This window comes from Hoylesella oralis ATCC 33269 (assembly GCF_000185145.2).
In the GTDB taxonomy this organism is placed as follows: domain Bacteria; phylum Bacteroidota; class Bacteroidia; order Bacteroidales; family Bacteroidaceae; genus Prevotella; species Prevotella phocaeensis.
On sequence record NZ_GL833118.1, the window covers coordinates 1 to 57,671 of the forward strand.

Annotated in this window: 50 protein-coding genes, 1 tRNA gene and 2 rRNA genes (1 of these 53 running past the window's edge); 27 read left to right on the forward strand and 26 right to left on the reverse strand. The window is 43.5% G+C overall.

Features of this window, described 5'->3' with window-relative positions:
• Together HMPREF0663_RS01655 and rrf are read left to right on the forward strand one after the other, a co-directional pair.
• Window positions 1–179 (forward strand): 23S ribosomal RNA (locus HMPREF0663_RS01655); the annotation flags it as partial.
• A gap of 142 nt (window positions 180–321) precedes the next feature.
• Window positions 322–434 (forward strand): 5S ribosomal RNA (gene rrf / locus HMPREF0663_RS01660).
• Window positions 435–1,076: 642 nt separating this feature from the next.
• Here the strand turns inward: rrf and lpxB are convergent.
• Both lpxB and surE read right to left on the reverse strand, forming a co-directional pair.
• Entirely contained in the window at window positions 1,077–2,270 is a 1,194-nt protein-coding gene (lpxB, locus tag HMPREF0663_RS01665) for a lipid-A-disaccharide synthase (protein WP_004368328.1), read from the reverse strand.
• Window positions 2,271–2,302: 32 nt separating this feature from the next.
• Window positions 2,303–3,085, reverse strand: coding sequence for a 5'/3'-nucleotidase SurE (surE, locus tag HMPREF0663_RS01670; protein ID WP_004368330.1), 783 nt, complete (start codon window positions 3,083–3,085; stop codon window positions 2,303–2,305).
• 194 nt (window positions 3,086–3,279) lie between these two features.
• Here surE and HMPREF0663_RS01675 point away from each other — a divergent pair, with 194 nt between their 5' ends.
• From HMPREF0663_RS01675 to HMPREF0663_RS01695, 5 genes are read left to right on the forward strand one after another with little or no spacing between them, the layout of a single operon-like run.
• The gene (locus HMPREF0663_RS01675) at window positions 3,280–4,044 is read left to right on the forward strand and encodes a ParA family protein (protein WP_004368332.1); all 765 of its coding nucleotides are present in this window, start codon (window positions 3,280–3,282) and stop codon (window positions 4,042–4,044) included.
• A 54-nt stretch (window positions 4,045–4,098) separates the two neighbouring features.
• Window positions 4,099–5,004: a ParB/RepB/Spo0J family partition protein gene (locus tag HMPREF0663_RS01680; RefSeq protein ID WP_004368335.1), complete on the forward strand. Its 906-nt coding sequence runs from the start codon at window positions 4,099–4,101 to the stop codon at window positions 5,002–5,004.
• Between the two features lie 9 nt (window positions 5,005–5,013).
• Complete coding sequence (locus HMPREF0663_RS01685; protein ID WP_004368339.1) at window positions 5,014–5,739, forward strand: DUF5683 domain-containing protein; 726 nt, start codon at window positions 5,014–5,016, stop codon at window positions 5,737–5,739.
• Between the two features lie 24 nt (window positions 5,740–5,763).
• The gene (locus tag HMPREF0663_RS01690; RefSeq protein ID WP_004368341.1) at window positions 5,764–7,116 is read left to right on the forward strand and encodes a lytic transglycosylase domain-containing protein; all 1,353 of its coding nucleotides are present in this window, start codon (window positions 5,764–5,766) and stop codon (window positions 7,114–7,116) included.
• Between the two features lie 23 nt (window positions 7,117–7,139).
• Window positions 7,140–9,416 carry a RelA/SpoT family protein gene (locus HMPREF0663_RS01695; RefSeq protein ID WP_004368343.1) on the forward strand — a complete coding sequence of 759 codons (2,277 nt, stop codon included), beginning with the start codon at window positions 7,140–7,142 and terminating at the stop codon, window positions 9,414–9,416.
• A 571-nt stretch (window positions 9,417–9,987) separates the two neighbouring features.
• Here the strand turns inward: HMPREF0663_RS01695 and HMPREF0663_RS01700 are convergent.
• The 5 genes from HMPREF0663_RS01700 to HMPREF0663_RS01720 form a co-directional block, all read right to left on the reverse strand.
• Window positions 9,988–10,069 (reverse strand) — tRNA-Leu (locus HMPREF0663_RS01700).
• A gap of 83 nt (window positions 10,070–10,152) precedes the next feature.
• Window positions 10,153–11,157, reverse strand: a complete 1,005-nt coding sequence (locus HMPREF0663_RS01705) for a S41 family peptidase (protein WP_004368346.1) — start codon at window positions 11,155–11,157, stop codon at window positions 10,153–10,155.
• A complete protein-coding gene (locus HMPREF0663_RS01710) occupies window positions 11,154–11,966 on the reverse strand; it encodes a DUF3316 domain-containing protein (RefSeq protein ID WP_004368347.1) in 813 nt (270 codons plus the stop codon). The genes HMPREF0663_RS01705 and HMPREF0663_RS01710 overlap by 4 nt, the downstream gene beginning before the upstream one ends.
• Window positions 11,950–14,667: a DNA gyrase/topoisomerase IV subunit A gene (locus HMPREF0663_RS01715; protein WP_004368348.1), complete on the reverse strand. Its 2,718-nt coding sequence runs from the start codon at window positions 14,665–14,667 to the stop codon at window positions 11,950–11,952. The genes HMPREF0663_RS01710 and HMPREF0663_RS01715 overlap by 17 nt, the downstream gene beginning before the upstream one ends.
• A gap of 321 nt (window positions 14,668–14,988) precedes the next feature.
• Entirely contained in the window at window positions 14,989–15,750 is a 762-nt protein-coding gene (locus HMPREF0663_RS01720) for a YaaA family protein (RefSeq protein WP_004368349.1), read from the reverse strand.
• Window positions 15,751–15,913: 163 nt separating this feature from the next.
• On the opposite strand from HMPREF0663_RS01720, the gene HMPREF0663_RS01725 reads away from it, so the two are divergent.
• Both HMPREF0663_RS01725 and bamJ read left to right on the forward strand, forming a co-directional pair.
• Window positions 15,914–17,455 (forward strand): glycine--tRNA ligase, encoded by a 1,542-nt coding sequence (locus HMPREF0663_RS01725; RefSeq protein WP_004368350.1) that lies wholly within the window; start codon window positions 15,914–15,916, stop codon window positions 17,453–17,455.
• On the forward strand, window positions 17,456–18,115 hold the full coding sequence (gene bamJ / locus HMPREF0663_RS01730) for a BamJ family beta-barrel-assembly machinery protein (RefSeq protein WP_004368351.1): 660 nt from the start codon (window positions 17,456–17,458) through the stop codon (window positions 18,113–18,115).
• 843 nt (window positions 18,116–18,958) lie between these two features.
• Here bamJ and mobV read toward each other — a convergent pair.
• From mobV to HMPREF0663_RS01745, 4 genes are all read right to left on the reverse strand, one after another.
• Complete coding sequence (gene mobV, locus HMPREF0663_RS01735) at window positions 18,959–20,215, reverse strand: MobV family relaxase (protein WP_004368352.1); 1,257 nt, start codon at window positions 20,213–20,215, stop codon at window positions 18,959–18,961.
• 63 nt (window positions 20,216–20,278) lie between these two features.
• Window positions 20,279–20,482: a hypothetical protein gene (locus tag HMPREF0663_RS11615; protein WP_004368353.1), complete on the reverse strand. Its 204-nt coding sequence runs from the start codon at window positions 20,480–20,482 to the stop codon at window positions 20,279–20,281.
• Window positions 20,483–20,546: 64 nt separating this feature from the next.
• Window positions 20,547–21,488, reverse strand: coding sequence for a DUF8464 domain-containing protein (locus HMPREF0663_RS01740; protein ID WP_004368354.1), 942 nt, complete (start codon window positions 21,486–21,488; stop codon window positions 20,547–20,549).
• 364 nt (window positions 21,489–21,852) lie between these two features.
• A complete protein-coding gene (locus HMPREF0663_RS01745; protein ID WP_004368355.1) occupies window positions 21,853–23,040 on the reverse strand; it encodes a VapE domain-containing protein in 1,188 nt (395 codons plus the stop codon).
• Between the two features lie 479 nt (window positions 23,041–23,519).
• Between HMPREF0663_RS01745 and HMPREF0663_RS01750 the strand changes: the two genes are divergently transcribed.
• The 6 genes from HMPREF0663_RS01750 (at window position 23,520) to HMPREF0663_RS01775 (ending at window position 26,783) form a co-directional block, all read left to right on the forward strand.
• Window positions 23,520–23,798: a helix-turn-helix domain-containing protein gene (locus HMPREF0663_RS01750; RefSeq protein WP_004368356.1), complete on the forward strand. Its 279-nt coding sequence runs from the start codon at window positions 23,520–23,522 to the stop codon at window positions 23,796–23,798.
• Between the two features lie 6 nt (window positions 23,799–23,804).
• A complete protein-coding gene (locus HMPREF0663_RS01755) occupies window positions 23,805–24,107 on the forward strand; it encodes a helix-turn-helix domain-containing protein (protein ID WP_004368357.1) in 303 nt (100 codons plus the stop codon).
• A 151-nt stretch (window positions 24,108–24,258) separates the two neighbouring features.
• The gene (locus HMPREF0663_RS01760; RefSeq protein WP_004368358.1) at window positions 24,259–24,753 is read left to right on the forward strand and encodes a GNAT family N-acetyltransferase; all 495 of its coding nucleotides are present in this window, start codon (window positions 24,259–24,261) and stop codon (window positions 24,751–24,753) included.
• Window positions 24,754–24,857: 104 nt separating this feature from the next.
• Window positions 24,858–25,475, forward strand: a complete 618-nt coding sequence (locus tag HMPREF0663_RS01765) for a DNA alkylation repair protein (protein ID WP_004368359.1) — start codon at window positions 24,858–24,860, stop codon at window positions 25,473–25,475.
• 84 nt (window positions 25,476–25,559) lie between these two features.
• Window positions 25,560–26,198: a sister chromatid cohesion protein PDS5 gene (locus HMPREF0663_RS01770; protein WP_004368360.1), complete on the forward strand. Its 639-nt coding sequence runs from the start codon at window positions 25,560–25,562 to the stop codon at window positions 26,196–26,198.
• Between the two features lie 54 nt (window positions 26,199–26,252).
• Window positions 26,253–26,783: an HXXEE domain-containing protein gene (locus tag HMPREF0663_RS01775; RefSeq protein ID WP_004368361.1), complete on the forward strand. Its 531-nt coding sequence runs from the start codon at window positions 26,253–26,255 to the stop codon at window positions 26,781–26,783.
• An 85-nt stretch (window positions 26,784–26,868) separates the two neighbouring features.
• Here HMPREF0663_RS01775 and HMPREF0663_RS01780 read toward each other — a convergent pair whose 3' ends face one another.
• Both HMPREF0663_RS01780 and HMPREF0663_RS01785 read right to left on the reverse strand, forming a co-directional pair.
• The gene (locus tag HMPREF0663_RS01780) at window positions 26,869–28,038 is read right to left on the reverse strand and encodes a site-specific integrase (RefSeq protein WP_004368362.1); all 1,170 of its coding nucleotides are present in this window, start codon (window positions 28,036–28,038) and stop codon (window positions 26,869–26,871) included.
• Between the two features lie 5 nt (window positions 28,039–28,043).
• Window positions 28,044–29,273 carry a site-specific integrase gene (locus HMPREF0663_RS01785; RefSeq protein WP_004368363.1) on the reverse strand — a complete coding sequence of 410 codons (1,230 nt, stop codon included), beginning with the start codon at window positions 29,271–29,273 and terminating at the stop codon, window positions 28,044–28,046.
• A gap of 490 nt (window positions 29,274–29,763) precedes the next feature.
• On the opposite strand from HMPREF0663_RS01785, the gene HMPREF0663_RS01790 reads away from it, so the two are divergent.
• Entirely contained in the window at window positions 29,764–31,188 is a 1,425-nt protein-coding gene (locus tag HMPREF0663_RS01790) for an MATE family efflux transporter (RefSeq protein ID WP_004368366.1), read from the forward strand.
• 3 nt (window positions 31,189–31,191) lie between these two features.
• Here HMPREF0663_RS01790 and HMPREF0663_RS01795 read toward each other — a convergent pair whose 3' ends face one another.
• A complete protein-coding gene (locus HMPREF0663_RS01795) occupies window positions 31,192–31,527 on the reverse strand; it encodes a hypothetical protein (protein ID WP_016665513.1) in 336 nt (111 codons plus the stop codon).
• 593 nt (window positions 31,528–32,120) lie between these two features.
• Here HMPREF0663_RS01795 and HMPREF0663_RS01800 point away from each other — a divergent pair.
• The 7 genes from HMPREF0663_RS01800 to HMPREF0663_RS01830 all read left to right on the forward strand — a co-directional run bounded on the left by HMPREF0663_RS01800 (window position 32,121) and on the right by HMPREF0663_RS01830 (window position 39,048).
• A complete protein-coding gene (locus HMPREF0663_RS01800; protein ID WP_004368368.1) occupies window positions 32,121–32,381 on the forward strand; it encodes a DUF3836 domain-containing protein in 261 nt (86 codons plus the stop codon).
• A gap of 95 nt (window positions 32,382–32,476) precedes the next feature.
• Window positions 32,477–33,316, forward strand: coding sequence for an ABC transporter ATP-binding protein (locus tag HMPREF0663_RS01805; RefSeq protein ID WP_004368369.1), 840 nt, complete (start codon window positions 32,477–32,479; stop codon window positions 33,314–33,316).
• Window positions 33,313–34,179 (forward strand): hypothetical protein, encoded by an 867-nt coding sequence (locus HMPREF0663_RS01810; protein ID WP_004368370.1) that lies wholly within the window; start codon window positions 33,313–33,315, stop codon window positions 34,177–34,179. The genes HMPREF0663_RS01805 and HMPREF0663_RS01810 overlap by 4 nt, the downstream gene beginning before the upstream one ends.
• A 10-nt stretch (window positions 34,180–34,189) precedes the next feature.
• Entirely contained in the window at window positions 34,190–34,549 is a 360-nt protein-coding gene (locus tag HMPREF0663_RS01815) for a GntR family transcriptional regulator (protein WP_004368371.1), read from the forward strand.
• Between the two features lie 31 nt (window positions 34,550–34,580).
• Window positions 34,581–37,394 carry a M16 family metallopeptidase gene (locus HMPREF0663_RS01820; protein WP_004368372.1) on the forward strand — a complete coding sequence of 938 codons (2,814 nt, stop codon included), beginning with the start codon at window positions 34,581–34,583 and terminating at the stop codon, window positions 37,392–37,394.
• Window positions 37,395–37,980: 586 nt separating this feature from the next.
• Window positions 37,981–38,466: an RNA polymerase sigma factor gene (locus HMPREF0663_RS01825; RefSeq protein WP_004368373.1), complete on the forward strand. Its 486-nt coding sequence runs from the start codon at window positions 37,981–37,983 to the stop codon at window positions 38,464–38,466.
• A 12-nt stretch (window positions 38,467–38,478) separates the two neighbouring features.
• Complete coding sequence (locus HMPREF0663_RS01830) at window positions 38,479–39,048, forward strand: hypothetical protein (protein WP_004368374.1); 570 nt, start codon at window positions 38,479–38,481, stop codon at window positions 39,046–39,048.
• 114 nt (window positions 39,049–39,162) lie between these two features.
• Here HMPREF0663_RS01830 and HMPREF0663_RS01835 read toward each other — a convergent pair whose 3' ends face one another.
• The 6 genes from HMPREF0663_RS01835 to HMPREF0663_RS01860 form a co-directional block, all read right to left on the reverse strand.
• A complete protein-coding gene (locus tag HMPREF0663_RS01835) occupies window positions 39,163–40,593 on the reverse strand; it encodes a leucine-rich repeat protein (RefSeq protein ID WP_004368375.1) in 1,431 nt (476 codons plus the stop codon).
• A gap of 18 nt (window positions 40,594–40,611) precedes the next feature.
• A complete protein-coding gene (locus tag HMPREF0663_RS01840) occupies window positions 40,612–41,259 on the reverse strand; it encodes a DKNYY domain-containing protein (protein WP_016665516.1) in 648 nt (215 codons plus the stop codon).
• A 163-nt stretch (window positions 41,260–41,422) separates the two neighbouring features.
• The gene (gene recA, locus HMPREF0663_RS01845; RefSeq protein WP_004368377.1) at window positions 41,423–42,454 is read right to left on the reverse strand and encodes a recombinase RecA; all 1,032 of its coding nucleotides are present in this window, start codon (window positions 42,452–42,454) and stop codon (window positions 41,423–41,425) included.
• Window positions 42,455–42,526: 72 nt separating this feature from the next.
• Complete coding sequence (locus HMPREF0663_RS01850) at window positions 42,527–43,720, reverse strand: saccharopine dehydrogenase family protein (RefSeq protein ID WP_004368378.1); 1,194 nt, start codon at window positions 43,718–43,720, stop codon at window positions 42,527–42,529.
• A gap of 54 nt (window positions 43,721–43,774) precedes the next feature.
• On the reverse strand, window positions 43,775–44,377 hold the full coding sequence (locus HMPREF0663_RS01855; protein WP_004368379.1) for a DUF6621 family protein: 603 nt from the start codon (window positions 44,375–44,377) through the stop codon (window positions 43,775–43,777).
• Window positions 44,378–44,489: 112 nt separating this feature from the next.
• Window positions 44,490–44,972 carry a hypothetical protein gene (locus tag HMPREF0663_RS01860; protein ID WP_004368380.1) on the reverse strand — a complete coding sequence of 161 codons (483 nt, stop codon included), beginning with the start codon at window positions 44,970–44,972 and terminating at the stop codon, window positions 44,490–44,492.
• Between the two features lie 159 nt (window positions 44,973–45,131).
• Between HMPREF0663_RS01860 and bcp the strand changes: the two genes are divergently transcribed.
• The 4 genes from bcp to HMPREF0663_RS01885 all read left to right on the forward strand — a co-directional run bounded on the left by bcp (window position 45,132) and on the right by HMPREF0663_RS01885 (window position 48,864).
• Complete coding sequence (gene bcp / locus HMPREF0663_RS01865) at window positions 45,132–45,584, forward strand: thioredoxin-dependent thiol peroxidase (RefSeq protein ID WP_016665518.1); 453 nt, start codon at window positions 45,132–45,134, stop codon at window positions 45,582–45,584.
• A 636-nt stretch (window positions 45,585–46,220) separates the two neighbouring features.
• Window positions 46,221–46,433, forward strand: coding sequence for a hypothetical protein (locus HMPREF0663_RS01875; RefSeq protein ID WP_004368382.1), 213 nt, complete (start codon window positions 46,221–46,223; stop codon window positions 46,431–46,433).
• A gap of 32 nt (window positions 46,434–46,465) precedes the next feature.
• Complete coding sequence (locus HMPREF0663_RS01880) at window positions 46,466–48,103, forward strand: hypothetical protein (protein ID WP_016665519.1); 1,638 nt, start codon at window positions 46,466–46,468, stop codon at window positions 48,101–48,103.
• Window positions 48,104–48,438: 335 nt separating this feature from the next.
• Window positions 48,439–48,864, forward strand: a complete 426-nt coding sequence (locus HMPREF0663_RS01885; protein WP_004368384.1) for an HU family DNA-binding protein — start codon at window positions 48,439–48,441, stop codon at window positions 48,862–48,864.
• A 164-nt stretch (window positions 48,865–49,028) separates the two neighbouring features.
• On the opposite strand, the gene HMPREF0663_RS01890 is transcribed toward HMPREF0663_RS01885, so the two are convergent.
• From HMPREF0663_RS01890 to HMPREF0663_RS01915, 6 genes are all read right to left on the reverse strand, one after another.
• Complete coding sequence (locus tag HMPREF0663_RS01890) at window positions 49,029–49,637, reverse strand: hypothetical protein (protein ID WP_004368385.1); 609 nt, start codon at window positions 49,635–49,637, stop codon at window positions 49,029–49,031.
• A 201-nt stretch (window positions 49,638–49,838) separates the two neighbouring features.
• Window positions 49,839–51,677, reverse strand: coding sequence for a DUF262 domain-containing protein (locus tag HMPREF0663_RS01895; RefSeq protein ID WP_004368386.1), 1,839 nt, complete (start codon window positions 51,675–51,677; stop codon window positions 49,839–49,841).
• 25 nt (window positions 51,678–51,702) lie between these two features.
• Window positions 51,703–53,331 (reverse strand): type I restriction-modification system subunit M, encoded by a 1,629-nt coding sequence (locus HMPREF0663_RS01900; RefSeq protein ID WP_004368387.1) that lies wholly within the window; start codon window positions 53,329–53,331, stop codon window positions 51,703–51,705.
• Window positions 53,332–53,343: 12 nt separating this feature from the next.
• Complete coding sequence (locus HMPREF0663_RS01905; RefSeq protein WP_004368388.1) at window positions 53,344–54,540, reverse strand: AAA family ATPase; 1,197 nt, start codon at window positions 54,538–54,540, stop codon at window positions 53,344–53,346.
• Window positions 54,541–54,555: 15 nt separating this feature from the next.
• Window positions 54,556–55,812: a restriction endonuclease subunit S gene (locus HMPREF0663_RS01910; RefSeq protein WP_004368389.1), complete on the reverse strand. Its 1,257-nt coding sequence runs from the start codon at window positions 55,810–55,812 to the stop codon at window positions 54,556–54,558.
• A 7-nt stretch (window positions 55,813–55,819) separates the two neighbouring features.
• Window positions 55,820–57,671, reverse strand: the 3' portion of a protein-coding gene (locus tag HMPREF0663_RS01915; RefSeq protein WP_004368390.1) for a type I restriction endonuclease subunit R. 1,115 nt of this gene lie beyond the right edge of the window; 1,852 of the gene's 2,967 nt are visible here — the last part of the coding sequence; the start codon falls outside the window, past its right edge — the gene reads right to left on this strand; its stop codon occupies window positions 55,820–55,822.

The window sequence follows — 57,671 nt, forward strand, 5'->3', positions numbered from 1 at the left end:
CACCGCCGGGTAGCTGCGTCCGGTCGGGATAAGCGCTGAAAGCATCTAAGTGCGAAGCCCTCCTCAAGATTAGAACTCCTTTTTCAGGGCCGTCCCAGACGAGGACGTCGATAGGGTGCAGGTGTAAAGACGGCGACGTCAAAGCCGAGCGCTACTAATAGCCCGAACCGTTTTTTTCGTATGGCATCATGCTTTGATCTGTCATGCGTTTTTCATGCGTTACTTTGGGGAAGTTTCTTTCTTTCCCTCTGCTGACAGTCTTTGCTTTTTCGATATATCACCCATATCGTCCCCCTTTTTTGTGTGGGGATGAAATGTCTTTTAGGTGGTTATTGCGGCGGTGTTCCACCTCTTCCCATTCCGAACAGAGCAGTTAAGCCCGCCTGCGCCGATGGTACTGCGCTGCAATGCGGGAGAGTAGGTGGCCGCCTTTTTTAGTTTCGCGTCCGTTCGGGATAACTCCCGTGCGGACGCTTTTTTATATATACAACCTATACCTATTGTCTGAATACGAGCAGTTTACATCGTGAACCATGGAGGTTTACGCGATGAACCACGGAGGTTTACGCGATGAACCACGGAGGTTGACACGATGAACCACGGAGGTTGACACGATGAAGCACGGAGGTTGACACGCTGAACCACGGAGGTTGACACGATGAACCACGGAGGTTGACACGCTGAAGCACGGAGGTTGACACGCTGAAGCACGGAGGTTTACACGATGAAGCACGGAAGTTGACACGCTGAACCACGGAGGTTGACACGCTGAAGCACGGAGGTTTACACGCTGAAGCACGGAAGTTGACACGATGAACCACGGAGGTTGACACGCTGAAGCACGGAGGTTGACCGCTTAAGTTTCTGGTACTATGAATTAGTGTAAGGTAGGTATATGCCAATTGAAAAATAGGTGTAAGAATAAAAGAAGTTATGTCTGTGCCAGATGTTATTGTTATTCTATCAGCTTTTATATGGCTGTAAACTACTTGTGATTAATAATTTGTTTTTATTATGACAGCATGATAAGAAAAATAACAAAAACGTATAGTATTTATAAAGAAGATGTTTTTGCGTTAATCACTATATCCATTGTAGTTTTCTTTAAGCAAGCTAACCATGATACGGGCGGCATTATCGGGTGCTACTTCGTTTCCGAGTCGGCGGTGCACCTCTTGGTAAGCCTGCAACATGTGGTTTCTGTGCGCGCTATCCGGCAGTATCTTGCCGAGTTCTGATGCAATGTTCGTTTCAGAAAAACGGTCGGCAAGCAACTCGGGTACAATCTCTCGGTCGGCTATCAGATTGACGAGCGATATATATTTTACCTTGATGATGTGGTTGAATGCGAAGCGGATAAGATGCGGTACGGGCGTTTCGTAGCACACCACCTGAGGAACGTCGAACATGGCCGCCTCGAGCGTTGCCGTTCCGCTCGTTACCAGTGCCGCCTTGGCGTGTGAGAGAAGGGCGTAAGTTTCGTTTCTTGCCAATCTCACTTCCGTGCCCTCTATAAATCGTGCGTAATAATCATCGTCGATGGAAGGCGCACCGGCAAGCACCATCTGATAGTTTTCGTATCTGCGGGCAGCCACTATCATGGCTGGGAGGTTATCCTTTATTTCCTGTTTACGACTGCCGGCAAGCAATGCAATGATAGGTCTGGTGTTGATAGGCACTGCCTTTACCGAAGAATTAGCATTGATCTCGTTCATTCGTTTGGCGAAATCGGCCTGTGTTTCATGGTATCCGGAGCGGAACCTCCGTACCTCGTCTGCCGTGGGATTGCCCACATAATGTATGGGGAAATGATGTTTGTGCTCGTAAAATGCCACTTCGAACGGTAATATGGAGAAAAGTTCGTCCACATCTCTCTTGATACTTTTGATGCGATACTCTTTCCATGCCCAAATTTTAGGCGATATGTAATAGTACACAGGGATGGAAGTGCGGGTATGAAGATAGTTGGCTATGTTGAGATTAAAGCCCGGATAGTCTACCAGAATCACGACATCGGGCTGCCAGACGGTAATGTCGTGCTTGCACATTGCCATGTTTTTGAAAATTGTGCGCAGGTGCAACAGCACGGGGACGAACCCCATATAGGCGAGTTCCTTATAATGTTTCACGCATGTTCCGCCCTCTGCAGCCATCAGATCACCGCCGAAGAAGCGGAATTCGGCACGGCTGTCAATCTTCTTGAGCGAATGCATGAGGTGCGAGGCATGTAAATCGCCGCTCGCTTCGCCCGCAATAAGATAATATTTCATAAAGCCCGAGTTCCTTTTTATTATTCATCCGATTACAATTTTTCAGCATTAAATACGGCTTTGGCGTGTTCCATGTAATCGTATGCCGTAACGTCCATTCTTGTAGGAGTGATGGCCACGTAACCTTGATTGAGTGCTGTGCGGTCGGTGTCTGTGGCTTGCGGCTCGTCATTATGGTACTCCCCAACCATCCAGTGATAGTCGTAGCCGTGAGGATGATGTGCTGTTACGACTTCATTGATCCATCTTCCGAACGCCATACGGCACACTCTAATGCCTTCGAACCGCTCGCGTGCAGGGAAATTCACATTCAGACAAACACCTTTGGGCAGACCTTCGTCAAGTACGCGCAGTGCAATCATTTCTACAAAAGGGCGCAGAGGTTCGAGATTGGCGTCTTCATTGCAATAGCAAGAGGAAAAAGCTATTGACGGGATATGTTTCATGCATCCCTCCATGGCTACGCCCATGGTGCCCGAATAATGGGTATTTACAGATGAATTGTCGCCGTGGTTGATACCTCCGAGTATCAAGGCAGGTTTACGTTGTTGGCAAAACTGATCGAGTGCCAGCTTTACACAGTCTACCGGTGTCCCACTGCACGACCACACATCGGCAGCACCTATGTTGCGCCTGCGCTTAAGCCGCAGGGGCGAGGCAGCCGAGAAAGCGCACGAATAACCCGAACGTGCAGACTCCGGAGCACATACCAACACATCACCTATTCCGCTGACCATATCCACAAGTGTACGAATACCGGGGGAATGGTAGCCGTCGTCGTTCGAAATAAGTATAAAAGGTTTATTCTGAGTCATGATTCGCAATTTTAAAGAATGGTTCAACAAACTCCGTTAAAGTGTCTATCTTTAACAGAGAAAAACACTTCCCACGCGTGAAACATTGTTTGTATTATTTTTGTTGCAAAAGTACGAAAAAAGGTTTAATTTACGACATTCTCGCATAAAATATGTAACTTTGCACACTAAGTATAGTTTGAAAGTCTGATAAAATGGGAAAAATAATCGCATTAGCTAACCAAAAAGGAGGGGTAGGCAAAACCACTACTACAATCAACTTGGCCGCCTCGCTTGCTACTTTAGAGAAATCAGTGCTCGTAGTAGACGCTGATCCGCAGGCAAATGCATCGAGTGGCTTGGGTGTTAATATTAAGGAAGTGGATTGCTCGCTCTACGAGTGTATCATAGACCATGCCGATGTGAGAGATGCCATCTACACTACCGATATCAACGGACTGGATATAATTCCGAGCCATATAGATCTTGTGGGAGCTGAAATAGAGATGCTTAATTTGGAAAGCCGCGAAAAAGTAGTCAAAAAGCTACTCGATCCGATCAGAGGTGAATATGATTATATCCTGATAGACTGCAGTCCGTCTCTTGGATTGATTACAGTAAACTCGCTAACAGCCGCCGATTCCGTCATTATCCCTGTGCAATGCGAGTATTTTGCACTTGAAGGAATTAGTAAACTGCTCAATACTGTGAAGATTATCAAGAGCCGTTTGAACCCTAAACTCGAAATAGAAGGTTTTTTATTGACTATGTATGATAGTCGTCTGCGCCTTGCCAACCAAATTTACGATGAGGTAAAGCGCCATTTTCAGGAACTGGTTTTCAAGACTGTTATTCAGCGTAATGTGAAATTGAGTGAGAGTCAGAGCCACGGATTACCTGTAATTCTATACGATACCGATTCGGCCGGTGCCAAAAATCACTTGGCTTTGGCAAAAGAAATTATTAATAAAGACCGCTGATCTAAGGTCGGTCTGTAAGAAACTATACATACCATTCATTATCATAAACACAAAATGGCAGTACATAAGAAATATAGTTCATCTACAAAAAACAATGCACTCGGTCGCGGACTTGATGCACTAATCTCTACAGAAGGAGTACGTACACAAGGCAGTTCTACTATCAATGAGATTGCAATAGACGAAATTGAGGCAAATCCGAACCAACCCCGACGTGAGTTCGATGAAGAAGCATTGAGAGAATTGGCCATGAGTATTCGCGAAATCGGTATCATACAGCCTATTACTTTGCGCCAAGTGGCGGGTAATCGTTTTCAGATCATTGCCGGTGAACGTCGTTGGCGTGCTTCGCAGTTGGCCGGATTGAAAGCTATCCCTGCCTACATACGTACTATTGATGATGAAAGTGTGATGGAAATGGCATTGGTGGAGAACATACAACGTGAAGACTTGAATGCCATAGAAATAGCCTTGGCTTACGAACACTTAATGGAAGATACGGGCATGACACAGGAGAAAGTGTCGGAACGTGTTGGAAAAAGCCGTACTGCTATAGCTAACTACCTGAGACTACTGAGACTGCCGGCACAGGTGCAAATGGCTTTACAGAAAAAAGAAATAGATATGGGCCACGCCAGAGCATTGCTCTCTTTGGATAGTCCGTCGCAACAAATAAAAGTCTTTAATGAAGTTCAGAAGAATGGTTTCTCTGTACGTAAGGTCGAGGAAATTGTAAAACAGTTGAAGAGTGGTGAAGATATTCAGGCCGGAAGCAAGAAGATCGTAGCTAAGACGAAGATGCCCGAAGAATTTATTGTGCTGAAGAAACAACTTTCTCAATTTCTCAATGTCAAAGTACAGCTAACCTGTTCGTCTAAAGGAAAAGGTAAAATAAGTATACCATTTGCTGATGAAGAGGATTTGGAACGTATCATGCACATCTTCGATAAACTGAAATAAAAGAAAGATTTGAATACGGTTTGTGTAAAACATATATTTATCTGTTCGCTTATAAGTGTTCTGTCGTGGCTAACTGTATCGAATGTGTCGGCACAAAGCGATACTATACAAACGAATACCAATAGCAATGAAACAGATATTAATATCGGAAAGATGCCAATGCCGGAGGATAGTTTGCAGTTGATCAGTACAGATAGTATTGTCAAGAAACGCAAGCGTGATTGGAGTACGTGGCGTCCTACACCGAAACGTGCACTATGGCTGGCACTTGTATTGCCCGGTGCCGGACAGATATACAACCGCAAATATTGGAAATTGCCGATCGTGTACGGGGGCTTCGTGGGATGTGTTTACGCTATACGATGGAACAATCAGATGTATCATGATTATTCGCAGGCATATATGGACTTGGTAGATAATGATTCCCAAACGCATAGTTATGACCAATTTCTACATCTCGGAAATAAAATCACACCGGAGAATATAGAAAGATATAAAGAATTGTTCAGAAAACGCAAAGATCGTTATCGCCGTTGGCGCGATCTAAGTATATTTACCATGATCGGTGTGTATGTTTTATCGGTTATCGATGCTTATGTAGATGCATCGCTTTCTGAATTTGATATATCCGATAATCTTACACTTCGGGTATCGCCTACTATTATTAATAACAATGCCGAACGAAATCCATTCAATTCTGCAGGATTGGGACTGCAATGCAGTATAAGTTTCTAAAAATATAGAATACAAGATATTAGAATGAAAAGAATAAAATTACTGATAGTAACATTATTTTTACTCGGTGCCGGAAACATACAGGCACAAATTGACAATGATGAAACGGAAATAACTGTTACTAATCAGCATGGACAGAAAGAAGTTATTGATCTGCCGGAAGCAATGACATCTTCGGTAGATAGTCTGTTGCATTTATATAATACACGGACTTATCTAAAGCCCGACAGCAATTGTAATATGCCGGATATTAATCCGGTATATGCCAAAGAGGTATATAAAGAACGTCTCCGAAAGCTACCGACCATTATCGAAATGCCGTACAACGATGTAGTGCAGAAGTTTATTGATCGATATAGCGGAAGACTGCGTCGCTCTGTCAGTATTATGCTTGGAACCACCAACTTTTATATACCTATTTTCGAACAGGCGCTTGAAAGTTATGGATTGCCTTTGGAGTTAAAATATCTTCCTGTCATTGAATCGGGATTGAATCCAAAGGCAGTATCACGTGTGGGTGCTACCGGTCTATGGCAGTTTATGCTCACAACAGGTAAGAGATACGGCTTGGATGTTAATTCTTTGGTAGACGAGCGTCGCGATCCTGTAAAATCTTCTTATGCTGCAGCACATTATTTGAGTGATCTCTATAAGATATTCGGTGACTGGAATCTTGTGATTGCCGCCTACAATTGTGGCCCTGATAAAATAAACAAGGCCATACACCGGGCTAAGGGTGAGACTGATTATTGGCAGATATATCCTTATTTACCTAAAGAGACACGTGGGTATGTACCGGCATTTATTGCTGCTAATTATATTATGAATTATTATTGTGATCATAATATATGTCCGATGGTAACCGAATTACCAGTAAAAACCGATACTGTAGTGGTAAATCGTGATCTACATTTCGATCAGATTGCCCATGTTCTCGGTATTAATGCTGACCAATTACAAGATTTGAATCCGCAATATCGGCATAATGTAGTGAATGGAAATGCCAAGCCTTCTTCGTTGAGATTGCCGTCTATGATGATTAATTCGTTCATTGATATGGAAGATTCTATCTATGCTTACAAACCGGATAATTTGCAAACTAAGCGTACAGAAGTTGAAGTAAATGATGAAGTTCCTGCCTATACATATGTTCGTTCTTCGTATAGCAGGGGGAAGAGTACGAAAAAAAGTCGAAAGGGGAACAAGCATAGTAAGAGTAGTAGGAATGCTAAAGGCGGTAAGAGTATAACTATACGCGAAGGAGATACGTTATCTGAAATAGCAGCGCGCAACCATACAACGGTGAAAAAACTGAGAAAATTGAATGGTATTAGCGGTTCGAACATTCGTGCAGGGAAGAAGATAAAGGTGAAATAACATCAAAGAAAAGGAGCGTTGGCATGGAAGACATGATGCAGAAAGAAAAGGAAAGAGAAACTGCTGAGGATAAAAAGATCAATGATGCGTTCCAACATTTGCTGGATACGTACCTTGCTTCACGCCATCGTAAAAAGGTAGATATTATTACCAAAGCTTTTCATTTTGCCAAACAGGCACACAAGGGAGTACGGAGATTGTCGGGAGAGCCTTATATTATGCATCCTATTGCCGTAGCACAGATTGCCTGTGAGGAGATGGGACTCGGTTCCATAAGTATCTGTTCGGCACTGCTACACGATGTAGTAGAAGACACAGATTATACAGTTGAAGATATCGAGAATATCTTTGGTCCTAAAATTGCACAAATAGTTGATGGATTAACTAAAATATCGGGAGGTATTTTTGGTGATAAAGCTTCGGCACAGGCAGAAAACTTTAAGAAGTTGCTTCTTACGATGAGTGACGATATCCGAGTTATCCTTATTAAAATATGCGATCGTCTGCACAATATGCGAACTTTGGATAGCCAGCCTGCAAATAAACAATATAAGATTGCAGGCGAAACTATATATATTTATGCCCCATTGGCCAATCGTCTCGGATTGAATAAGATCAAGACGGAACTTGAGAACCTGAGCTTTAAGTTCGAACATCCGCAAGAATACGAGAATATCACAAATAAACTTTCGTTTACAAAAGAAGAGCGTGATAAGCTCTTTCTTCAATTCACCGCTCCTATCCGAGAAGCCCTCGACAAGATGGGTATAGAATATGAAATCAAAGCGCGTGTGAAAAGTCCTTATTCCATTTGGAATAAGATGCAGACTAAGCATGTGACATTTGATGAAATCTATGATATTCTTGCTGTGAGAATTATCTTCACGCCTAAAGTTCGTGAAGAAGAAATCAACGAATGTTTTCAGATATATGTGGCTATCAGCAAGATATATAAATCGCATCCCGATCGCTTGCGAGACTGGCTCAATCATCCAAAAGCCAATGGTTATCAGGCTTTGCACGTTACATTGATGAGTAATCAAGGACAATGGATTGAAGTTCAGATTCGAAGCGATCGTATGAATGAAATAGCCGAACAAGGTTTTGCTGCTCATTGGAAATATAAAGAAGGAGGGGAAATTACTGAAGACGAAGGTGAACTGAATGACTGGTTACGTACCATTAAAGAGATTTTGGATGATCCTCAGCCCGATGCTATGGACTTTCTCGATGCTATCAAATTGAACCTCTTTGCTTCCGAGATATTCGTTTTCACACCGAAAGGAGAAATCAAAACCATGCCTGCAGGATGTACAGCATTAGATTTCGCTTTCCAAATACATACGTTCCTTGGTAGCCATTGTATTGGTGCTAAAGTAAATCATAAGCTTGTACCGCTGAGCCATAAACTTCAGAGCGGAGATCAAGTGGAAATTCTTACAAGCAAGTCGCAACACGTACAAGCTTCATGGATTAACTTTGTCTCTACGGCCAAAGCCAAAGCCAAGATACAAGCCATACTAAGGAGAGATAATCGAGAAATACAAAAGAAAGGTGAAAAAATATTGGCAGAATGGTTGAAAGATAATGATATGGAGCTAACCATATCCATCATCGATAAACTCTGTGCTTTTCACGATATTCAAAAGCATGAAAGCTTATTTCTTGCACTTGGCGAGAAAGCAATTGTTTTAGGAGAAAAAGATCGTGATGAGTTACTTGGCAAGGTAAAGAAAGAAGCGATGACGGGTGGGTGGCGTCGTTATGTACCTTTCCTCGGGCATGATAAGAAAACCGAAAAAAAACAAGAAGAAGGAAAAAGACTCTTCGTTGTAGGCAAAGACTTTAACAAAAAGAAGCCGGTTATCATTTCTGAAGATAATATTGATACTTTCATTTTCCCTAATTGCTGCCATCCGATACCCGGCGATGATACTTTAGGTTACATAGACAATAAGAATCAAATAGAAATTCATAAACGTGCTTGTCCCGTGGCAAGTAAACTGAAATCAAGTTTTGGTAATCGTATTCTCGATGCTAAATGGGATATGCACAAACAATTATATTTCAATGCAACAATCGAAATACAGGGTATCGATCGCAAGGGAATGCTGCAAGATGTAGCTGAAGTCATTTCAGGGAAGCTCAATACCAATATCCAAAAGATAACGATCTCAAGTGATCAAGGTATTTTCGACGGTGTCATCGAAGTAAAGGTACACGATCGTGACGAAGTAAGAATAATCATTGAAAACCTGAAAAATATCAAGGATTTGCAGGAGATCCAACAGATTATATAATTGCCATACACAGAGCATTAATAAAAGATAATTTTGAACCGGCTCTCATTATTGCGACAAACAAAATACAGATCAAGAATCTCATAGGGAATTATAAAAGGGAAGATAAAATTATCTTTAGTATAAATTTTATGCGCTAAATTTATTCTTATTAATGATATATATCGGTGCTGAATAATAAGAGCAATGTAAAATATCTACTTTATTGTGTATACTCCTATGTCTTTGTTATTTTTTCTTTCATAGTATCATAAAATGGAAAAGTTATTGATTACAAATTATATATAATGGTATGAAAGCCGATGATATGACAGTAAATATTGGACGAGTGCCTTTCTCTGAATTTATTAGAATATATAATTCGGAGTTTCTACTATAGATTAACGGTTTTTACTCCTTTCCTTTAATATCTCATTTGTTACAGCACGGGGTGTGATTGTCAAGATGACAATTTCCCTCCTTATTTTATTCTAAAGTGATTAGTGGATAAATGGAATGCCAATATCATACCAAGAGTAAGACGCAAAAAAAACTAAATAGTTGTAAATTAACTATTTAGTTTTTATTCCTGTGCGCCTGATAGGACTCGAACCTACACGTCGCAAAACACCAGATCCTAAGTCTGGCGCGTCTACCAATTCCGCCACAAGCGCAATGTAGCTGCAAAGGTAACTATTTTTATAGGATTTGCCAAGAATATTTCGAATTATTATCTATCGCCGGATTATAATCTGGGTTATTTGCACGATAGGAGGGCCCTTGCGTATTCAATGATTGTGTCTTTACCTTTTGTGAAGTCGTCTGCTGTGAGCGATACGTTATGATGGGGCTCTATTCCGAACTCGCTACTTTCTTTATTCTTGTCGTACATGGGGCATGCCGAGAAGCGCACGCTCCATCCGTTTGGCAGTTCGCTCGAGAAAGGCAGCCCTGCTCCGCCGCCGGTTTTATCGCCAACCACGGTTACGAACGGGCACTGTTTCATGTATTTTACAAATTCGTTGGCAGCACTGTACACCGATCGGTTGGTCAGTACTACTGCTCGTTTTTGCCAGCGCAAGCCGTTACCGGGCTTGAGCCATTGCTCTTTCATCGATGAAAAGTCGTTGTGTCCCTTTCCGATTTTATGCTGTATGTAACCGACTAATATCCTATCGTTGGTAAATCGCGATGCAAGCGTTTCAGCGCTTGTAAGTTGTCCTCCTGAATTGCTGCGTATATCGATAATGAGCCCGTTACATGGTGCCAGATAAAGTAATATGTCATCGAGACTCCCTGTACCGATACCGTTTGCAAAAGAACTGCAGCGGAGATATCCGATGTTATCGTCGAGGATACGATACTGAATTCCCGAGGCAATGTGATAGTCGGTTCCTAAATATTTCCTTGTCAGTGTGTCGCTGAAGTTGTTCGGAAATTTCTCCCGCCAGCTCCAATAACGTCCTAAATCGAAAGTTGTATAGAGATTTACATGTCCGTCTTTCAGTTCTGAAAGCATATTCGTCAGCACCTCAAACTGCTGCCGTTCGGTCATGTTGCCGTTCATTTGTTTGGCATAGCGGGCATGTATCTCATTCCAGTCGATATTCTTATAGTTGAAAAAGCAATAATGTTCATCGATGATGTGCCATAATGCTTCGAAATTTCCTTGCGGATTGTCGGTATATTCTTCTTCGCCGATGCAGCCGGTCAGTGCGAACATGGCTATAAGGGCATAGATAAACAGAAGCAGTCTTCTCATGGATGTATTTTTATCAGTTGGAATTTCTTCACGATACCTATCATCAGAGCGTGTGTATAGTGATGATATTTCAATTCGTTTACCTTTGCCTGTCGGTAATCTCCGAGGTATCCGACGCAGACAGTAGTATGGAGTAAATTGAAATCGAAGGTAAGCATCTGGCGCAGAGAGGGCGTGTTGCCCAAATATGTGGGCACGATATTATGGTCGTAGTTGCCCTGTGAGAAAATCTCGTAGTATGATTGTCCGTAATTGGGGGAAAACATAATGCCTGCAAGAGGAAAACATATTTCGTACCTCACATTGTGATAACCGCGGCGTATTCTGAATTTATAGTTGGCAGAGGTCGATGCGGCAATGCCAAATTGTGCTTTTGCCTGTGCCGGATTATTGGAGTTGCGCGTATTGTAGAGAAAGCCGACGCCGGTATCTATCATGCCTCCTGCCCTTAGTTGTAGCTTATTTTCCAGCAAAAGCCAGTTGTAATGCCATGCGTATTGGAATGTGTACATACCAAAAAGCTCTCTGCCGTTTCCGGCACGGTTATCGAGCCAAGCAAAACGGCCTTGGTGTACGATTTGCCGTGATATTCTGCTGTCGTCACGCTCGCGGGTAGTGTGCGACAGATAGCTGATTTCCGGCCCGCGATAATTCTCCCGAGAGAGGTAGGTGTCAAGGATGTTTGCGGTACCGATACCTATCATCTTCATATTGGTGATGGTTTTGTCGCTGCGAATTGTATCGTATTGTGCCGCCACAACCACGGGGAACAGCAGATTAAGGAGGGTAATGTTAACTTTCCTGCACATTATCGTCTTCTGAGAACAAGCTCAGTTGTCCTGTTATTTCGTCAATTACTTGTTGTTGACTCTTGCCTGCATCGGGATCGAGATTTTCTTCCGATGCATTCGTTTCATTCGAATTGTCATCGTCTGTTTCCGGTTCAGGGAGGCGGATAGGCTCTAATTCCGTAATTTTGTCTACTTCCCATGTTGTAATACGTTTGCCCTTGGCCTTGAAGCCTTTTATGCCTACAAACTGTTCAACATCTATCTCCATAGGTTGCCGTGCCGCATCGTTGCCGCCGAATGTAACTTCTATGCGTGGATAAACGGTGTCTGTAAGCAACAAGAGTTTGCTTTCGGCATTCTCGCCAATGTAGTTTTGATGCTTTTTAATGGCCTCCATGCAGAAACGCTTAATATAAGGATAGTTGTTGTTGTCGGCATCGAACAGCACAGCACTCCATACCTTATCCGGATCCCATTTTTCGATAACCTTGATATTATTCTCGTAATGGTTATTCGCATCGAAGTTAGTAATGTAGAAATCGCCGTTATCAAGCACTACGAGAATAGAGTCTTCATCGTTGAACTCACCAAGGAAGCGCCCATGATCTTCATAGTTGATGCGGTTGACATCGGGATCGAACCACACTTTTCGCCCCCCCAATGTACTATGCCCGTGGCTCTTCAAACCAATGCGATGAATATTTCTTTTGGTCAGCAAATTACCTTTCGAGGCACGTCCCTTGATGATAATTTCCGAAAAGTCTTTCTCCAAGAAGATATTCTGTTTTTTCTTTTTCGGATCGGGATCGAGCGTAATCTTGATAACTTCGGCCTCTCCGTTCGGATTTGCCGTGAAATACATCACCTTGGAGCCCGGTGTACCCTGCGTAAGGTCGTATTCTTTATCGCGCGTCATGCTGGTTACGTTAAAGCGCTTGATGAAATAGTAGCCCTGTTTGCCGTCTCTGTAGACTACATTATATATAGTTCGGCGGTCGTTCTTCTTGAAAACCTGTACATGGATGACGTTCTTACCTACGAAAATCTTGTCTGCCACGCGGATAATCTTGTACTTGCCATCGCGGTAGAAGATAATAATATCGTCGATATCCGAGCAGTTACAGATATATTCGTCTTTCTTTAAACCAGTTCCCACGAAGCCCTCGGCACGGTTGATGTACAGTTTTTCGTTGGCTTCCACCACTTTTGTCGCCTCGATTGTATCGAAATTTTTAATTTCCGTGAGCCTCGGATGGTCTTTGCCATATTTGTCTTTGATAAACTGGAACCAACTTATCGTTACTTCAGTCATGTGGTCGAGATCGTGTTTGATATCTTTAATCTCGGCAAGTATCTTTGCAATGAGCTCGTCGGCTTTGTCTTTGTTGAATTTAAGAATACGCTGCATTTTGATTTCCATCAATCTGAGGATATCATCGCGCGTGATTTCACGAATGAAAGTGGGCTTGAACGGCTCCAGCCGGCTGTCGATATGTGCAACGGCAGCATCCATATTCTTGGCTTCCTCGAACTTCTTGTCCTTATAAATGCGCTCTTCAATGAAGATTTTTTCCAAAGAAGCGAAGAAAAGCTGTTCGTTCAGTTCCTTCATACGGATGAGCAGTTCCTTACGGAGCAGGCCCATCGTGCTGTCGACACTATGGCGCAGCACGTCGCTGACGGTGAGGAAGCAGGGCTTGTTGTCTTCTATAACGCAGCAGTTCGGCGATATGTTGATTTCGCAATCGCTGAATGCGTAAAGCGCATCGATAGTCTTGTCCGACGAGACGCCCGGTGCAAGGTGCACTTGTATCTCAACTTCGGCCGCCGTATTGTCGTCTACCTTGCGTGCCTTTATCTTTCCCTTGTCTATGGCTTTCAGAATAGAGTCGATGAGCGTCGTAGTTGTCTTGCTGAACGGTATCTCCTTAATCACGAGCGTCTTGTTGTCGAGCTTCTCGATCTTGGCTCGTACTTTCAGTGTTCCGCCTCGCTGTCCGTCGTTGTATTTGCTTACATCGATGCTGCCTCCCGTGGGAAAGTCGGGATAAATACAGAAGTCTTCACCTTTCAGATAGCTGATGGCCGCATCGCAGATATCGTTCAAGTTGTGCGGAAGTATCTTCGAAGTCAGTCCTACGGCAATACCTTCTGCCCCCTGTGCAAGGAGTAAGGGAAATTTAACGGGCAACGTGATGGGTTCTTTGTTACGCCCGTCGTAACTAAGTTGCCATTCTGTAGTCTTCGGATTGAAAACCACGTCTAATGCAAACTTAGACAAGCGGGCTTCTATATATCGGGGAGCGGCCGCACGGTCGCCTGTTAAGATGTTTCCCCAGTTGCCCTGTGTGTCTACAAGCAAGTCCTTCTGGCCCATCTGCACCAATGCGTCGCCGATAGAAGCGTCTCCGTGGGGGTGAAACTGCATGGTATGTCCCACGATGTTGGCCACCTTGTTGTAGCGTCCGTCGTCCATACGCTTCATGGAGTGCAATATACGCCGCTGAACCGGTTTGAGGCCGTCTTCTATATGCGGCACTGCACGCTCGAGGATTACGTATGAAGCGTAGTCGAGGAACCAGTTTTTATACATTCCGCTTAAATGATGTACGGCCGAGGCATCGAACCTGTCGGCAGGCTTATAGTCGGAATGGCTGTCTGTCTGCAACTCCTCGTTGTCGTTTTCTATAATTTCGTTGTCTTTTATTTCGTCGTCCATGTTATACGGATTTGTCTTTCGTGACTTATGCAATAGTCGCAAAATTAACATAAAACGTTGGAATAAGCAAATAAAAAGGGATAAAAACGAGATGTGCGGAATAGGGGAGAGGCGGACAGGCTGCCATTTTGCAGTTTATTTCCAGCCGTATTCTCCCCCTATTTGGGGGAGTTAGAGGGGGAATTTACAACCTATTGATTACGAATACATTATAAACACTTTTTATACATCGCCTATCTAAGGCCGTTAGGTGAGCAATATAACGAACTCAGACAGTACATCTAAGGATTACAATCTTATATTTATCCTTCGTATGGGCACTCATCCGGCGGAGAAAACAAGATTGTTTACTGTGCTTTCGATGGGATTATAGCAGAAACCTTCGTACTCGAAAGTCTTGATACTTTCGATGTCTTGCAATTTATTTTTTATAACATAGCGCGCCATGGCGCCACGACACATCTTGGCATACACCACGACTGTCTTCAGTATATCGCCTTTCAGTACCATGAAATCGACTTCTATCACCTTTATTTCGCGTTTTATACGGTGCCAGTCGAACAAACCTTTCATTTCTTCGCTGGCTAAGTTCAGTAGTATGCCGTCGTCCTGTTTTGCGGATTCGATAAGAACATCGGTCAAAAGTGGCTTCCAGTAGTCGAACATACGCTGGTCTTGGTGCTTCGGGAGCCTTATGTATCCCTCCAATCGATAGTTTTTAATACGGTCGAGCGGTCGCAGTAGTCCGTACAGGAACGATGTGATCCACAGATGTTTTTGCGCAAAAGCGAAGTCGTCCGCGCTGAAATCCTCCGCCCGCAGGTGCTTGTAGGCGATGCCGGTGTAGGAGAGTACGGCTGCAAGTTTAGGTTCCGGCTCCAAAAAAGTGGTGTATCTCATTTTATTGAGTGCCCCGATCTGGCGGTTGGTCTTCATCATTTCCGCAAGTTCTTCGGCACTGTATTTCATCATTTCCAAGGCGTTGGCTTCAGCTTCCTGTTGAAATAGCGGTACTGTTTTTACCGTAGGAGTAGCGTGGCTCACGGGTTTCATGTCCTTGGCGCAAGCGAGTAATATTTGCATGTGTTATTGATTTTTGTGTGTAAAGGTACAAATAAATAATTTATTTTGTTTTTTCGTATCATGTGGCCTTCCCTAATTTATAAAGTTTTTGCATTTGTTATTAACGGTCTGTCGAAAAATATCTGTACCTTTGCGCGGTAAATAGATTAATAATGTTATAGACATGGCACAAGAAGATGTTTTTAAGAAGATCGTTTCCCACTGCAAAGAGTACGGATTTGTCTTCCCAAGTAGCGACGTATATGACGGTTTGGCCGCCGTTTATGATTATGGACAGAACGGCGTGGAGCTGAAAAATAATATAAAAGAGTATTGGTGGAAGAGCATGGTATTGCTGCATGAGAACATTGTAGGTATCGACTCGGCCATCTTCATGCACCCTATGATTTGGAAAGCTTCTGGTCATGTCGATGCTTTTAATGATCCCTTGATCGATAACCGCGACTCCAAGAAGCGTTATCGTGCCGATAATCTGATAGAAGACCAGATAGGTAAGTACGAAGAAAAGATAGAAAAAGAGGTGTCGAAAGCACGTAAACGCTTCGGAGAGGCATTCGATGAGGCTAAATTCCGTGCTACCAATCCGCGTGTGATGGAGCATCAGCAGAAGCGCGATGCACTGCATGAGCGTTATACTAAGGCTATGCAGGGGCCGGATTTGGAGGAGCTGAAGCAGATTATCCTCGATGAAGGCATCGTTGATCCTATCTCCGGTACGAAGAATTGGACGGATGTACGCCAGTTCAACCTTATGTTTTCGACTGAAATGGGCTCTACTTCTGAGAGTACGAATAGGATTTATTTGCGCCCGGAGACGGCACAAGGCATATTCGTAAACTATCTCAACGTGCAGAAGACCGGTCGCATGAAATTGCCGTTCGGTATCGCACAGATCGGGAAAGCATTCCGAAATGAGATCGTAGCCCGCCAGTTTATCTTCCGTATGCGTGAGTTCGAACAGATGGAGATGCAGTTCTTTGTAAAGCCGGGCACCGAAATGAAGTGGTTCGAGACGTGGAAAGAAACACGTATGAAGTGGCATCAGGCGCTCGGTTTCGGTGCTGATAACTATCGTTTCCATGATCATGAGAAGCTGGCCCACTATGCCAATGCGGCCACAGATATAGAGTTTAAGATGCCTTTTGGCTTCAAAGAGGTGGAAGGAATACACTCCCGAACGGACTTTGACCTATCGCAACACGAGAAATTCAGTGGGAGACAAATCAAATATTTCGATCCCGAAACCAACGAAAGCTATACTCCGTACGACATAGAAACGTCGATCGGGGTGGATAGAATGTTCCTCAGTGTAATGTGCCATGCCTTTACAGAGGAGACGCTCGATAATGGTGAGTCGCGTGTGGTACTGAAATTGCCCGAGGCCTTGGCGCCTGTAAAGTGCGCAGTACTGCCGCTTGTGAAGAAAGATGGGCTGCCCGAAAAGGCTCGCGAGATAGTAGACGAGCTGAAATTCCATTTCAATACACATTATGAAGAGAAGGATTCCATCGGGAAGCGGTATCGCCGACAAGATGCAATCGGTACGCCTTTCTGCGTTACAGTGGATCATGACACGTTGAACGACAATAAGGTAACGCTGCGTTTTCGCGATTCAATGGAGCAAGAGCGTGTAGATATTTCGCAACTTCGTGGCATTATCGAGGATAGAGTGAGCATTACAAGTCTTTTGAAGAAACTACAATAAATGAAAAATAAGGTTATATTACATGTGTCGTTGCTGTTTGTAGTCGCATTATCGATGGCATCTTGCAGCGAAAACGATAACAAAGTAGAGGAGTTTGCCGACTGGCAAAACGTCAACGAAGCGTATTTCCAAAAGCTCTATACCGCTACTCAACAGAAGATAGCCTCGGGAGATACGAGTTGGAAGATTATACGCAATTGGTCTACACCGGAGGATAATACCAACTTTAAGGCATCTTCTACCGATCATATCATTGTCCATGTGCTCAATGAGAGTACAAGTACATCGGGTAGTCCTCTATATTCCGATTCCGTAAAAGTGAACTACCGCGGAAGATTAGTACCCTCTGCGAGTTACGTAAACGGATATGTTTTCGACCAAACATATACCGGCACTTACAATCCGCAGACGGCTATGTCGGTGACATTGGCCGTAAGAGGCGTGGTCGATGGGTTTTCTACAGCGCTTCAGAATATGAAGATAGGCGACCGATGGGAGGTTTATATCCCTTATCAGTTGGGTTATCAAACCAGAACTTCGGGCACTGTACCGGCTTATTCCACGCTTATTTTCGACATGGCACTCGTCAGTTTCTACCGCGCGGGAGTAGATGTACCGGAAGTAAGTGCCAAGGCGAACAATCTATGGGTTGAGGAATAAGCGAGACGGGCAAGCGCGATAGTACATATATAATAAGGTGTAAACGCATCATGTACGAGAATATACTCTGCATGATGCGTATTTTTGTTTATCTTGTGTGCGGGCACAATAATGTTGATTTATATCAAAAAACAAGAATATAATATATATTTTCCGTCGAAATTCTTGTGTGTGTCCGCAAACAGGTGTATCTTTGCATCGTCGAAAAGATAAAAGACAACACCGATAGATATTAAAACTTAAGGAAAAAGAAAAATTTGAGAGATAACACAAAAGGTATTAGTAAGGCAGAAAGATTAGGATAACAGACAGACGTTTGAGAGAAATAAAGAGAGTTATAGTCGGGTGTTGAAGGTATTAGTAAGGCAAAAAGATCAGGATAAGGAATAAAGGTGTTGGTTTAAGGTAAACGAAAAGATTGTAATAAGGACGACAGACACCGACAGAGAATGTTCGATAGGTGAGAGACAAAATCAAGTTCTAAAGGTAAAGGTTTTTAGGTTTAGGTATGATGAAAAGCCATGTTGCAGCATCAGCTGCACTGGCAATGTGGGCGGGAGACAGGCAAGAGCGTTCATGTTCGCCCATGTTGATTTTTTGTTTGCAAACTATCTTGTTGAAGAACAGAGTGTTACCATTTTAGAATAAATGTATGGGTAACGATTTAGAAATGAGCAGAGTGCTTTAAGGTACATTGTTTTGAATAGCCAAAGAACGCTCACTTTTACCATTTGCAAAGATACACATTTGCGAGGGAAAGTGAGCGTTCTTGCGTGATTTTCTTCCTGAAAAGTTTTGTCGAGACTGAATTACAACGATGAAAGAGAAAGGGGATTTTCGGTTTTACAGCCGTTGCGAGCGGTTACGATTGATAAGCTGTTTCCATTTCTGTTCGCACCAATCGGTAATGGGAAGCCCGTTGATAGTTAGAAGTGGTCGCTTCTTCTCATCCTTGATGATACGGATTTCGCTGTCCTCTTCCGTAAACTCTCTCTTGTACAGCCCCGAATAGGCTTTAGCCGTACCTCGCTGGGGAGTCTCCGTGCGATACATCTCCGCTATTCTGTCGTCAGAGAAATCCATCTTTCGGAGCATCAGACGAATGTTCAGCAATTGATAGAAGCCATTGAAAAAACGTTTTATCCAATTCCGCTCTTCCTCATAAACCTGCACGGTTTCTTTCAATTCGGCAATGGCTCTGTCCCTTCCCTTGACTGTGTCCTGCAAGAGAACGACTTCCTTTCGGATTTCATTCTTCTCCTTTTCCGAAAGATACCGCTGTCGTTCGGCTTCCTGTTCCAAGTCTGCAATACGCTTCTCTGCCTTGTCGAGTTCGGAGTTGCCAAAGAGGGAGTACAGCGTACCTTTCATTCGGAGCTTACCTGCCTGCTTCTCCAATTCCTTTATCTTGGCTGTGAGTTCTGCTTCTTGGACTTTCTTCTCCTTCGTGGATTTGAGGATTTCCTTGTAATACTCCATCGTGGTACGGTGCTTGGCTACCGAGCCGTGTACACCCCGTTCCAACCCGAATCGTTGCATCCGCTTGGCATAGTCCGTCTGGTACTGCTCCAGTTTCTTGGGCGTAAGCACATCATCGGCACAAAGCCGTACCTTGTTCTTCTTCGTCTTGTATTTCCGCTTACCGTTTTCGGCTTCCTCTTTGGCTTTCCTTCTTTCACCCGTGACAATCGGAACGACCGTGGCGTGAATATGGGGCGTTTCCTCATCTGCGTGCAGCGTGGCAGCGACCACGTTATCTGCTCCGAAAGTGTCACGAAGCCAACTCATCGATTCATCGCACCACTCGTACAGGCGTCCTTCCTGCTCTATTCGAGCCATGTCCTCCGGTGAACTCGACAGGATAAAGCGCAGGGCTTTGACTTGGTTCTTCGCAACCTTTCGGTAGATACCGGCCGTGGCGATGCGATGTTCTATCGCTTCGCTACGATTGGTGACATTTGCAGGGAATTGCACCAATTCCCTGTTCAGATGTGTGCGAGAAGGATCGACGTTACTCGGGGTATATGTCCGCGCTATATGAGCGGTATTTCCCGAGTCGTTGCTTCTCGCCTTGTCTATATGTAATACGGCGTAGCCCATAAGATGAATATTGCTTTAAGGGGTATCCAAAGGGGCGAAGTCCCTTGGCTCAGGAGGGTATTTTTAGCGACAACGAAGTGCAGCGTGAAGAAAATACCCTAATGAGCTATGGCATTTCTTGAAATGTCCGCTCCGTCCTGCTCGTACTTCTTTCTTGTTACGTTGCATTCTGTGAATGCCTGCACGCTTTGTTTCTAAGTTTGGCTCTGCAAACTTGCTGTTCTGAGGAACTGCCGTAGCTATCGAAACCAAGCCGTTTATTCGCATACATTTTATTTCCTGAATCTTTGAATACCTGATGGTAGGATAATGTTATTTGCTCTCTTTTGCCTTATCGTCTAAGTCCTCGTTTAGGAGGTGGCATCACCTGCTTTAGTTCTGTTCTTTGGGCAACGTGATAGTCGTTGAGGTCTTTGTAACGGGCATAGTGCCGACTCATATCCTCCACACTGATGCCTGCCGATTGTAAAGATTTGAGGGCTTGTCGTCCAGCTTGGTCGTTGTCAAGGAAAGCTCGAACAGAGTCGATGCCGTTCTCGTGGAGATAGGCGATGGCTCGTGGAAGATTGCTGACGGAGTTCAGTACAAGGCAAGGTGCAGTTTCTTTCCCTTTCATCGTGAGATAGGAAAGGAAGTCCATACCCCCCTCAAAGATACAGAGAGGAGCGTTGCTCGCTTCTCCTGCAATCAGAGAAATATCCTTTGGAGCTATTGTGCCCTTGAATGTCTTGTCGTCTCGGAGTTCATATCCTCCTGCACGGTTGGCAAAGCCGATGGCAGAATACTCTCGTCCTCCTACTTCGTAGCGAATATGGCGGAGATAAGGGCTTGCCACGGCAAGGTCTATCTTGCGCACCTCTTGGAGATAGTTCTGCAAGTGCAGGGGCAATGCTTCGCTGATGAAGAGAATACGCCTTGCATTACTTGGTTGCTGTTCATCTCTTATCTGCTTCATGTGAGTTTCACAATGAAAGGGAGAGGGTGCGAGGGGTGTTGCTTTCCCTTCGGCAAGATGCGCCATTGCTTCGTAGGCACTGCTTCCTTGCATCTGCATCACAAGGTCGATGATGCTTCCACCTTGGTTTGTCCCATAGTCGTGCCACAGGTTTTGCCGAAAGTCCACTTTCAGGCTGGCGTTGGGGTCTTCTCGGTAGGGAGCGTGATAGAGGGCGTAGCCGTTGTAACGCTTCGCAGGCTCGATGCCACAAGCGTGCAGGTAGTCGGCTATCGGTATCGCTTTGATGTGTTGTAGGTTGTAATATTCGTTGTTCATTGCTGTTATTGTTGGATTTGGGTTATTTATTTGTTCGTTATCTCATTGTTCGCTCTGTTTTCTCTTTTTGGAATTTTCCTCTTTTTATCTTACTACTCTTCTACATTCAGATAAGAGATTGACAGTGAAAGAGAAAAGTGTAACACTTCGTTCGGTTTTATCCTTCTACACCTCCTGTCTACACCTTTTCTCATTCCTTCTGCTGTAGAAGCGTAGAAAGATGGTAGTAAGCCGTGTCGCAAGATGGATACCTCCCGCAATCCTTTCTCTTTCACTGTATTATCCTTAGTTGTAGTAACGTAGTAAGGAGAATAGGAAAGAAAAGAGAAAGAAGTATTGCAAAGGAGGTGATAACAACAGGGTGCTATGGCGGTTGCTCGGGGTAAATCTTACGGACGGCATAGACATATACGGGATTGCCGTTTATCCTGCGACACTCTCTCGTATAACCGGCCTTTCGCAAGGCTTCCCCCATCCGCTTGGCGGAGAGGGATTGTCGGGTATAGCAGGAGAGGTAACCCACTATCTCCGAATTGGTCATATAGAAGCGTTTCGTTGCCGTCTCCACTTCCGTGGGAAAGGTAAAATAGCGAAGCAATAATTCCATCTCTGTCGTATAGACTTGGAAGGCTTCGCTGTTTCTATGCAATTCAATAATTTCTTCATCATTGAACCAATAGCGAAACCCTTCATTCAATCGTGTCTTGGCTTCGCTGTAAACGGCATCCATCGGAATGCTCTTGGCTCTGTCTATCTCTATCTCCAGCACCTCAAAAGGCAGGAATCGTCTGCTTCCTGTCGGGTCGGTGAGGAAATCGTTGCCATTGACCGAAGCCACGAAGCTCGCCAAGTGCGGTCGCTCTTCGATGTGCTTTTCATAAGGCATACGATACTTTACCTGTGGACAGGTAATGAGGTTCTTCAGTTCGTTCTCGTCCCGCTTGTTGAGGGCTTTGAGTTGGTCGTCAATGTTGATGATGAGGTTTTGCCCGATAAGGCTCAGCACGTCCTTTTCCTGCGGGTAAATCTTTCCCGTATAGCGGTAATCGGATAGAGCTGGTGGACAGAGCAAATCAAGGAACGTGGTTTTGAACTTGCCCTGCTCTCCTGTCAGCACAAGGCAGGTGTGATTGCGACACTGCTTGTCGTCCATTGCATTGGCGACCACTGCCACCAGCCACTTGGTGAGGTATTCTTTCCATTTCTCGGGATTGGTTACGCTCACGCAGTCGGCAAGGGCGGTGATAGCCGTATTCCCTTTCGTCAGCGGTAACGCTTGGAAATAGGCTTGTACGGGATTGACACGTGGGGAGAAATCGCTTTCAATGATGCTGTACAGGTTCTCGGGTGAGGTCTGTACATCGGCTTCCTTGTCCAATGCTCGTTTGAGGGTATTGATGCGGTAGCGGTCTATGGCTGTATAATCACCCGTTCCTCGTGGACAGTACTCCGCTCGGTGCAACACGGTGTTGTACCGAAACTCATAGCGAGCCGAAAGAAATTCTTCTATTTGAGCGTTCTTGGAGGGGTTGTCCTTCTCTTCTTTTTTCATTGTTCGTACTTCTTCTATTTGCTTGGTTTTGAACTTTCATCCGAAAAAGGATGCTAAAACCAAATTAGAGAGCCGACTCCATACCGCCAAGGTTTGCGAGTTTGTTGCTTCGAGATACACAAGAATGCTCCGAAAACAGGAGCGAAAAACAGGAGCTGTCAGAACTAAAAGGCTCAAAAAGAGAGAACAGAGAGGATAATGGCTCTATAAGCGACTTCGTCGGATTGCTACCGTCTGCATCCTTTTTCTTTGGGGAGAGAAGGGGCGTGTGTATTCATTGTTAATGAGAGCCATTTTATACCGTATCAAAGCCACAAGTACGCACTTAGAAAAAGTGGGTGGAATAGGTGTTTTACGCTTGTACATTTGCCTGTGATTTCCTTGTGTTTCCTTTGATTTCATCAGGTCTGGAAACAAGGATTTTGCCTGCGTATATTTGCACCAAACGAAGTAGAAATAACAATTAAAACGATATTGATATGAGATTTACAGCCATTGACACCTCCGCTTGGGAGGAACTGAAAGAGAGCATTGTAGAACTCACCGACTGTTTCAACGAGTACTTTGCTCCACCTGCTGAATTACCTGACCTGTTACACAACGGAGATGTGTGTCGAATACTGAACATCAGCAAACGGACACTGCAACATTACCGAGATACATCGGTGTTGCCCTTTATCCAAATCGGGCATAAGTGCTATTACAAACGTGAGGACGTGGAAGCTCTCCTTGCAAAGTCTAATCCTCATAAAAACTAAACGACTATGGAATACGAAACAATCAACAAGGAAACGCCCGAGATGAAACAACTCATTTCGAGCATTCAAGAAGTGAGCAAACGTATGCGAGAGATTGCCCAAACGCATCGTCCGCTCTTCGGGGGCGAAATCTACCTCACGGGACGAGAGGTTTGTGAACATCTTTTCGTCAGCCCTCGCACCTTGCAGGACTATCGGGACAAGGGGATTATACCCTATACCCAAATAGCAGGCAAGATACTCTACCGTCTCTCTGACATCAACCGTCTGCTGCAAGAAAACTACATAAACAGAAGCCTGTATCGATGACGGTACAGGCTTTCTTTTCTCTTATTGCTCCATAATAATATCCAATCGTATGTGTTAAATGCTCAAATTTCCTTGTTGGAATTTATAAAAACAGATACCTTTGTTGTAGAGCATATTACGTGTATAAAATCATCTATATCATACCAATAACATGGAAATAAATTTTGAAGCAGTAAATATGAAACTGCAAGAAAAGAAAACCTTAGAAGAGCAAGAGAGAAAGCTCCTTCTACAGTTATGGAATGATGAGTATCCTATTATCATATCGCATAGTTCGTTGCAGAGTTTTAATCGTTACTTAGATAGTTTAGAAAATGTCGTGCACTATTTATTGATGGACTTGTCGCACAATGATATAATCAAAGGCTGGGCTTTTACATTTGATAGAGACAATCTTCGTTGGTTTGCTATTATACTATCTCCGACTATTCAAAAAAAAGGAATTGGACGTGCAATGCTGAAAGTCCTTATGACTAAGGAGAAATCATTAAATGCTTGGGTTATTGACCATGATAGGTATATGAAATCTAATGGGCAACCATATTTGTCGCCTTTGCCATTTTACTTAAAACTAGGATGTGAAGTATCAAAGAAAGAAGCATCAAAATCTGGAAACCTTTCCGTTGTCAGGATAAACTTTGAGTAGTATTATTAGGGAAATCCCAAAAGTTATCCGCTGAATTATTACTCATATTTCTATTGGTTGACCACTGTAATAAAGATTCAATCGCCTTTTTAAGCACATTAACAATGAAAAGTATAAGCAATATCCTTAATCATATTCTGCAAATTGAAAATGGTTTTAAGCACATCAATGATGGAGCTTCAGAAATAATGGAAATATATTCAAAAGAGCAATGTTTTGAACTTGCCCTCGAATTGTTCAAGCACGAAGCCTATCAAGCCCGAATGTTGGCAACATCTATATTGGGCAGATTGGCTGCAACGAATAATGATACACTTTGTTTTCTGAAAGAACAAGTAAGTACTGATAAAAATTGGCGCGTGCAGGAAATGCTTGCAAAGGCTTTCGATGAAGTTTGCAAACACAGAGGGTATGAAGTTTCTTTACCTCTCATAGAAGAATGGCTGAATGATAATAATCCGAATGTTATCCGTGCCGTAACGGAGGGATTGAGAATTTGGACAAGTCGCCCGTTCTTCAAAGAAAACCCATCAGTGACTATTGCTCTCATAGCTAAGCATAAGGAATCCGAAAGCGAATATCTTCGGAAATCCATTGGAAACGCTTTAAGGGATATAAGCAAGAAACACGCAGAATTGATACGGCAGGAAGTGCAACAATGGGATTTGTCCAATCCACGAATCCTGTTCACCTACAAACTTGCAGCTAAGTTGCTAAAATAGATATTACCATAGGAAATTGTACTATTCATCCAAGGAGTATAATGACGAACAAATAATTTATAGATAAATCAAATATCGCTTGTTATGGATAAACCGACAAATGCCGAAAAAGAATTTCTGGATAAGTTGAAATTGCTGACAAAGAGTAAAGAGAAATGGGAGGTTGCGATAGATGATGTAGCAAAAGGACTTTCAGAAAAATATTCATCTGCTGTAACAGCAAAAGTTTTGTGGCTTCTTGGCGAAATGGGGTTGAAATATCCTTTACGAGTGCAAGAATACATTGGCAAAATTGCCAACTATTTGGAAAACAACAACCCCAAACTACGGGAACGAGCAGTAAATGCAATAGGACGGATAGGTAGGGCAGATAAGAATTTAGTTCTTCCCTATTTAGACAAATTGATGAAAATGGTAGAAGATGAAGCCGATAATGTAAGACTGTCATTTATTTGGGCTTGTGAAAATATTGCAATGAATGCTCCAGAGTTGTTCTGTGAAAATCTAAAGCTCTTTTACGAATTGATGCAAGACAAGGCTGAAAGAGTGCGAATAGAGGCTCCTGAGATGTTTCGTGTTATGGGAAAGAGAAAACCTAAAGTAGTAGAGCCTTATTTGAATAAATTGCAATGGTTTGCTGATAATGACCAACATCCTGTCGTCCGTATTCATAGTGCGGGAGCAATTCGCATCACAGAGAAAGCATTGCAGGACTGTGTGTGATTATAACTTTTCATCCGAACTGTTATTAAACCAATATGGAATAATGGATGAGTTATGACGAAATTAGAATTGATAATGATACTTCTCCCAATTGTATTCATGATTCACGAATACGAGGAGATTATTATGTTCAAGTATTGGCTTGGCAATAATAGAAATGAATTAAAAAGGCGTTTCCCAAAATTCGAGCAGTTTCTTACACATAGAGGACATTTTGACTATTCTACAGCCACGTTTGCCGTTGGCACTGCTCACGAGTTTTTACTGATTGCTGCTATTTCTTTCTGTTCTCTATGGCTGGGGGCTTATCATTGGTGGTTCGCTGCATTTGCTGGATACTCCATCCATCTCATAGTCCATCTTGTACAATGGGCTATATACCGAAAATACATACCTGTTATCATTACCACAATCTTGACATTGCCATATTGTGTCTATGCCTTTGTTGAATTTGCAAAGGCATCTATTTTATCTCCTTTGCAAATGTTATTATGGGCAGTAATCGGTTTCATTCTTACTGTGCTTAGTTTGTTCTCTGCATTCCTCTTGATGAATAGGTTTCAAAAGTGGCTGAATAAACATTGAGTAAAGGTATCAACGATAATTAAACAGAAAAAGAGTTTGCTACATTAGCCTGTGGCAAACTCTTTTCTGTTTAAGCCTACATAGTCTATTGTTGTATCAACCTGTCCATATCTGAGGAAATCTTTTGGTCAGTAATTTGAGCATAGATTTGCGTGCTGGCAATGGACGAATGCCCCATCATTTTGGCAATGCTCTCCATCGGGATACCTGCCTCCAAAGTCAGCGTACCGAAGCTATGCCTTCCGACATGCCAAGTTAGCGGAGTTCGAATGCCACACGCTAAGCCAACGGCTTTGAGGTGCGTGGATAGTTTGCCTTTGCTCATTGTATCGGGGAATATCTTGTAGTCTCCCTTGCTTTTCTCCTTGGTGTAGCGTGAAAGTATCTGCTCCGCTATCGGGTGCAGGGGTATCAGGCTCTCTACCTCTGTCTTTTGGCGTGTCTTACGAATATACCGTTTTCCCTCACTATTCGTTTCGATTTGCGAAGCTCGCAAACTCTGTAAGTCGGCAAATGCCAATCCCGAAAAGACAGAGAAAAGAAACATTCTTCGGCTTAGTTCCGCCCCTTCGTCTTGCAATGGGAATACCAAAAGTTTCTCTACATCGCCTTTGCTTAGGAAACGAGGTTTATTCTCCACCGCTTCATACTTCACTTCCTCGAAAGGATTAAAGCGTATTGTCCCTTGACTGACGGCTCGATACATCAACCGACTTAACCAGCACAAATGCCTGTTCGTTGTTGCAGGGGCATAGCCCTCCTTCTTCAAATAGAAACGGTAATCATCAAAAAACTCTATGGAAATAGCCGTTAGAGGAATATCCTCCTCGCCAAGACTTCTCACAAAGGAATTGAGCTGCTTATCAGAATTTCTATTGTTGCAACACGTTCCCTCACTCTTGCTTTCTCTCTGTTCTTTGAGTTCCTCTGCACTAAGGGCAAGAAGTGTCATTGGATTTCGTCCGATGCCTTGCAGATGGTTTTTCAAAAGCTCGGCACTCACTGCTCCATACTTGTAGAGCAAAGTATTGTAGCTTTGTTCGATTTCTTCCCGAAAGGTTTGCAGGCGTTGATTGATTTTCTTGTCCGTTGTCTCCCCTCGCTTCACGCTCCAACTATGAGGTTCTATGCTTTCGCCTGTGGTTATCACTGTGTTTGCTCCGTCAATGGTGATGCGACAAAGGATAGCCGTTGTGCCGTCTGCCTTGGTCTTGTTCTTATTGATATAGAATAAAATTTTGAAAGTACTACGCATAAGTCTTACAAGATTAAGGTTAGGTTTTCAGTGAAAGAAAGAAATCGCTCGAACTCATCAAAGAGTTTCTTTGGAGTAACGTGGGCGTACCGTTCGGTCGTTTGAATGTTTCTATGCCCCAACATTCGGCTCACCGTTTCGATGGGAACACCTCGCTCCAATGTTATCAGCGTGGCAAAGGTGTGCCTTCCAACGTGTGCCGAGAGGGGAATAGATATACCTGCTCGAAGTTGCAGGGCTTTAAGCTGAACAAGGTAAACCGAATAAGGAATGGGAGCAAAGAGCGTGGTTCGTTCGTCAGATTGATACTGCGCTATCAAATGCACCGCTTCAGGCAAGAGCTTCACACGGCAAAGGTTCTCGGTCTTTTGTCTGCGGAACTTCAGCCATAGTCCCCCCTCATCGTCCGTAAAGAGGTGTTCTCGATTAAGCGCGACCATATCACAGTAGGCTACACCCGTAAAGCAAGAAAAGAGAAAGAGATTACGAGCGGTCTCCAACTCCACTTCATAAGGCTCAAAAGTCAAGGCTTGCAATTTATCTAATGAAGCTCTGTCCAAAGCACGAGGTTGTTTATTCTCACCTCGTTCTATCTCTACGTGGGCGAATAGTTGTCGCTCTGTCAAGCCCTCACGATATGCCAATCGGCAGACTTTCTTCACCGTCAAAGCCATCTTACGATAATAACCTTGCGAATGTCCCAGCTTTCCAACAGAGTAATGTTGCAAGCACTCCAAGAAATCTTCTTCAAGTTGACCAAAAAGAATATCTGTCGTGTGGTACTTCTCGCTGATAAAGGCTTGCAGGTGCTTACGAGTAGTGTAGTAACTCTTCAAAGTAGTTGCCTTTATTTCGATGCCTACCTTTTGTGCCATATCTTCAACCATTCGGTTGTATCGTTCCAAAATGGTGATTTGAGTTTGCATACTTCCTTGGAACAGCTCTTTGATATCAGTTGCCGTAAAGACTTTTCCTCGCTCGCAAAGGACTCGATAAGCTGACTGTACCGAGAGAAGCAAGCGTTCCAACTTGCCATTCGTTGCCACTGCTTCACGACTCTTGCCATTCAATCTGCTCTCACGAGCGTTCCACAACTTGGGATCGCACGAGAGCTTACAACTAAATTGGGCTATAGTTCGCTCGTAGGTTATCCGCCCCATGATCGGAGCTTGCCCCGACTTGTCCAATCCGCTCTTTTTCAGGTAGAGCAAAACCTTGAATTTGTCTGTTTGCATACGCTTCTGTTTTTATGGGCAAAGTTACCCGTTATCGAAGCGTTTTCAGCTACGCAAAACATTGTGATACAAAGCATAAGCACCGAAATAAAGGAACGGTGAGTTGCCGAATACTCTTCTGTCAGTTACCTTCTCTTACCTCTTCGTTACCATTAGAGAAATGGACTAACGATTTGGTAACGGAACTTCTGCATAAATCCACATCTTCTGCACTTTATCCCTTAATGTAAACCACCGAGATATGGCGCAAATCACCCTCATTTCCATTTACTTACCTCTCATCCTCTCTCTAATGCCCTTTCCGCTGATAGTTCCCGCTTTTTTAGAGAAAAGGTATAGAAAGATTATATTCAGTGGCGATTCCAATTGATTTGGAACCGCTTTTTTGTTTCTTATAGGTTATAAAATAGGGCATGAAGGCTACTAAAAAGTAATCGGTATACACACTATATGAATTTAAAACAGTAACTTTGCACCATTAACGTAATATATGTTTTCGAGTAAAAGCAGCGATAGATTATTGGCACAGATCCGCGATGGAAAGTCCATGACGGGTACAGAGAAACTTAATCTTATTATCGGATTAAGTATTCCTTCGATGTTGGCACAGGTCACAAGTGTGCTGATGTTCTTCATCGATGCATCGATGGTAGGCTCTTTGGGGGCACAGGCATCGGCATCGATCGGCTTGGTCGAGTCTTCTTCATGGCTGCTCGGAAGCATTACAATGGCTACCTCGATGGGCTTTTCTGTGCAGGTAGCACACTTTGTCGGTGCAAATAACTTCGATAAAGCGCGACAGGTGTTCCGTCATGGCATTGTTTGTTCCCTGTTGTTAAGTCTTGTTGTAGCCCTCATCGGCATACTCATTCACCGTTCATTGCCTTTCTGGCTCGGCGGAGGACCCGATATAGCCCGCGATGCATCACATTATTTCCTCATCGTAGCCCTTACCATGCCGTTTTTGCAGATAGAAAATCTGTCGGCATCTATGCTGAAAAGCACCGGTAACATGCGCATTCCGAGCGTCGTGAGCGTACTTATGTGCGTGCTGGATGTCGTTTTTAACTTCCTGTTGATATTCCCTACGCGCGAGATAACGCTCCTCGGCTTCTCTTTTACGATGCCCGGAGCCGATTTGAGAGTAATAGGCGCTGCTCTCGGCACGGCCCTTTCATACATTTTTACAGCATTGCTTTTGGCGTGGTTTGCCATGTGTAAGAGCAAGATACTTGCCCTTCGGCTCGACAGGGAACGCTTCCGATGGGTGTGGGACTATGTGCGCAACGCCGTTAAGATAGGTACCCCCATGGCTTTGCAGTCTATGCTGATGAGTGGAGCACAGATAGTCAGCACCATTATTGTGGCCCCATTGGGCAACTACGCCATAGCCGCGAATACGTTTGCAATTACAGCCGAGAGCCTTTGTTATATGCCCGGCTATGGTATTGGCGATGCTGCAACCACGCTGGTAGGGCAAAGTTGCGGTGCCGGCAGGTACGACCTCTGCCGGAGTTTTGCCCGTATGACGGTGTTCCTCGGTATGGCTGTGATGGCTGTAATGGGATTTATCATGTATATCTTTGCCCCCGAAATGATCGGAGTGCTTACTCCGGTAGAAGAAATACGTACGCTCGGCGTGCAAAGTTTGCGCATCGAAGCCTTTGCCGAGCCTTTCTTTGCTGCCTCAATCGTTGCCTACAGCGTTTGTGTAGGTGCCGGCGATACGCTGAAACCCGCGTTGATAAATCTCGGTTCCATGTGGCTTGTGCGCCTTACAATGGCTGCCGCACTCGCTCCCCGCTATGGTCTAAAGGGCGTATGGCTCGCTATGGCGGCAGAACTTACCTTGCGCGGTTGCCTATTTTTGTACAGATTGTTCCGCGGCAACTGGCTTAAAGTGCAGGTAACCTGACCGTTAGTTTGAGTAACCTGCGCCGATTGTTATTGACGGAGGCGGCGGCAACAGGCGGTCGTCGAGCATGTTGAAGCTCACAACCCTGCCTTGATAGAAGTCTATCAGGATGATTTTGTATTCCAAGTTTACGTATCTTTTGTATTCCCATTGTTCGGTTGTTTCCGTAAAACGCTTGTTATCGGGCGATCCTTTCATAATGGCACGCACTTCATCCTTGGTTTGTCCCAGTTCTATTCTGTCGAGAGTCTTGCCCGACATCATGCCGGAAGTTCCGCAAGAAGAGAAAGATAAGGCAATCGTCAGGCCTATAAAGAAAGTAAAAATCCTTGTTTTCATCATCGTATCTTTTAAGTTTTTCTATTGCGAAGATACGTAGAAAAGTCTTTGTCTGCATGGGATTTCCCCTATAAATGTGTATAGAAATCCCTATGGGTTGCGGAGGGTGGGACCTCCCCCGGCCCCTCCGAAGGAGGGGGGTGCCTTGCGGAAGTGGGATATAACAGGGATATTACGGCCTCCCCCAGCCCCTCCGAAGGAGGGGGGTGCCTTGCGGAAATGGGATAGATGGAAGGTATAGCAACCTCCTCCAATCCGTATTCTCCCCCTACAGGGGGGGAAGTAGAGGGGGGCCGTGCGACCAATTGATTACGAATATATTATAAATGCCTTTCTTACATTGCCTATCTAAGAACCTTAAACGGGCGTTCTAACGGACTTAGATGAGGCGTCTGTCCTTGCCGGTTATACCGCTTAACGTATTCATTCTGTATTGTAAACGAATGTTAAATATAGAGTTGCCGGTGAAAAAAGTTAGGAAAATGTTTGGTAGATATGTTTTCTATGTGTTATATTTGCAGTGTACTATTATAGTAGTACACTTGAATAAGGTAAAATAAGCATTAAAATAACAACTTCAAAGTTACTCAATTATGGAAACGGCCATAATATCCACATCAGTTTTAGCCATGTATTTAGACTTGTCTACAACTGCCGCAGGCAAGTTTTGTTATAATGCCGATGGCGATAAGGGTAATGTCTGTCGTGTGGAGGTGGCCGGTAAAAAAGAAATATCTCTCTCTCAGAAACTTCAGTATAGCTTCACTTACGACGGCCGGAGGCGTCCGGCGTCTAAGGAAGCTCTGAAGTGTATCGCAGGAAAACAGGCCTATGAACAGGTCTATATGCGGTAATTTCGAAACTTCATCGGTATTCATACGTTTGCAGGTCGTAAGCTCCGAGCGGTTTAGTACCCGAATTTAATACCTTTATATAATAAGAAAAAGCTATGATAAAAGTAGAAAACATGTCGTTCGGTTACAAGGATATGACCGGTAATCTGTTCGACCATCTGAATTTGGAGATCGAAGAGGGGCGCATATACGGGCTGCTCGGCAAGAACGGAGTGGGCAAATCTACGCTGCTCTATCTGCTTGCAGGACTGATATTTCCACAGGAAGGCACCGTTAATGCCGACGGTCGTGAGGTGCGTAAGCGTCAGCCAGAAACGTTGGGCGATGTGTTCATCCTGCCCGACGAGTTCGAATTGCCCGCCGTTTCCATAGAGACGTTTCTCGAAATGCGCACGCCTTTCTATCCTAAGTTCCGCAGAGAGGTCTTCGATGAGTGCCTCCGGGCATTCGAAGTTGAAGACAACGTGGCACTTAAAAGTCTCTCTTTGGGCCAGAAAAAGAAGGTATTGATTAGCTTTGCGCTCGCTTTAGGCGTGAAATATCTATTGTTAGACGAGCCTACCAATGGCTTGGATATCCCGTCGAAGGCCCAATTCCGCAAGTTGGTGGCCGGTTTGGTAACCGAAGAGCAGGCTGTTATCATCTCTACACATCAGGTGCACGACGTTGATTCGCTGCTCGATCATGTGCTGATCATAGGCTCCGACCACGCTATGCTGGATGTTTCGATCGAGCAGATAGGTCGCCGATATGCGTTCGAATACCGCTCGCAAGCCGAAATGACCGCCGATGTAATTTATTCGCAGCCGTCGCTTCAGGGCAATGCGACTATTGTGAAGCGCAGCAAGGAGATGGAAGAAACGCCGGTAAACATAGAGCTTTTCTTCAATGCAGTAACCAAAGGATTAATTAAAAACGAGGAGGAGGCGTTATGAAACATACTGTCAGTTACAAGAAAATAGGCCTGTTGTTGAAGAATGATCTGCTGCTTCACAGGCGTAGCATTATGCTGTTAGTGCTCGCGATGACCGGTATCGTCTTCCTGTTGGGCATGTGCGTCATGATCGGATTATTCGGAGACGGAAAAGACATGTCTAAGATATTTTCGCTGACAACGCTGCAGAATAGGGCCATTATGGTATCGAGTTACGCAAGCTATGTGGTTTATATTGCATCATTCGTTGTGGTTACCCGCGTTTTTGTAAACATGGAACACAGGTATGGCGATATAGAATACCTGACGATGCCCGCAACCAATCTCGAAAAGTGGCTCGCCCGCGTGTTCTATGTATTGCTTGTGGCCGTGGTACTCTCTGTATTTGCCTATTATGCAGGTATCGCCTTGTGCGTGCTGGTTACTTGGTTGTTCGACGCGCAGGCTGCTTCTGTCTTATGGAATATCGATACCAATACGGTCTTGAAGTCCATCCATCTCGATAAGATAGTAGGACTAAGCGGCTATTCCCTGCTGGCGAACTTCGGTGTATTGATGTTCGGCATCTTCGGAGGTACCTGTTATCGCCGCAATGCGTGGCTCTTTACGCTGCTATGGCTGCTGGGTTTCTTCGTCGTATTTAATTTTGGCGTTGGTATCTTCATGATTATAGGCGGCTTTATGGACGCTGTAGATAAGGAAGATGCGGCACTTGCCGATTTTATAAGTACCTTCTTGCAATGGCTCGTGTTGGTTATGGGTGTCATAGGCGGCGTTTCGTGCGTGCTGTTCGGGTGGCTTTCCTACCGTAAGTTCTGCCGCCGACAGTTAGAGATGAATAAAGTAAAAATAATAAAGAGATAAAATCGGTCTTATGAATTTCAGCAACGATAAAGCTATTTACGTGCAGATGGCCGATCGACTGTGCGATGAAATATTGGAAGGCACCTATAAAGCCGATGACAGAATACCCAGTGTGAGGGAATATTCGGTAATGCTCGAGGTGAATACCAATACGGCTGTCAAGGCTTATGAGCTGCTTGCACGCGAACAGATTATATATAATAAGCGCGGACTGGGCTATTTCGTAGCCCCCAAAGCGCGCGAACAGATACTCTCTTCGCGCAAGAAAGAGTTCATGGAAACCACGCTTCCCGAGGTTTTCAGGCAGATGCGTCTGCTCGATATCGACATGGCGGAGGTGACACAGGCATGGCTCAATATGAATAAATAGTATGAACGTAAACTAAATTAATACAAACAACATGAGATTAAAACAATTTTTTGCAGCGTTGCTGCTGCTTGTTACGGCAAGTGCTCAGGCACAACAAATGCCGCCGATACCGGTGGATAAGGACGTAAGGATAGGGAAACTCGACAACGGACTTACCTATTATCTGCGCCACAACGACTATCCGGAGCACGTGGCCAGCTTTTATATCGCCCAGAAAGTGGGATCTATCAACGAAAACGATGACCAACGTGGGCTTGCACACCTACTTGAACACATGGCATTCAACGGTTCCGAGCACTTCAAAGATAATGCCATGCAGGAGTATCTGCAGAGCATCGGTGTGGAATACGGCCGAAATCTGAACGCTTTTACGGCTATGGATAAGACCGTTTACTACATTACAGACGTGCCTACCAAGCGTATTTCGGCACTCGACTCGTGTCTCTTGGTGCTCAAAGACTGGTCTAACGGGCTCACACTCGATGCAAAAGCCATCGACGAGGAGCGCGATATCGTGCACAATGAATACCGCATGCGTATCATAGGTGCACAGAAAATCCTCGAAAAAGTATTGCCCCAACTCTATCCGGGCAGTAAATATGGCGAGCGATTTCCTATAGGTTTGATGAGTATCATCGACGGATGTAGCCCCGAGACCTTGCGTGCATATTACCGAAAGTGGTATCGTCCCGACAATCAAGGCATCATTATCGTGGGCGACATCGACGTTGCACGCACGGAAGATAAGATAAAAGAGCTGTTCGGAAGTACTAAAGTGCCTGCCGATGCGGCCAAGGTAATACCCGAACCCGTGCCCGATAACGCCGCTGCCATCTATGTAATCGGCAAAGACAAGGAGATGCAAGCGGATATATTCCAAGTGTTTATGAAGCACGATGCTACGCCCGATGCCGAGAAGGACAACATGGGGTATTTGATAGAAGACTTTGCTAAAGATATCATAACGCGCATGTTGAACGCACGTTTGGACGAAAAGGCGCAAAATACAGACTGTTCGTTCCTGCAAGGCAGGGTAGAAGAGGGCGAATATCTGTTCTCGCGTACCAAAGATGCACTGTCTGTATTGGTGGTACCCAAGGAAGGTAAGGACATCGAAGGACTGAAAGAAGTGCTTCGGGAACTAAAAAGAGCGCATGATTTCGGCTTTACTGCGACCGAATTCGAGCGTGCCAAAGCCGATTATATGAGCGGTCTTGAAAAGAAATATAATAATCGTGCCAAGACTCCTTCCAATGAATATTGCGAAGAATACGTAGACAATTTCATTGAAAACGAACCTATTCCCTCAATCGAAGACCGCTATCAGATACTCAATCAGGTGGTCCCGATGCTGACGGTAGATGTTCTTAACGGCATGAAATCGCAGCTTTTCTGCGAAAACGATACCAATTTGGTGGTGTTAGCCATGCTTCAGGAGAAAGACGGAAAGCAATACGTTACCGCCGATCAGCTGAAACAAGCTGTCAACAGCGTGCGAACAGAGCAGCTGACAGCCTATGTCGACAACGTTAAACAGGAGCCCTTGATGACACAGATGCCCAAGAAAGGCAAGATAGTAAAAGAAACAACCGACACGAAACTGGGCTTTAAGAGGCTTACATTGTCGAACGGTGCAACCGTAATGATGAAGAAAACCGATTACAACGCCGATGAAATACTGATGAATGCCACATCGCAGGGCGGTAGCTCGGTATTCGGAAAGGCCGATATCAACAACCTGCAGGTGGCAGATTATCTGCTCGGACAGAGCGGACTGGGCAACTTCAACAATACGGAGTTGCAGAAAGCGCTCGCAGGCAAACAGTGTTCTACCGCTTTCAGTATTAAGAATGCCACACATTCGCTTAGCGGAAAGACCACACCCAAAGACCTCGAGACCATGATGCAGCTCGTTTATCTCGATTTCACCGCCGTGAAAAAAGATGAAAAAGCGGCAAAGAGCACGCTCGATATGTTTGCATTGAGCATGAAAAATGCCGGTCTGAACCCCGATCTTGTATATATGGACTCGGTTAACAGCACCCTCTATCGGGGCAATAAGCTATTCCGTTTGCCCACCGAGAGCGACATCAAGGCCGTTAACTACGACCGTGTGTTGCAGATAGGTAAACTGCTTTACGGTAACGCAGCTAACTTTACCTTTACTTTCGTGGGCAATTTCGACGAAGCAAAACTACGCGGTTTCATCGAACAGTATATTGCCTCGCTGCCCTCAAGCAAGAATATGTTGAAGGCAAAAGAAATGAGAACCTTTGCTAACGGCACTGTTAAGAATGAGTTTACCAAGAAGATGGAGAACCCGCAAGCACAAGCTAACGAGATTTGGCGGTCGGGTGCGGTGCCTTACACGCTCGATAATGTTGTGAAACTCGACGTTGCAGCACGCCTGCTCGATATGACTTTCAACCGTACCATCCGCGAACAGCTCTCGGCGGCATATCATGCAGGGGCCGAAAGCGAGTGCGATGACGACGGTTTACAGACTTTCCTCATCATCAAGGGCATAGGTAAATTAAATCCGGACAAGGCATCTACGGCCATTCCTTACTTCATGAAAGGCTTGAAAGAGACCGTCTCGCAGCCGAATGCGGACGACCTGAATAAGGTAAAGCAGATACTTTTGAAGCAGGCAGACGTGGATAACAAGACCAACAGCTATTGGATTTCGGTATTAGGTACGCTGACCAAGCATGGCGTAGACGTGAACAGCGACTACAAGAAAACCATCGAAGCCGTAACACCTGTAAGCATTAGCGCCTTCTTAAAGGATGTAATTCTTAAGAGTAACAACCGTGTAGAGGTGATCATGATGCCGGCTAAGTAGGCTGTCTTTTTACTCGCCCCCCTCTAACTCCCCCCTATAGGGGGAGTACATGGATTGGAGGAGGTTGCAAGATAGTACTCCTCCCTTTGGAAAGGGGAGGCTGGGAGGGGATGATATACCGTAAATCAACTCGGTTCATCCCCTTTTTGTCTCTCTTTTTTAAGGGGAGAAGTACGATTAGAACCGAAGTTGATTTCTTTTCGGCGTATAATCCGTTAGAGATAGATATACCGTTTAAGTGTGTTAGAGTACCCGTCTAAGCACCTTAGATAGGTAATGTAAGAAAGGTATTTATATTAAATTCATAATCAATTGGTTGCATGGCCCCCCTCTACCTCCTCCCTGTAGGGGGAGAACATGGATTGGAGGAGGTTGCTATATTTTCCATCTATCCCACTTCCGCAAAGCACTCCCCTCCTTCGGAGGGGCAGGGGGAGGCCGCAATATCCCTGTTATATCCCACTTCCGCAAGGTACTCCCCTCCTTCGGAGGGGCAGGGGGAGGTTTAAAAAATATTCTTATTTCCATGTAGTTTATCGCAGACAATTGCGTCTAATGTTCAGAATAACGAATAAAATAATACGGGATGGCAATGAATGAAGCGCAAGACAGATTTACTCTGTTGGTAAAACAGCACAAGAGCACCATCTATACAGTGTGCTATATGTTCTCGAATAATCGTGACGAAGTGAGCGACTTGTTCCAAGAGGTGCTGGTAAGACTGTGGAAAGGCTTTGCCTCTTTCGGCGGCAGAAGCGATGTACGCACGTGGATTTACCGTGTTAGTTTGAACACATGTATCTCGTCCGACCGTAAGAAAAGGCGTATGCAGCCGGTTTCTTTGGACATGAATGTAGACCTGTATGCCGATGATGACGCCGATACCCGTCAGATAGACCTGTTGCACAAGCGCATCGGAAAGCTGCAACCTTTCGATCGTGCCGTCGTTCTGTTGTGGCTCGAAAACATGAGTTACGAAGAAATAGCCGCTATAGTGGGCATCGGCGTGAAGAATGTTTCGGTGCGTCTTTACCGTATCAAGGAACAACTAAAACGTATGTCTAACGATTAAATACAAGTTGAAATGATGGAAAACGAATTGGAAACCATGCGTCGACAAATGACGTTGTTAAAGGAGAAACTCGACAGACAGACGATCGTGACCGATAAAACGTTGCGCGAAACGGTGTGTGGGGTGCTTTCCAACGATGCAAGACACTCTGTTGTGTGGACTTTTGTGGCAGTTTTTACTACGCCGTTTGTGGTGCTTATGCTTCGTAGCGCCGGCTTTTCCGCGGGATTGACCGTTGCTTTTGTAGCGGTGATAGTATTGGGCATCGCCGACGGATATTGTTTTCGGCGGAGTTTGCATGCTGCTCAAGAGGGCACACTTTTAGAGGTTGGCCGAAGAATGGCTCTCATCCGTAAGCGGAACATGCAACTGCTTCCGTTGCGAATAGTGCTGCGGGTGGGCTGGATTGTATGGCTCTTCACGGAATGTTTGCCGCGGGTAACCGAGTTCGGGGCATTGGGGACCGGTGTTATCTGCTGTCTGCTGGGCGTCGGCATGGGCGTTTACATGACGTTAAGGTGGCAGCGCGGTTATCGCAGACTGCAGCTGCAGATAGACGAGTTTTTGGAAGCAGAGGAGTAATGCGTACCTGCTTGCGGAGTAAGGCAAGCGGTGTAAAAGCGACGTCAACGCCTGATGTGGCACAATGATGCAGCATCGGGCGTTGATGTTATCGGCATTTTATCGATATGTTTTTTAATATTCTTCTTCATAGTCGTCTATATCGTACTCAACGATATTTGCATATCGACTCCATATTTTGTCATTTCTGTAAACTTCTTTACTTCCTTTGGGCACATGGAGCGTACATCCTTTAGCAGTAGAAGTTAGTCTTATGGTCGGTGGAACAGTCCATCCTACGTAAAGGTCTTTAATTGTAGTATTGTTAAGAGCTAAAGGATCAAGGTTCAGAATGGTGGAAGGTAGGAAAAGAGACTGTATTGCATCGCTCAAGTAAAAGGCACTTCGTCCTATTGAAGTAAGCTGAGAGTCTTTATGTATGTTTACTTTTGTTAGTAAACAACAATCTTCGAAAGCCCTGTCACCGATACTTTTTACGGTAGAGGGAATATCTATTTTCCTTAAATGCATACTGGACGAGAATGCATTTTTCTCGATGCTTTCGATATTACACGGTAAGATAAGCGTGGTAAGTGTAATTGTCCCCCAGAACATGTATTCGCTGATGATGTTGTCTTTTGTATGAAATTTAAGCTCACCTATCTTATATGGTCCTCCTCCGTGTACGATATTGCAGTGTTCAAGGTTTAATTTCTCGAGCTGTCCATTAATTCCCATCATTTCTCTTAGCATGGAAATGTCGTCTCCATTGATAGGTCCGACGATTGTAAGTGCCTTGGTTGTCAGGAATATAAAACGGTCTTGTTGCAAGAATTCTGCCAATTCGCCTCCGCGATTTGTACGCATCTTTAAGTGTATTTCCGAGGAGAGATTTTCCTGATAAATATCGATAGTCTTACTTTCCGTAGTGTCTGTATGGATCGTAAGCATGGCCTTTCGCACAAAATTGGTATTTATGCTGGCTTTGAAACAGTAAGTCGTAGTGATAAAACCGTCTTTCTCGTCTGTTTTCTGCTCTTTGCCAATATAAGAAAGCCATTCGTCTGTAGAGGGTCCGAACGTTAACTGATGCTTGGGTTTAGTGTCTGAAACTACTTTGACATATACTTTTCCGCCCTTTCCATCTATTATTACTTTCTGTTTTTCTATCTTTATACCTTTAAAAGGTTGTTGGCGAATAACGATTACCTTCTCTTTATTTCCGGCTCTAATATACAATTCTGCAGTTCTACTTCTGTATACCGGATTGTTTTCAAAGTCTAAATGAACCTGTAACTCCTTGTCCCTTGGATATGAATTCATATGACACCAATCGTGTCCATCTCTCAGTTGGGCAGTCAAATCGTTCTCTTTATAATAGAAAGACATATCTATATGTCCCTCGTTCGCACCGACTGTCAGCCCGTTTTCGATAGCCTGTTGTGCAGTTTCTGTATATCCGACAATATCAGGTTCATTCGGTTGCTCGATATGATCGCAGCCGGAAGCAAGAAAGAGAGTTGCTGTAAGCAAGGAGAGAATACTTTTTTGTGTTGTGAGTTTCATTGTTTTAGTTTTTTATTATTACTCTACACGTTTTCCATATGCATAAGTATGGAAGGTATCTTCGGCATAACCGTTGCCCAAGAGCTTAAAACTATCGGGGTTGGCACCGTCTATTCGCTTGCCAAGATAGTACACATGGAAAGTGTCTTTGGCGTATCCATCGCCTATATTTTGAAAAGAATCTGAGTTAGAAACGTTGATTTGCTCGCCCATGAAGTAGGCATGAAAGGTATCGCGGGCATATCCGTCGCCCAAATCCTTAAAGTTTTCGGCCCATGCGCCCTTCACCTTTTTGCCTCGGAAAATCACGGTGTTGCTCGTAATAATGTAGTTTATCGGGCCGTAGTATTCGTCGTAAGGCGGATAATCGTCGGGATAAGGCTGATAGGCAGGCATCTTGAGCCGGAAAGACGCCGGATCTACGTATGCCAGAACCTGCCCGTTGAGGTAAACATTGAACCGGTCTTTGGCATAACCGTAACCTAATACCATGAATGTACGGGCATCTGCACCGCGCAAGGGGTATTCGTGATAATAGGCAATACCGCCTCTTACCGAGTAATCGGAGATATAATTCTGGGCGTAGGCGCCCATAGCGATGCCGAGAAAAAGAGCGACTGTTGCCGTTAACCGACGGGAGTAACGGCAGAAAGTATTTGTTTTCATGTTCTTTAAATGTTTGTTTTACTGTTTTACGGATGATGCAAGTCGGGCCCGACCGTAACGTCTTGTATGGCTTCATACCCGATATGCCGGCTTTATTTTGAGCTTGTTTGGAAGCAATAACGACCGATGTCATAGGATATATGGCATCGGTCGTTCGTACACATCAGGCTTTATCGGCAATTGCCTGCTTGATCTGGCTTTCCAATTCTTCGCAAAGTTCGGGATTATCCTTGAGCAATGTCTTCGTTGCATCGCGACCTTGCGCCAGTTTAGAGCCGTTGTACGAGAACCAACTGCCACTCTTTTGAATGATATTGAACTCGACTCCGAGGTCTAAAAGTTCTCCCACCTTGCTTATTCCCTCACCGAAAGGAATTTCAAACTCGGCCTTTCGGAACGGCGGAGCTACCTTATTCTTCACTACTTTTACGCGAACTTGGTTGCCAACGATTTGGTCTCCGTCTTTTATAGATGTGATCTTGCGGATATCCAAGCGCACTGAAGCATAGAATTTCAGTGCGTTTCCGCCCGTTGTTGTTTCCGGATTGCCGAACATAACGCCTATCTTTTCGCGCAATTGGTTAATGAATATGCACGTAGTATTGGTCTTGCTGATGGTGCCGGTGAGCTTCCTAAGCGCCTGACTCATCAGGCGTGCTTGCAATCCAACGGCACTGTCGCCCATGTCTCCCTCTATTTCTTTCTTGGGAGTGAGTGCGGCTACCGAGTCTATAACCAATATGTCTATGGCCGAAGAGCGTATCAATTGGTCGGCTATTTCGAGTGCCTGTTCGCCGTTGTCGGGCTGCGAAATCCAAAGATTGTCTACATCTACGCCGAGTTTTGCCGCATAGAAACGGTCGAAGGCATGCTCCGCATCGATGAAAGCCGCAATGCCTCCCGCCTTTTGAGCCTCTGCAATGGCGTGCAGAGCGAGCGTTGTTTTACCGGAAGACTCAGGACCATAGATCTCTATGATGCGCCCCCGCGGGTAACCGCCCACGCCAAGAGCGGCGTCGAGCCCTATGCTTCCCGTAGGAATAACCTCCACATTCTCTATCTGTTCGTCGCCCATACGCATGATAGAACCCTTTCCAAAGTCCTTTTCAATCTTCGACATTGCTGCCTGAAGTGCTTTCAGTTTGCCATCCTGCGTGCTGTTGGCAGCGTTATCTTCTAATTCTTTTTTTGCCATATCGTGAATAATTTAATAGCGTTGTGTATGTTTATTGTGATTGTTTTGCCGTTTAGGTGCCGCTGTTTGTGCTTACAATTCGAGGTCTCCGTTGAATATTTCGTGCCAAGGCAACCCTTGTTTGTTGAGTTGTTCCATAAACGGATCGGGATCGAAATCCTCTACGTTCCATACGCCCGGCCTCTTCCATAGCCCTTTAAAGAACATCATTGCGCCGATCATGGCCGGTACGCCCGTGGTGTAGCTTACACCTTGCATGCCTGTTTCTTTGTATGCGTCTTGATGTTTGCAGTTGTTGTAAACGTAATAAGTCTGTTCTTTGCCGTCTTTCATACCGCGTATGCGGCATCCGATGCTGGTCTCGCCTTCGTAGTTGGCGCCCAAATCCTGCGGATTCGGCAATACAGCCTTGAGAAACTGTAGGGGTACGATCTCCATGCCGTTGTAGTTGATGGGTTTGATGCTTGCCATACCGATGCCCTGAATAACACGCAAGTAGGTTAGATACTCCTGTCCGAAGGTCATCCAGAACCGTGCTTGCCTGATAGAGGGGTAGTTTTTTACGAGACTTTCGAGCTCCTCGTGGTGCATGAGGTAGCTTTCACGCGGGCCGATGTTGGGGTATGTCAGCGGTTTGTGTATTTCCAACGGCTCGGTTTCTATCCATTTGCCGTCCTTATAGTAAAGACCTTTCTGTGTTATTTCGCGAATATTGATCTCCGGATTGAAGTTTGTAGCGAACGATTTGTGGTGGTTACCGGCATTACAGTCTACAATATCGAGGTATTGAATTTCATCGAAGTGGTGCTTGGCGGCATATGCAGTGTAGACACCACTAACTCCCGGATCGAACCCACAGCCAAGTATGGCGGTCAGACCGGCCTTTTCGAAGCGATCTTTATAAGCCCATTGCCATGAATATTCGAAGTGTGCCTCGTCTTTAGGCTCGTAGTTGGCCGTGTCGAGATAGTTTACGCCGCAGGCAAGGCAGGCGTCCATAATTGTCAGGTCTTGATAAGGCAGCGCCAAGTTGATAACCATTTCGGGTTTATAGTCGTTGAACAGTGCTTTCAGTTGCTCCACATCGTCGGCGTCTACCTGTGCTGTTTTGATGTTAGGATTGCCTATTGCCTTGACAATAGCATCGCACTTCTCTTTACGACGAGAGGCAATCATGAACTCAGAAAATACATCTGCATTCTGTGCAATCTTGAATGCAGCCACCGTGGCGACGCCTCCGGCGCCGATCATCAATACTCTTCCCATACGAATGTTTATTGTTTTGTTGTTATATATGCTGTTTACACGGGCTGGCAAGGGTTATTTTATCTCGTCTGCCCTGATGCCCAACGCACTCATCAGCGAGTATCCAAGGATTTCCTGACGATAGTTTCCGCCCAGCAGGGGCTGCATGGAAAACACGGTGATACGCTTGCTGTCGTCATCAAGATAGTGCAGCGTGCTGCGTATGCTGTCGAGCATGCCCTCCTTTTCGGTATCGGGAATAATCATAATGCGTTTTACATCGACCTGCGCACATACGGTGCGAAGCACATCGATGAAGAAACCGTCGGCGCCGACCATATCTTCTACCGGAAACGAACTCACGATAAACTCGCCCAGATTGTCCTTGAAAGCCTTTCCGTTAAGCTCCTCTTCATAGGCAGAAGGCACGAAGTTTTCCATCTTCCGGCGGTTTTTATGGTGGATGAGCACCACCTGTGTCTGGTGTTCACCTTCGCGCAGTCCGCCGTCGAGACTTATGCAATCTATCCAGCGGGCCATGTCTGCCTGTGGTATGTGACGTCCTATCATGCGTTCGAAATTGACAATGAGGTTGAAAGCCACGTTGTCTATGTAGTCGGCATCGGCAATAATTACGTTTTCACTCCATTTTATATTATCCGTATTCTGTGCGTTCATACATGCAAAGATAATGATTTAACTTGGATATATGATGCGAATAACAATAAAAATGCGTAAAACTTCGGCTGAAAATGATATGTTTTCGTATGAATGTGAAGGGAATGCGAGATCAGTATTTATCCAAGATGCGTTTCATTTTTTCGCGTTCTTTCTTCGATACATGGCGCTTGCTACGGTCGAACATACTGAAAAAATCGAAACTTATCCCGCTTGTTGCCGGCGCTGCTGCGGCTGCCTCTTGCGCCATCTTCTTGACATCGATGCCCACATGCGGCGCCTTTGCTGTGATGATAACTTCTTGTAATTTATTGAATTTGGGCACAAGATAGATGGTATCTGCTTGTGCTTTCTCCGGTGGAAGCTCCAAAGTGTAGTAATTGGGGTGGGAGAGGACGAGCCTTCTGAATGCCTTGAAGATGGTAAATTCGCCCTTATAATTGGTCTTAGTGTTCTCATTGGTGTTGGTATAGGCGAGGATATCGCGCAACGGGCGGCGCGTTTCCAAGTCTATCACCACATGCTTGTGCTGTGCAAAGCATCCATCCGGCAGTGTCGAACCGATAAATACGAAGACCAAGCCTATTATTTTCATCGGCTCAAAAGTAAATAAACTGGTAATATCTTGCAAATATCGGATGATTGTTTAAAGTGTTTTTATGTTTGTTTTGCTTTAGTTAGAATAGTGTTTTCTTGTATATATTACAAAAAAGCCGTATCTTTGTCTGCGTCAAATCTTAAAAACGAAACGAATATGCAAATAGGAGACAAGGCCCCTCAAGTGCTGGGAATCGATCAAGACGGTAAAGAAATACGGCTTAGCGATTATGCCGGTAAGAAATTGGTGTTGTATTTTTATCCGAAAGACAGTACATCCGGTTGCACTGCAGAGGCTTGCAACCTGCGCGACAACTATGCCCAATTGCGCAAAGAAGGCTATGAGGTGGTAGGTGTAAGCGTACAGGACGGGCGTTCACATAAGAAATTCATCGAGAAGAATGCACTTCCGTTCCCGCTAATTGCCGATACGGAGAAAACACTTAATGAGTCTTTCGGCGTTTGGGGTGAGAAGAGTATGTACGGACGCAAGTATTTCGGTACATTCCGCACCACGTTTATCATCGGTACGGATGGCAGAATAGAGCGCATCTTTACGCCTAAAGAGATAAAGGTGAAAGAACATGCCGCCCAAATATTGGGGGAGTAGGGGCCTCCCCTACGGCTCTGTAAAGATAAAACATGTCTTATGGAGTTCGGATTTAATCGGGATGTAAAATTCGTCCTTTATTCTTTTGAAATACATAAGGTTTCGGCCTGACGGTACTTCTACCGTGTTTTCCTTATTAATTAAAGTGCAGAATAGCCCCTTTTAGAGCTTTTCGTTATCGTTATGTTTTCCAATTAGATAAATTAATTCCTACCATTTCTTGCGTATTTAAGAATTTTTAGTTATCTTTGCACACGTTACTAAACTACAGATGTGAATTTGATGAAAGGCGATACGAGTCGGCTGCATACCTCTTATATAAAGAAAGGTATAGGCGCAGAGCGAAGAAACATAGGTTTCTCCGCAACTTTTAACACATTATATTTGGCCGTCTCGAATAATTTGCTAACACACACACACACACACACACACACACACACACACACACACACACACACAGGCGCTACCGGCGTAACTTCTCTTTAATATATTTCTGCATACGCGCGCGTAAGGCGTGCCGCAACCTGCATAGGCAGAGGGCTCCCGCAAGTTTCCCCTGCCTCTTTTATCGTGCCCTTTTGCCAGCGAGGCAGGTGGGCTGTAAGACGAATATTAACCCATAAAAACTATAAATATATGAACAAAGAACAAAACAAGAAACAAGTCTACGTGCGGCCCGAAACGAAAGTGCTGGGCGTAGCCACGGAACTGCATTTGTTAGAATTTTCCGGCGGGCACAATGACGCCGGCAACGACAACGATCCCATGCACGCCAAAGGCGTCAACTTCTTCGATGAGGAAGAAACAATCGGTACCACCTCCTACAGCAAGAACCCTTGGGAAGAGTAAACAGAACATTAAAATTAAAAGAACATAAAACGATGAAAACAAGTATTTTATCAATGCTTCCTCTGGCAGGCCTGCTGCTTTTTACCGCCTGCGCCAGCGAAGACACGGCAGACAACCGACAGCAGGAGTCCGATTTGAAAGGCCTCACGGCATTCTCTGTCGAGGAAAAGACTCCCGCAACCCGGACGGCAGGCGAGTACACAGGCACGGGCGTCAAGTTCTACTGGACGCGTTACGACGTGCTTTGGGTGCAGGATAATCCACCCCACTTCGAGTCAGACTATAAGAACGATATTGCCGACCAACTTACCGCCTCCGGCACAGACCGCACGTCCAGAGCCAAGTTCTGGTTCCGCGGCAGCTACACCGCCCCCCAGTATCTCGTGTACTATGGTGGAGACAATACCATAAGCTGGCCCGGAAGGGTTACCATTGCGAACAAACAGAAGCAGGACAAGCCCAACTATGCCACAGGTCTCGGCCTATACGGCGACTGCGGTACGGGCATTGCCCGCAGGCAGGACAACGGAAATTATAGTTTCATGATAGACCATAAGTCCTCGTACGTTACCTTCATGCCCTACACCAAGCAGAAAGGCATCGCCAACACCCGATTGGAGAAGATTACGGTAACGGCCGACAAGGCCATCAGCGGCGAGTTCAAGTTCGACAACGACAACGGCATAGACCTCAGCTCGCGCCCGGCCACCACAGCCACCAACAGCAGCATAGAGCTGACCTTAAATAATTTCCCCATTCCGCTTACAGCCCCCGACGCCGCGGCCAACGCCGCCGTCATGGTCATCGCTCCGGGCACGTACAGCAAGCTGACCGTAGAATACACCATCTACGACGACAACGGATATCCCCATATCGGCACCGGCGTTCGCGGTACCATTACCAAGGAGTACAGCAACGTTACTTTCACCGCCGGCAAGAACAAGGAAATAAGCCAGCAGCTGGAACTGCCCGAATACCCGGCCGACACTTACTACATGTGGGACGCTGCGGTAGGCCAGCACTATTGGAAGGGCTACGAATGGAACGGCCCCAACCCCCAGCAGCCTCCCTTTATAAACCTACTGAACTACCCTTATCCCAAGGATAATACCGATCCTCGCTGGCATAGGGAATTTCCGAACGGCTTCACCCCGAATGCCGACAACACTGCCGCCGCCTATAGCTGCAAGGACTGCCCGAACGTCAACGAACTGTACTGGTATGTAACGAAGGGCGATCCTTACAGAGACTACTCCTACTGGATCAGCATGGACCATCTGTTCCAAGGAGGCACATGGCTGAAGAAGCTGAGCGTCATCGCTGCGGAGGAAGGCAAGTCGGTAGCTGATTTGAAGAACGCTTCACCCGATGGCAAGGACTATAGAACAGAAATATTGAACCCAATCCCTCAAATTGCTCATATCAATCAGGGGAAACTCACTGACACGAGCAACTATTTCTATCTTCCCGACCTTGGATTCTACAATCAGACAGGTACTCCCGGAGGAGAGGGTTACTATTGGTCGAGTACGCCCGTCTTCCGTTGGAACGACGTGCCTCCCAAGTTCGACGGAATTGCATACAGTATGATCCTCTATGGTACATGGATGGAGCTACAAACTAACACTGTAGAAACTGGCCTGTCGCAGCGATGGCCGACCGACCGATAAGGAGCCACATCCAAGGTGCGGATGTTCGGTAGTAGAGAAAGGCAAAAGCGATATTTCGCATCGCTCGTATGGAGTCCTTATATCACTCCTCGGGGACTCCTTATATCACTCCTCGGGGACTCCTTATATCACTCCTCGGGGACTCCTTATATCTCTCCTTGAGGACTCCTTATATCTCTCCTCGAGGACTCCTTATATCTCTCCTCGAGGACTCCTTATATCTCTCCTCAGGGACTCCTTATATCTCTTCTCGAAGACTCCTTGTAGCAGTCCTTAGGGAGAGGAGGCGCCAGACAGAGACATTTTAATAACAAATAAATAAAAGTCAAATAACTATGTTATCATTTAAGGTTATCGAGCGGCAGATGAAGATAGGACCGCTCAAAGGAAAGAAAGGTTACGGCGCAGCACCGAAGTCGCAAGACAAGTTCTCGCAAAGCTGGCTCATCCAGCGCATCGTCCGCGAAACGTCGCTGAGCGAGGGCGATGTGCGCAACGTGCTCATCACGCTTCGCAACATCATCATCGAAGTGGTAACGCTGGGCGGCTCGCTCGACTTGGGCGACATCTTCTCGCTGCGCGTCTCCATCCCCTCGAAGATGATAGAAAAAGCGGAAGCCGTTTCCGCTGCCGTGCTGAAGCGCGCCGGAATTATCGTGACGTGGAAAGATCCCATCCGCAAGGCGCTGAAGAACATAGAAGTGGAGGTGGATAACCCGGCGAGGAAGAAGCCGAAGACGCCGCAACCGACAAAGCCGTAGTCTCCCTCCCAAAAGGAACGAGCAAAGGGAGGAAGCGCTACGGGGTGAGAAGCCTCTTATAGAAGCAGTGAAAGGGTGAAAACATGCTGACGCCACACAGGCGGGCATGCTTTTCACCCCTTTTGCTGTTTGGGCAGGTGTTTTTGGGAATAAAGCAAATACGCTTAGCCAAGTAGTGACCAAATAGTAGGATTAGTGATGATGTTTGCAAGAATGTTCGAGGCTACATTTTCGCCAAATGATTTTATTTTATCAATGAGTCTGGGCTTAGCTTTTTCTAAATCACCCCTTTCTTCTTCCACAATCTGCTTTATCTCTTTTAGCTGAGTTATCGAAAGTTGGTCCTCAAGCGCCTTTATAAGTATCTCTATGATTTGTTGTTGAGTTTGCTGCTGGGACTGAGTATTCGTATTGTTTATATTGTTGTTTATGTTGATACTCCTATTAGATCTATTAGTCTTTACTTTCTCTACAATATCCGGATACTCTAAAAAGGCTTCGAGGATGGCTAATAATTCCTCTTGCTGTTCAGGACGCAATTTCTCTTTACTAATACGCTCAAAGTTATCAACATCTTTATCACCGGGAAATTGCGTGTCTAAGAATCTCTTAGACTTTTTCAACCATTTTATATAATGGCTGTTATCTTCGTATACATAATACGAAGGCATAATAACGTTAGGTGGTGGTAACTTCTTTTTTAACTGGGGAATCCTTTCTTTCTGCTCCTTAATAAGGTTTTCCAATGTTGTTCGTGCTTCTTTTTCCATCATTTATAAATTGATATTAAACACAATAATCGTACCGATCCATTCGGAAAGCTACGATTACATAAATATTTATTCTCTACTTCACTTCCTCAAATATATCCAACACTGATTACCAATGATTTACATTTGCATGGTACAAAAATGTTTCCTCAATTTGAGTAGTTTTGATTAGAAACCATCTTGAATGTTATCACTATTCTCACGCTATACCTCCCAAATAACTTTTATTAAGTTATAAAGTAATAGACTTCTTTCACTTAATGCCTCCTTATCAAATTTATTGAAAGGCTTAAACTCTGCTGAAATTCTTTCTTTTAAGGAACAATTAAAGTTAACAAAGTCTTTATTTGCATGATAAAAGTCTGCACACAAAGAATGTCCCCATATTAAACCACTGCTATAAGTTTTAAGCTTATCGACATACTCTTCATTACCAGAACTAATATTGTCTAAACCTTTAAGTAGCAACAATCCACCTAAGAGATTCCGTTTATCTTCAAATTCTTCTTCATTATCAAAATATTTTTTATTGGTTTCATTATGCGATAAAATATGTTCAATATGGTAGCCCGTTTTATACCCCGTTTTTGTAGATATATACTCCACATCGTTTTGCATAGACTGATTTGTGTGTTCACAAATGAATTTTTCTATTCGTGCAAAAAGATACCTTAATGAACGAGTATTCATATTACTATAATTCTTTTTGATGAAATTCTGATAATCTAATACAGAGGTTGGAGTAGTATTCCTTTTATCACGAATTGTGTCTATAATCAACTTGTCAAATATACTGCGATATTCTGATATATTCTTTTCTTTCAATAATTGGTTAAGTGCAAAGCACAGATTTTGAAACTTATTACTATCGTAGATGTCATTTAAGATTAAAAGCATCCATAACCTATCTATTTCTTTAGCAATTGTATCTATCTTTTCATCTTCAATCGGATCATCTATACTACAAACGGCCATTATAATCTGATATTGTCCAGATAGATAATTAATCACATTATCATACCTCAGGAACTGATTTTGATTAGCTCGTATTTTGGCATATAGTTTAGAATAATACTTAAAATCCGTATCTATAAAATTCTTAATATTAGCAATATGCTTTTTATCAGTCTTTCTGAATTGCAAGGAATCTGCAATGTCATTATAATCGAAAATATACCTATGATATGCTTGGTTCAATGCTGATTCTAACTTGGCATTTTCCTTAAAGACAAATCTTGATTTTATGAAGTCTATGAAAAAAGCATCTTGTATCCCATTCAGACATGATATAGCATTATCCCATTTTTCAGAATAAGCTTCAGTATCATTTTTACCTAATGCCCCTATCATTTTTCCTTTAAGAATCTCAAAAGGTTTAAGAGATTCGCCCCTGTCATTAATGACTTCAAAGACCATAGGTGTATCATCTTTTTCAATAGACAATTCTACCATGACTAATCTCTCGAGAAAATAAAAGGTAAACGCCTTTATTTCTTCTGAAGGCAGATTCTTGTCATCTATAAACTTACTGATGTCATTGTATCTTGAAACAAGATTTTCTTCAGTTTTATTTTTATAAGGTTCTTGGTATTTAATTTCTGCCAAGATGCATTGCATGACATCTTTACGCTTTTCATTATCTATACAAAAAATATCTCCCTTAAATTTATCTTTTGAAAAAATGCATTCCTTTAAAGTGTCTTTTAGATTTTCATCATCAATTATATGGTATAATTTAGTAGCGATAAGCGTGAGTGTCGTCAATCTTTGCTGACCATCTACTATATAAACCTTCCCATCAACTTTATTGGTAATGAACACGTTCATATAATACCAATTATAGAGATCAAGAACTTCTTGAGTTAATTCTTCATCCTTGTGAATACTATACGACAATTCAAATTCATAAAATATATCACGCAAAAGAATCTCTACAGTTTCTTTTGACCAAACATATTCTCTCTGATAAAAGTCCACATAATAAGATTTTTGTTTTAGACATGATTCTACCGTTTGCTTGTCTGGACTAATTTCGTGTTTCATTTTTATACTTTTATATGATATGATTTTATACAAGATCCAACCCCAATTCTTTTAGAAATTCATTATGTTTTTGACGGGCTTCTTCAATCTTTTCCTCTGTTGCTACTAATTGCCTGTGTACTTCTGCCAAATCAATCTTTTCTTCTTCTTTGGACAGATTTACATAGCGTGATATGTTCAGATTATAGCCGTTGTCCTTGATTTCTCGCATATAGACCTTACGAGCATAACGGTTCTCTTCTATACGGAATTGATAAGTTTCTACTATTTTGTTTATATCTTCAGGACGCAATGAATTCTGGCGTTTCCCTTTCTCATAGTGTTCTTCCGAACTGGCATTGATGAAAAGAATGTCATCTGTACGACGACATTTCTTCAACACTAAAATACAGACGGGAATACCTGTTGAATAGAATAGATTAGCAGGCAGTCCAATAACTGCATCTATGTTATCGTCACTCAGAAGTTTCTTTCTGATAGTTTCCTCCTTTCCTCCTCTAAACAAAACACCATGAGGAAGAATGATAGCCATTGTACCATCACCACTCAAATAGTGGAAACCATGTAATAGAAATGCAAAATCGGCAGCAGATTTTGGAGCAAGACCGTAACGACTGAAACGGAAATCCTTTGCAGTTTCCTCTTTCGGTTCCCAGCGATAGCTGAATGGGGGATTTGCAACAATGGCATCGAATTCCATCTTCTTTGACGGGTTCATATTGTTTAGGATACTCCAGTCATTGACAAGTGTATCACCATGATGGATTTCAAACTCCGTATCTTTTACTTCATGCAGCAACATATTCATACGGGCAAGGTTATAGGTTGTGATATTCTTCTCCTGACCATAAATTTTGCCGATCCCATTAGCTCCCATTTCATGCCGTACATTGAGAAGTAATGAACCTGAACCGCAAGTAAAATCCAATACTTTACTTATCTTTTTCTTTTTGCCAGATTTGGGATCCTGGCAATCGAGTGTAACAATCTTCGACAGTATTGAGGAAATTCCCTGTGGGGTATAGAACTCGCCAGCCTTTTGCCCGGAATTGGCAGCAAATTGTCCGATAAGATACTCATAGGCATCGCCCAAAGTGTCTGTAGTTGTATTTAACTTAGAAACTCCCTCTTTTATCTTATTAATAACCTTTGCCAACAAAGCATTACGCTCTGCATAGTTTTTGCCAAGTTTCTCTGAATTCAGATTGATTTCAGAGAACAGTCCCTTAAAGGAGGTTTCAAAAGATTGTTCTTCAATATATTTGAAGCCTTCTTCCAAAATCTTTAGTAATTCGTTTGATTGCGTACGAGCATTTTCAGCAATGTTATCCCAAAGGTATTTTGGCTTGATGACATAGTGTATTTTTTTACGCATCTGGGCTTCAAACAAATCAATGTCTTCTGGGTTTGCTGCATACCAAATTTGTAACGGAGATTTTACAATTCCCGTTTCTTCCTTCACTATGTTTTTTATATCTGGATAATCAGTGCCTAATTCTTTTTTAGCAAATTCCACATAATTATCTGAAAGATATTTCAGGAATAGAAACGATAGCATATAATCACGAAAATCATCTGCCATCATTGCACCTCGCAGGCTATTTGCAATATCCCAAAGGGTTTTACCCAGTTCGTTTTTATTTTCTGTTGTCATAATCTTATTTTATCAGTTCCCGTCAGTAAAAACATCAGGAAAGTAAAAATCGTATTTCTTGGTGAATGTATCAAATATCTCAACAAACAAGTCTGCACTATCAGGCATCATTCCGACTGGTGAAAAAATTGAGTATCTGCCATGACTCATTATATTTAATGCACGTGCATATAAGTTCTCATTTTTATCATTGTCTTCATCTTCTTCTTTTTTATTTTTGAGGCAAAATGAGAAGTCTGTATAACCAAAGAAGACTGCAGTTTTTTCCAATATACTGCGTAAAATATTAAAATGATAAGTATTGAGTATGTCTGTTTGAATATTCTCTTTATTTTCTTCTCTCTTCTTTTTATATTGCTCTACTCTTTGTTTTAGCTCACAAAGTAATGCTATATGATGGAAGAAAGGTGTATCTTCTGTCTTTTGCAGACGATATTCTTCACTTGATGTCTTATGCAGGAAATAGCTTTTGCTATTTTTCCGCAGTTCGTTGTACATTACATTATAAAATAAACTGTGATGTGAGGATATAACAACTTTTGCCTTTCCCTTGCATCTTCCAATTACATGAGATAAATCATTTGCAATAGTAATGGCATTGTTTTCATCCAATGATGATATGGGGTCATCAATATAAATATACTTTACCCATTTATATGCTTCTGCTCCATCAATTACCAATTCGCAGATAGCCAAAAATATGCAGAAAACAAATATATTTTCTTCTCCTCGTGATATTTTGATACCGTCCTGTTCTATTGTTTCAGGTTCTCTATTATTCGGATTGTGTGGATTGTATTTTGGATTAGGAATGATTCTGCTGAATGATATTGTCCATTTTTCATAATCAATCTTGAAATTTATCTTGGCATATCTTTCCAGATGAGCAAAGATTCTGTTTTCAAGTGATAGTTCTTTAAAACCATTAAAAAAATTAGATAATTCATTTATCTTCAATGTGCGATTTTCATCATTTTTCAAGTCATTGTCCCAAGTAAACAAGTCTTCTGTAAAAGCATTGAAATATAAAGTGTCACCACCATTTTTCTTTTTACCTTTATTCTTAAATGCCATTGACAAACGAGTCTTGCCAGTACCATTATAGGCATACAGCAAGACATTGTCAGACGAATTAAGAACGTCTCTTAATTTGTCAGCAATTTTGTCTATTGTCTTGAAAGGTATTATTTTGTTGTTTTCTTTATCCATATCTATGCTTTTTATTTAAACTGTTGGAAATAACTGTTGCATTAGACCACGCTTGTGATTCTGAAGCATTACAAGTTTTTGTTTTGTACTATCTATTAAATCATCAATTGAGGTGAAGCATTCAGCAATTTCCTTCTGTTCTTCTGGTGAGGGTAGAGATACGGACAGTCGTTTAAATCCATTCATGTCAACTGACGCAAAACCTCCTGCATTTGTATGCTGTTTACACCACTCGTCAATGATATACATATAATAGTAAAAATACTTCATATCTATTTGATTATCAAACGATTTACGTTTTGTTAAAAACGTAAATCGTTGATTCGCAAGCGAATCAACAATTATCAGTGCGTGTTCGCCAATTGTAGCCGTTGTAGCAACAATGATAGAGTTAGCAGGAAACAGACCTTTCCCTTTAACAGCCTCTTTCGTTATATGTTGGATTGAATCAGAAAGTATATGTCCGTGTTCTCTTATATCTTCCATTCTAAACCAAGGTATAGTACCGTTTTCCCAGAATTTAGGATTTGATTTTGATGGAGTATAACCATTCCTAATCTTAAACATTTCTTCCATAGAATAGGGACTCCACTTCTTTGATTTCCCAAATTTTGGTAAACGCTTCTGAGGCATAATTTTCCCTAATGCAGGAAGTAATTGCTGCATCAGCCCTTTCTTGTGTGCTTGTAATAAATCAATCTTCTCTTGCGTTGCGTTGATATAATCGTCAAGGGAAGAAAGACATTCTGCTATTTTCTTTTGCTCTATAGATGAAGGGAAAAGGAATTCTAATTGTAAAAAACTCTCAGTAGAAATATTTAGTAATCCATGACTTCTTGCCCCTTCTTGTGCTATTTTGCCAACTCGTTTTTGGAAAATATCAGTATTAAAATAGTATTCATAAAATTCGGTATTCCTATGGTCTTTTGCACGAAAACACATATACAAAGTGGAAACCACTCCTTTTTCGTATTTTTTTAACCTCCGTACCACTCCAAAAGGATAGCCAATAGAGCGACTCTTATTATATGCAAAATCTCCCTTGCTAAGCAAATAATATCCAGAAATATCCTTTGCAGAAACTGATTTGCTAAAAAACTCGATTTGATTTACTAAACCATACTGTGCAGAAATTGTCAAAACATTACTATTATTTTCATTGTTTTTTGTCTTAACTCTATCAAATAAACTTTTTAGACATTTAGGCTTCCATTCTCCCGACTTCTTAAATTCAGGAAAGCGGATATTCGGTATATGTTTTAATTCTTTCATTACACTTTTATTTTTTTTCGTCGTAGGCTGATAAGCCAGAGATTTCCTGCCCTGCAGATAGTCGTTTCAGCAATGGGGTAACATCTTCCATTAATGCTAATTCTTTCTTCGTTCTGTCTCGCCAACCAAGATTGAGCGGAGCAAGCAAGTCGTTCAGTTTCTCACCATCGAATATCTTACGGTCGATAATTTCGTTTACGAATGCTTCCAATGCTTTAGCACTGATATTATACTTATCTGCTATCGTGAGCAATTCTTTGGCATATTTCTCCGTTTTGAATATTTCGTATTCCTCCTTTATCTGCTTGGCAGTTTTTCCGTTTACACCTTCTTTTAAACTGTCGAGGTAAGCAATGATGTCATCACGCTCTTCCAATAAGTTTGAACTTGACTTTATAAGGCTTATGATTTGCTCCTTTGTCATCTTCTGCTTGGAAGTAGTTCCACCCGACAGTCTTGCTATCAGTTCCATTATATAGTCATAGTCTATCAAGGCAGAGGCAAAAAGAACAAATTCAAAGTCGATGTTCTCTATTTGGGGGTTCTCTCCTTCTTTTGTCCTATCCTGTTGCTTTTTGAGTTGCTTTGCTGTTTCAAGGTAGGCACCTCGGAAGCCTCTCAGCCTTTCTTCATTGAGCATATTGTCAATGGCGGTACGCTCTTCCTCACTTATATCCGTATATTGGTCAAGTTGTGTTCGATAGCGTTGTACTTCCTTGAAGCAATTTACAAATCCAATACGTGCATCGTCACCTTGCAAATTATAAACCTCTTCGGGCTTGCACTCCAAATCCTGCGAATGCATAAAGTCTTTCAAATGCGTAACAGCTTCCTTGTATTTCTGCACGATTGTGGGGGCTGGATCAACAAGCCAAATTGTTCTTGGCTTATCTACATCCACACCAGAGAATCTGGTAATCGCTATGTCCACAGCCTCTTGCTGCCCTCTGAAATCAAGAATATTACCGTATGGCTTGGTATCATTCAAGATACGGTTTGTTCTTGAAAAGGCTTGTATCAGATTGTGATACTTTAAATTTTTATCAACATACAACGTGTTCAAGTATTTAGAATCAAAACCTGTTAAGAGCATATCTACAACAATAGTAATGTCTATTTTATTCTTGTGTGGATAGTCTTTATTGCTATATTGTTGGTCTTTTATTCGCTTCTGCACATCTTGATAATATGCGTCGAAGTCGTTGATAGTAAAATGAGCCTCAAACTGTCGCTCATAGTCCTTTAAGATTTCTTGCAAAGCTCGCTTCTTCTTTTCAGGCTCAACCGTATTGTCTTGTCTTTCTTGTGCCAAATCCTCCTGCATCTGCATAATATCTTTGTTGCCCTCTGCAGGCGGAGTAAAGACACACGCAATGTTTAATGGTTCACAATCTGTTTTTGCTTTTTGAGTCTTTTTGAACAAATGATAATACTCTATTGCATCATTAATGGAGGATGTAGCAAGAAAAGCGTTGAAACGTCTGCCATTGGTTGCAGCATCGTGCTTAGACAGGATAGTCTCTACAATGGCTTGTTTCTTTACGGTTCCCTCAGCTGTTATATCCTTTTTTTCATCGGGTTTAAAATAGTCCACATGGAATCGAAGAACATTCTTATCTTCAATGGCATGGGTAATGGTATAGGTATGCAATTCGTTTTCAAATACATCCTTGGTGGTCATATAAGTCCCCTGCTCGTTATTATATTGGATATAGACCGCATTCTCTTCAAAAATCGGTGTTCCTGTAAATCCGAATAATTGTGCATTGGGGAAGAAATCCTTAATGGCTTTATGGTTTTCTTTGAACTGGGAACGATGACATTCGTCGAAGATAAAAACCAAATGCTTATTCTTCAAC

Coding starts and splice junctions, on each gene's coding strand:
- lpxB (WP_004368328.1), bottom strand. CDS start 2,270: ATGAAATATTATCTTATTGCGGGCGAAGCGAGCGGCGATTTACATGCC.
- surE (WP_004368330.1), bottom strand. CDS start 3,085: ATGACTCAGAATAAACCTTTTATACTTATTTCGAACGACGACGGCTAC.
- HMPREF0663_RS01675 (WP_004368332.1), top strand. CDS start 3,280: ATGGGAAAAATAATCGCATTAGCTAACCAAAAAGGAGGGGTAGGCAAA.
- HMPREF0663_RS01680 (WP_004368335.1), top strand. CDS start 4,099: ATGGCAGTACATAAGAAATATAGTTCATCTACAAAAAACAATGCACTC.
- HMPREF0663_RS01690 (WP_004368341.1), top strand. CDS start 5,764: ATGAAAAGAATAAAATTACTGATAGTAACATTATTTTTACTCGGTGCC.
- HMPREF0663_RS01695 (WP_004368343.1), top strand. CDS start 7,140: ATGGAAGACATGATGCAGAAAGAAAAGGAAAGAGAAACTGCTGAGGAT.
- HMPREF0663_RS01705 (WP_004368346.1), bottom strand. CDS start 11,157: ATGAGAAGACTGCTTCTGTTTATCTATGCCCTTATAGCCATGTTCGCA.
- HMPREF0663_RS01710 (WP_004368347.1), bottom strand. CDS start 11,966: ATGTGCAGGAAAGTTAACATTACCCTCCTTAATCTGCTGTTCCCCGTG.
- HMPREF0663_RS01715 (WP_004368348.1), bottom strand. CDS start 14,667: ATGGACGACGAAATAAAAGACAACGAAATTATAGAAAACGACAACGAG.
- HMPREF0663_RS01720 (WP_004368349.1), bottom strand. CDS start 15,750: ATGCAAATATTACTCGCTTGCGCCAAGGACATGAAACCCGTGAGCCAC.
- HMPREF0663_RS01725 (WP_004368350.1), top strand. CDS start 15,914: ATGGCACAAGAAGATGTTTTTAAGAAGATCGTTTCCCACTGCAAAGAG.
- bamJ (WP_004368351.1), top strand. CDS start 17,456: ATGAAAAATAAGGTTATATTACATGTGTCGTTGCTGTTTGTAGTCGCA.
- mobV (WP_004368352.1), bottom strand. CDS start 20,215: ATGGGCTACGCCGTATTACATATAGACAAGGCGAGAAGCAACGACTCG.
- HMPREF0663_RS11615 (WP_004368353.1), bottom strand. CDS start 20,482: ATGCGAATAAACGGCTTGGTTTCGATAGCTACGGCAGTTCCTCAGAAC.
- HMPREF0663_RS01740 (WP_004368354.1), bottom strand. CDS start 21,488: ATGAACAACGAATATTACAACCTACAACACATCAAAGCGATACCGATA.
- HMPREF0663_RS01745 (WP_004368355.1), bottom strand. CDS start 23,040: ATGAAAAAAGAAGAGAAGGACAACCCCTCCAAGAACGCTCAAATAGAA.
- HMPREF0663_RS01750 (WP_004368356.1), top strand. CDS start 23,520: ATGAGATTTACAGCCATTGACACCTCCGCTTGGGAGGAACTGAAAGAG.
- HMPREF0663_RS01755 (WP_004368357.1), top strand. CDS start 23,805: ATGGAATACGAAACAATCAACAAGGAAACGCCCGAGATGAAACAACTC.
- HMPREF0663_RS01760 (WP_004368358.1), top strand. CDS start 24,259: ATGGAAATAAATTTTGAAGCAGTAAATATGAAACTGCAAGAAAAGAAA.
- HMPREF0663_RS01765 (WP_004368359.1), top strand. CDS start 24,858: ATGAAAAGTATAAGCAATATCCTTAATCATATTCTGCAAATTGAAAAT.
- HMPREF0663_RS01770 (WP_004368360.1), top strand. CDS start 25,560: ATGGATAAACCGACAAATGCCGAAAAAGAATTTCTGGATAAGTTGAAA.
- HMPREF0663_RS01775 (WP_004368361.1), top strand. CDS start 26,253: ATGACGAAATTAGAATTGATAATGATACTTCTCCCAATTGTATTCATG.
- HMPREF0663_RS01780 (WP_004368362.1), bottom strand. CDS start 28,038: ATGCGTAGTACTTTCAAAATTTTATTCTATATCAATAAGAACAAGACC.
- HMPREF0663_RS01785 (WP_004368363.1), bottom strand. CDS start 29,273: ATGCAAACAGACAAATTCAAGGTTTTGCTCTACCTGAAAAAGAGCGGA.
- HMPREF0663_RS01790 (WP_004368366.1), top strand. CDS start 29,764: ATGTTTTCGAGTAAAAGCAGCGATAGATTATTGGCACAGATCCGCGAT.
- HMPREF0663_RS01795 (WP_016665513.1), bottom strand. CDS start 31,527: ATGAAAACAAGGATTTTTACTTTCTTTATAGGCCTGACGATTGCCTTA.
- HMPREF0663_RS01800 (WP_004368368.1), top strand. CDS start 32,121: ATGGAAACGGCCATAATATCCACATCAGTTTTAGCCATGTATTTAGAC.
- HMPREF0663_RS01805 (WP_004368369.1), top strand. CDS start 32,477: ATGATAAAAGTAGAAAACATGTCGTTCGGTTACAAGGATATGACCGGT.
- HMPREF0663_RS01810 (WP_004368370.1), top strand. CDS start 33,313: ATGAAACATACTGTCAGTTACAAGAAAATAGGCCTGTTGTTGAAGAAT.
- HMPREF0663_RS01815 (WP_004368371.1), top strand. CDS start 34,190: ATGAATTTCAGCAACGATAAAGCTATTTACGTGCAGATGGCCGATCGA.
- HMPREF0663_RS01820 (WP_004368372.1), top strand. CDS start 34,581: ATGAGATTAAAACAATTTTTTGCAGCGTTGCTGCTGCTTGTTACGGCA.
- HMPREF0663_RS01825 (WP_004368373.1), top strand. CDS start 37,981: ATGGCAATGAATGAAGCGCAAGACAGATTTACTCTGTTGGTAAAACAG.
- HMPREF0663_RS01830 (WP_004368374.1), top strand. CDS start 38,479: ATGATGGAAAACGAATTGGAAACCATGCGTCGACAAATGACGTTGTTA.
- HMPREF0663_RS01835 (WP_004368375.1), bottom strand. CDS start 40,593: ATGAAACTCACAACACAAAAAAGTATTCTCTCCTTGCTTACAGCAACT.
- HMPREF0663_RS01840 (WP_016665516.1), bottom strand. CDS start 41,259: ATGAAAACAAATACTTTCTGCCGTTACTCCCGTCGGTTAACGGCAACA.
- recA (WP_004368377.1), bottom strand. CDS start 42,454: ATGGCAAAAAAAGAATTAGAAGATAACGCTGCCAACAGCACGCAGGAT.
- HMPREF0663_RS01850 (WP_004368378.1), bottom strand. CDS start 43,720: ATGGGAAGAGTATTGATGATCGGCGCCGGAGGCGTCGCCACGGTGGCT.
- HMPREF0663_RS01855 (WP_004368379.1), bottom strand. CDS start 44,377: ATGAACGCACAGAATACGGATAATATAAAATGGAGTGAAAACGTAATT.
- HMPREF0663_RS01860 (WP_004368380.1), bottom strand. CDS start 44,972: ATGAAAATAATAGGCTTGGTCTTCGTATTTATCGGTTCGACACTGCCG.
- bcp (WP_016665518.1), top strand. CDS start 45,132: ATGCAAATAGGAGACAAGGCCCCTCAAGTGCTGGGAATCGATCAAGAC.
- HMPREF0663_RS01875 (WP_004368382.1), top strand. CDS start 46,221: ATGAACAAAGAACAAAACAAGAAACAAGTCTACGTGCGGCCCGAAACG.
- HMPREF0663_RS01880 (WP_016665519.1), top strand. CDS start 46,466: ATGAAAACAAGTATTTTATCAATGCTTCCTCTGGCAGGCCTGCTGCTT.
- HMPREF0663_RS01885 (WP_004368384.1), top strand. CDS start 48,439: ATGTTATCATTTAAGGTTATCGAGCGGCAGATGAAGATAGGACCGCTC.
- HMPREF0663_RS01890 (WP_004368385.1), bottom strand. CDS start 49,637: ATGATGGAAAAAGAAGCACGAACAACATTGGAAAACCTTATTAAGGAG.
- HMPREF0663_RS01895 (WP_004368386.1), bottom strand. CDS start 51,677: ATGAAACACGAAATTAGTCCAGACAAGCAAACGGTAGAATCATGTCTA.
- HMPREF0663_RS01900 (WP_004368387.1), bottom strand. CDS start 53,331: ATGACAACAGAAAATAAAAACGAACTGGGTAAAACCCTTTGGGATATT.
- HMPREF0663_RS01905 (WP_004368388.1), bottom strand. CDS start 54,540: ATGGATAAAGAAAACAACAAAATAATACCTTTCAAGACAATAGACAAA.
- HMPREF0663_RS01910 (WP_004368389.1), bottom strand. CDS start 55,812: ATGAAAGAATTAAAACATATACCGAATATCCGCTTTCCTGAATTTAAG.